Origin of the sequence: Algimonas arctica (genome assembly GCF_014652695.1) — a bacterium.
Taxonomy (GTDB): Bacteria; Pseudomonadota; Alphaproteobacteria; order Caulobacterales; family Maricaulaceae; genus Litorimonas; species Litorimonas arctica.
In genome coordinates this window covers 230687-276673 of record NZ_BMZH01000004.1, presented here as the reverse complement: position 1 = coordinate 276673, position 45987 = coordinate 230687, and the positions used below count along the sequence as shown (strand labels likewise).

Annotated in this window: 41 protein-coding genes; 14 read left to right on the top strand and 27 right to left on the bottom strand. The window is 53.5% G+C overall.

What is annotated here, in order from left to right; translation table 11 throughout:
- Positions 1–70 precede the first annotated feature (70 nt).
- The 7 genes from IE105_RS07070 to IE105_RS07040 all read right to left on the bottom strand — a co-directional run bounded on the left by IE105_RS07070 (position 71) and on the right by IE105_RS07040 (position 5483).
- Positions 71–619, bottom strand: coding sequence for a vWA domain-containing protein (locus tag IE105_RS07070; protein WP_189496840.1), 549 nt, complete (start codon positions 617–619; stop codon positions 71–73).
- Positions 620–976: 357 nt separating this feature from the next.
- On the bottom strand, positions 977–1297 hold the full coding sequence (locus tag IE105_RS07065; RefSeq protein ID WP_189496838.1) for a hypothetical protein: 321 nt from the start codon (positions 1295–1297) through the stop codon (positions 977–979).
- Positions 1298–1461: 164 nt separating this feature from the next.
- Positions 1462–2073, bottom strand: a complete 612-nt coding sequence (locus IE105_RS07060; protein WP_233354031.1) for an HD domain-containing protein — start codon at positions 2071–2073, stop codon at positions 1462–1464.
- Positions 2070–2498: an acyl-CoA thioesterase gene (locus IE105_RS07055; RefSeq protein ID WP_189496836.1), complete on the bottom strand. Its 429-nt coding sequence runs from the start codon at positions 2496–2498 to the stop codon at positions 2070–2072. The genes IE105_RS07060 and IE105_RS07055 overlap by 4 nt, the downstream gene beginning before the upstream one ends.
- A complete protein-coding gene (locus tag IE105_RS07050) occupies positions 2495–3631 on the bottom strand; it encodes an iron-containing alcohol dehydrogenase (protein WP_189496834.1) in 1137 nt (378 codons plus the stop codon). Before IE105_RS07050 ends, IE105_RS07055 begins: the two co-directional genes overlap by 4 nt.
- A gap of 2 nt (positions 3632–3633) precedes the next feature.
- Positions 3634–4620, bottom strand: coding sequence for an NADPH:quinone oxidoreductase family protein (locus IE105_RS07045; protein ID WP_189496832.1), 987 nt, complete (start codon positions 4618–4620; stop codon positions 3634–3636).
- Entirely contained in the window at positions 4617–5483 is an 867-nt protein-coding gene (locus IE105_RS07040) for a TIGR03084 family metal-binding protein (RefSeq protein WP_233354030.1), read from the bottom strand. Before IE105_RS07040 ends, IE105_RS07045 begins: the two co-directional genes overlap by 4 nt.
- Positions 5484–5618: 135 nt before the next feature.
- On the opposite strand from IE105_RS07040, the gene recR reads away from it, so the two are divergent.
- A complete protein-coding gene (recR, locus tag IE105_RS07035; RefSeq protein WP_189496830.1) occupies positions 5619–6224 on the top strand; it encodes a recombination mediator RecR in 606 nt (201 codons plus the stop codon).
- A gap of 5 nt (positions 6225–6229) precedes the next feature.
- Here recR and IE105_RS07030 read toward each other — a convergent pair whose 3' ends face one another.
- Both IE105_RS07030 and IE105_RS07025 read right to left on the bottom strand, forming a co-directional pair.
- Complete coding sequence (locus tag IE105_RS07030; protein ID WP_189496828.1) at positions 6230–6574, bottom strand: avidin-fold protein; 345 nt, start codon at positions 6572–6574, stop codon at positions 6230–6232.
- Positions 6571–7713, bottom strand: a complete 1143-nt coding sequence (locus IE105_RS07025) for a DNA recombination protein RmuC (protein WP_189496826.1) — start codon at positions 7711–7713, stop codon at positions 6571–6573. The genes IE105_RS07030 and IE105_RS07025 overlap by 4 nt, the downstream gene beginning before the upstream one ends.
- Positions 7714–7991: 278 nt before the next feature.
- Between IE105_RS07025 and IE105_RS07020 the strand changes: the two genes are divergently transcribed.
- Complete coding sequence (locus tag IE105_RS07020) at positions 7992–10439, top strand: TonB-dependent receptor (protein ID WP_189496824.1); 2448 nt, start codon at positions 7992–7994, stop codon at positions 10437–10439.
- A 176-nt stretch (positions 10440–10615) separates the two neighbouring features.
- On the opposite strand, the gene ctrA is transcribed toward IE105_RS07020, so the two are convergent.
- Entirely contained in the window at positions 10616–11311 is a 696-nt protein-coding gene (gene ctrA, locus IE105_RS07015) for a response regulator transcription factor CtrA (protein WP_189496822.1), read from the bottom strand.
- 287 nt (positions 11312–11598) lie between these two features.
- On the opposite strand from ctrA, the gene IE105_RS07010 reads away from it, so the two are divergent.
- On the top strand, positions 11599–11970 hold the full coding sequence (locus IE105_RS07010) for a flagellar export protein FliJ (protein WP_189496821.1): 372 nt from the start codon (positions 11599–11601) through the stop codon (positions 11968–11970).
- A 30-nt stretch (positions 11971–12000) separates the two neighbouring features.
- Here the strand turns inward: IE105_RS07010 and phoB are convergent, their stop codons facing one another.
- The 3 genes from phoB to IE105_RS06995 all read right to left on the bottom strand — a co-directional run bounded on the left by phoB (position 12001) and on the right by IE105_RS06995 (position 14963).
- Positions 12001–12690, bottom strand: coding sequence for a phosphate regulon transcriptional regulator PhoB (phoB, locus tag IE105_RS07005; protein WP_189496819.1), 690 nt, complete (start codon positions 12688–12690; stop codon positions 12001–12003).
- A gap of 18 nt (positions 12691–12708) precedes the next feature.
- Complete coding sequence (gene phoU, locus IE105_RS07000) at positions 12709–13428, bottom strand: phosphate signaling complex protein PhoU (RefSeq protein ID WP_189496817.1); 720 nt, start codon at positions 13426–13428, stop codon at positions 12709–12711.
- A 167-nt stretch (positions 13429–13595) separates the two neighbouring features.
- The gene (locus tag IE105_RS06995; RefSeq protein WP_189496815.1) at positions 13596–14963 is read right to left on the bottom strand and encodes an ATP-binding protein; all 1368 of its coding nucleotides are present in this window, start codon (positions 14961–14963) and stop codon (positions 13596–13598) included.
- A gap of 276 nt (positions 14964–15239) precedes the next feature.
- Here IE105_RS06995 and IE105_RS06990 point away from each other — a divergent pair, with 276 nt between their 5' ends.
- From IE105_RS06990 to IE105_RS06975, 4 genes are read left to right on the top strand one after another with little or no spacing between them, the layout of a single operon-like run.
- Entirely contained in the window at positions 15240–16694 is a 1455-nt protein-coding gene (locus tag IE105_RS06990; RefSeq protein WP_189496813.1) for an efflux transporter outer membrane subunit, read from the top strand.
- Positions 16691–18286: an efflux RND transporter periplasmic adaptor subunit gene (locus tag IE105_RS06985; RefSeq protein ID WP_189496811.1), complete on the top strand. Its 1596-nt coding sequence runs from the start codon at positions 16691–16693 to the stop codon at positions 18284–18286. The genes IE105_RS06990 and IE105_RS06985 overlap by 4 nt, the downstream gene beginning before the upstream one ends.
- Complete coding sequence (locus tag IE105_RS06980; RefSeq protein WP_189496809.1) at positions 18283–21495, top strand: efflux RND transporter permease subunit; 3213 nt, start codon at positions 18283–18285, stop codon at positions 21493–21495. Before IE105_RS06985 ends, IE105_RS06980 begins: the two co-directional genes overlap by 4 nt.
- An 11-nt stretch (positions 21496–21506) precedes the next feature.
- Positions 21507–23579 carry a M13 family metallopeptidase gene (locus IE105_RS06975; protein WP_189496807.1) on the top strand — a complete coding sequence of 691 codons (2073 nt, stop codon included), beginning with the start codon at positions 21507–21509 and terminating at the stop codon, positions 23577–23579.
- A gap of 37 nt (positions 23580–23616) precedes the next feature.
- On the opposite strand, the gene IE105_RS06970 is transcribed toward IE105_RS06975, so the two are convergent.
- From IE105_RS06970 to IE105_RS06940, 7 genes are all read right to left on the bottom strand, one after another.
- Positions 23617–24570 (bottom strand): aminotransferase class V-fold PLP-dependent enzyme, encoded by a 954-nt coding sequence (locus IE105_RS06970; protein WP_189496805.1) that lies wholly within the window; start codon positions 24568–24570, stop codon positions 23617–23619.
- A 142-nt stretch (positions 24571–24712) separates the two neighbouring features.
- Entirely contained in the window at positions 24713–25480 is a 768-nt protein-coding gene (locus tag IE105_RS06965) for a tryptophan 2,3-dioxygenase family protein (protein WP_189496803.1), read from the bottom strand.
- A 361-nt stretch (positions 25481–25841) separates the two neighbouring features.
- A complete protein-coding gene (locus IE105_RS06960) occupies positions 25842–27773 on the bottom strand; it encodes an alkyl/aryl-sulfatase (RefSeq protein WP_189496801.1) in 1932 nt (643 codons plus the stop codon).
- Complete coding sequence (locus tag IE105_RS06955) at positions 27760–29409, bottom strand: GMC family oxidoreductase (protein ID WP_189496799.1); 1650 nt, start codon at positions 29407–29409, stop codon at positions 27760–27762. Before IE105_RS06955 ends, IE105_RS06960 begins: the two co-directional genes overlap by 14 nt.
- Positions 29410–30897, bottom strand: coding sequence for a coniferyl aldehyde dehydrogenase (locus tag IE105_RS06950; RefSeq protein WP_189496797.1), 1488 nt, complete (start codon positions 30895–30897; stop codon positions 29410–29412).
- A 130-nt stretch (positions 30898–31027) separates the two neighbouring features.
- Positions 31028–33637: a TonB-dependent receptor gene (locus tag IE105_RS06945; protein WP_189496795.1), complete on the bottom strand. Its 2610-nt coding sequence runs from the start codon at positions 33635–33637 to the stop codon at positions 31028–31030.
- Positions 33638–33846: 209 nt separating this feature from the next.
- Entirely contained in the window at positions 33847–34956 is a 1110-nt protein-coding gene (locus IE105_RS06940; protein ID WP_189496793.1) for a GNAT family N-acetyltransferase, read from the bottom strand.
- Between the two features lie 135 nt (positions 34957–35091).
- Here IE105_RS06940 and IE105_RS06935 point away from each other — a divergent pair, with 135 nt between their 5' ends.
- Positions 35092–36021 carry a cation diffusion facilitator family transporter gene (locus IE105_RS06935; RefSeq protein WP_189496791.1) on the top strand — a complete coding sequence of 310 codons (930 nt, stop codon included), beginning with the start codon at positions 35092–35094 and terminating at the stop codon, positions 36019–36021.
- 13 nt (positions 36022–36034) lie between these two features.
- Here IE105_RS06935 and IE105_RS06930 read toward each other — a convergent pair whose 3' ends face one another.
- Genes IE105_RS06930 through IE105_RS06915 form a run of 4 tightly spaced genes read right to left on the bottom strand, consistent with a single transcriptional unit; the run spans position 36035 to position 38500 of the window.
- Positions 36035–36559, bottom strand: a complete 525-nt coding sequence (locus tag IE105_RS06930) for a tellurite resistance TerB family protein (protein WP_189496790.1) — start codon at positions 36557–36559, stop codon at positions 36035–36037.
- A gap of 17 nt (positions 36560–36576) precedes the next feature.
- Positions 36577–37293 (bottom strand): extensin-like domain-containing protein, encoded by a 717-nt coding sequence (locus IE105_RS06925; protein ID WP_189496789.1) that lies wholly within the window; start codon positions 37291–37293, stop codon positions 36577–36579.
- Positions 37286–38083 carry a S1 family peptidase gene (locus tag IE105_RS06920; RefSeq protein WP_189496787.1) on the bottom strand — a complete coding sequence of 266 codons (798 nt, stop codon included), beginning with the start codon at positions 38081–38083 and terminating at the stop codon, positions 37286–37288. The genes IE105_RS06925 and IE105_RS06920 overlap by 8 nt, the downstream gene beginning before the upstream one ends.
- Before the next feature lie 3 nt (positions 38084–38086).
- Complete coding sequence (locus IE105_RS06915) at positions 38087–38500, bottom strand: DUF350 domain-containing protein (RefSeq protein ID WP_189496785.1); 414 nt, start codon at positions 38498–38500, stop codon at positions 38087–38089.
- Between the two features lie 324 nt (positions 38501–38824).
- Here IE105_RS06915 and mdh point away from each other — a divergent pair, with 324 nt between their 5' ends.
- Positions 38825–39793 (top strand): malate dehydrogenase, encoded by a 969-nt coding sequence (mdh, locus tag IE105_RS06910; RefSeq protein WP_189496783.1) that lies wholly within the window; start codon positions 38825–38827, stop codon positions 39791–39793.
- 65 nt (positions 39794–39858) lie between these two features.
- Here the strand turns inward: mdh and IE105_RS06905 are convergent, their stop codons facing one another.
- Entirely contained in the window at positions 39859–42090 is a 2232-nt protein-coding gene (locus tag IE105_RS06905; RefSeq protein WP_233354035.1) for a lytic transglycosylase domain-containing protein, read from the bottom strand.
- Between IE105_RS06905 and dapA the strand changes: the two genes are divergently transcribed.
- Together dapA and smpB are read left to right on the top strand one after the other, a co-directional pair.
- Positions 42074–42949 (top strand): 4-hydroxy-tetrahydrodipicolinate synthase, encoded by an 876-nt coding sequence (gene dapA / locus IE105_RS06900; protein WP_189496878.1) that lies wholly within the window; start codon positions 42074–42076, stop codon positions 42947–42949. The genes IE105_RS06905 and dapA overlap by 17 nt on opposite strands.
- A gap of 25 nt (positions 42950–42974) precedes the next feature.
- Positions 42975–43436, top strand: a complete 462-nt coding sequence (gene smpB, locus IE105_RS06895; protein ID WP_233354034.1) for an SsrA-binding protein SmpB — start codon at positions 42975–42977, stop codon at positions 43434–43436.
- A 12-nt stretch (positions 43437–43448) separates the two neighbouring features.
- On the opposite strand, the gene IE105_RS06890 is transcribed toward smpB, so the two are convergent.
- Together IE105_RS06890 and IE105_RS06885 are read right to left on the bottom strand one after the other, a co-directional pair.
- A complete protein-coding gene (locus IE105_RS06890) occupies positions 43449–44105 on the bottom strand; it encodes a uracil-DNA glycosylase (RefSeq protein WP_373299063.1) in 657 nt (218 codons plus the stop codon).
- Positions 44098–44721 carry a LabA-like NYN domain-containing protein gene (locus tag IE105_RS06885; protein ID WP_189496778.1) on the bottom strand — a complete coding sequence of 208 codons (624 nt, stop codon included), beginning with the start codon at positions 44719–44721 and terminating at the stop codon, positions 44098–44100. The genes IE105_RS06890 and IE105_RS06885 overlap by 8 nt, the downstream gene beginning before the upstream one ends.
- 11 nt (positions 44722–44732) lie before the next feature.
- Here IE105_RS06885 and folK point away from each other — a divergent pair, with 11 nt between their 5' ends.
- From folK to IE105_RS06875, 3 genes are all read left to right on the top strand, one after another.
- Complete coding sequence (gene folK / locus IE105_RS06880) at positions 44733–45218, top strand: 2-amino-4-hydroxy-6-hydroxymethyldihydropteridine diphosphokinase (protein WP_189496776.1); 486 nt, start codon at positions 44733–44735, stop codon at positions 45216–45218.
- Between the two features lie 131 nt (positions 45219–45349).
- On the top strand, positions 45350–45478 hold the full coding sequence (locus IE105_RS15510) for a hypothetical protein (protein ID WP_267904663.1): 129 nt from the start codon (positions 45350–45352) through the stop codon (positions 45476–45478).
- Positions 45479–45523: 45 nt separating this feature from the next.
- Positions 45524–45982 carry a DUF3995 domain-containing protein gene (locus IE105_RS06875; protein ID WP_189496774.1) on the top strand — a complete coding sequence of 153 codons (459 nt, stop codon included), beginning with the start codon at positions 45524–45526 and terminating at the stop codon, positions 45980–45982.
- The last annotated feature ends 5 nt before the right edge of the window (positions 45983–45987 follow it).

The following is a 45987-nucleotide window of genomic DNA, read 5'->3' as shown; positions in this document are numbered from 1 at the left end:
CGTTGTTTTAGTCTGTCTCATGCTTCACTCCATAAGGATGGAGGTGAGCAAAGTCTCTCTTAGCCCAGGCTCAAATCTGTGCCATGAGCGCTGACGTCAGACAATAAATAAACATCATGGTCGAAGGGTAAGGCGCATTGTAATACACGCCGCCTGTCTGGGTGGCGATTTGTTGCATAAGCGCGATGTCGGCATTGGGGCCCATGGCGCAGCTGTAAACAGGGTAGGACGGCAGGTTATCCAACGGGGCTGGACCCGTGTTTTGGTAGCCATCAGATAATAAAATCATGGCCTTTGGGGTCGTGGCCGGATCTAGAAAAGTCGCGGCGGCAATTAATCCGCTCCCAATCGCTGTTGCACTGCCTGTAAACGTTAGCGCTTCAATGGCGTTGGCGGCCGCGATAGCTTGGCTTAAATTTTGATCAACTGTCGCGAGCGATGATCCTGCGGAATAGGTCGTTCTTGCTGTGGAATCATAGTTTACGACGGCAAGCCCATCACCGGGTTGGGCATATGAAACAAACGCTTTGCTCGATCTTTTCGTAATGGCGACATAGCCATTAATGGTCATACTGTTTGAGGTATCGATTATGGGAACGACATTCGCGAAATCCGTCATGGCTTACTCCTTGTTTTTGCAAGGCGAGTTTCAGCGGACATTCGAATAAAGGGGATGCCTTTGAGTTCGAGAAATCAATATTTTAATTTCAATTGTCATGGCTGCAAAAGGTCGCGCCCATGGAGATGTCTTAACATATAATAGCAATTATACAACTAATAACTACATTTTCATAAATTAAACGTTTAAGTGGATTTATGGAGCGACCTATATTGATGAATCCATAAGAAGATTGGCGTAAAACGTAAAAAGGGCCGACCTGTAAAACAGGCCGGCCCTCTCTGATTAGTCTTGTCCACGTTTCTTACCGGATATGACCCAAACAGAAACGCAACATTGTAAGCCTGCAATTGCGGGCTATGTTTTTGACGGCATAATCCGTTCGACCAATGTCCGAACAATTGCCATCACGGAGGCTGCGGCAAACACAGCGCCAAGGCTGACGAGAATAGCCCCAAGATGTACGCCAATAGCCGGAATGCCGTTCAATGATGCGGCACCGCCGACCATTAAGAATACGGCCGCAATAATAACGCCACGTCGGTGATCTCCATCTAAGAACCAGCCACTCGCTAATCCGAGGACAGCAAGAATAGCCGGATTATATCCGGTGATTACGAAACTTAAGGCGACGGCAGCGAGTACGCTCACAAGCCAAATAATTTTAGCGATAGACAAGATATTCCCCTTTATATGAATCTGCGCGTATTTTTTGTGCGTCAGACACCTAAAGATTAACAGGAATTAACCCAAAGTCAATTCCCGACGAAATGAACATCAAAGCCGATCAAAATTTTAGGCTCTTGGGCGAATGCGAGAAATATCCCTGATTTTTCGGCGTGTTACAAAGGTCTAGGGCTGTCGTGAAAGACTTCGCGCATAAGCGGGACGAAGCTGTCTAAACTATCGACCTCAAAATCAGGATCAAACGCGGGGGCGTCCCATTCATCAACCAATTTAACGGCGAGGGGATACCAGCTCTCGTCTTTCCATTGTTTGCGCAGGTCGGTGGGTGCGCCGAGATATTGGTAGTAATGTTCGCCCTGAAAGGCTTGGTGATTGTAAATCACGTGGTAGCTGTCTTCACTAATGTAAGGACGCATCATTTCCGCCGCGATGGGGCCGTGATTGGGCACATTGATGACTTTGGCGATGTCGTGGCAAAGCGCGATAACGATATGTTCTGTTGAAGCGCCCGCACGGCGAGCCAATGTCCCGCACATCAGCGAATGTTGAAGTTGATCACAGGCGAAGCCAAGTGTTGCGTCTTCGAGTTGGCGCAACATGCCGATGAAACGGTCGGCCGTTTTACCGAACTCTTGCTTATGGGCGGCGCCGATGATCTTCCAATCATCAAGTGAGCCCTCTTGCATGCGGGTAAATGTGGCCTGTTCTCCCGTCGTCGACGGGTCCATTTTCATCACATCATCCATGACGTCCATATCAACTTTCATCGCACGATTTCCTCAAGCTTGGTTCGCATTTTATCAGAAATTGGCACAGGCCGCCGGGTTTTTTCATCGACATAGACATGGACGAAGTGGCCGCGCGCGGCGGCGGCTTTCCCTTGGCCAAACAGACCGATTTCATAGCGCACAGAGCTGCCACCAATTTTACTGACGCGCAGAGCAGCCTTGATAGGCTCTGGGAATGTGAGCGGGGCAAAATAGGCGCAGCCGGTTTCGACAACGAGGCCAATAGTGTCGCTTTCACCGATTGTAAGAATACCATTTTCAATCAACCAGCGATTTACGACCGTATCGAAATATTCGTAATAAACCGCATTATTGATATGACCGTAAACGTCATTGTCGTTCCACCGTGTCGGTAGCTCGAGCGAATAGGCGTAATCAGTAAGGGTGTCGGGTTGCAGCCTCACGCGATCGTCTCGTAAATTTTAACGATATCGGCGTGGGTCATCTCGCGCGGATTATTGCGCAGGACGCGGTCTTTTAGGATTGCGTCATCCGCCATCATGGGAATGTCATTAGATGTGATATTCACGTCGCGGAGACGGCGCTGGACTTTTGTCTCATCTTGCAACCGCAAAATTTCGTCGATCAAAGCCGCGGGTGTCTGTCCAACCCCAAGGTCGGAGGCAATCTCGCCATACCACCGTTTGGCGCGATCTTCTTGGGCATTGAATTTCATAACTTCGACCATGACAAGCGAATTGGAGAGACCGTGTGGAACATGGAAAAACCCTCCCAGCGGGTAGGCGAGGCCATGCACCGCGCCAACGGGCGCATTTGAAAAAGCTTGTCCCGCCAGCATGGCGCCGATCAACATATCATTGCGCGCGTCCACATCGTCAGGCGTGTTCACAGCTCGGCCGATGGCGCGGGTGAGCTTACGCAAGGCGGAGAGACCCATTGCGTCGCTGATCGGATTTTTGCGGTGCACAGACGTGTAGGCTTCAATCGCGTGGACCATTGCGTCGATGCCCGTCGCCGCCGTGATATGAGCGGGCAGGCCGAGCGTTAAGCTCGCATCCAGCAGCACCCGGTCAGCATAGAGCGGGTCGGAGACAACCGCGTTCTTTGATCCTTCTCCTGTCGTGATAATTGCAACGTTGGTGACTTCACTGCCCGTGCCAGACGTCGTCGGAATCAGGACCAGTGGCAGGCGTGAACCCTGCGCGACATCGACGCCGTAAATTTGCGGTAAGGTGACGTCATTATCGGCGAGAAAAGCGATAACTTTCGCCGTGTCCATCGGTGATCCACCGCCAAACCCGATGACAAGTCCCGCGCCGAATTGCTTGACCGTTTCAGCCCCTGCAATAACGACGTCTTCAGGTGGGTCGGCGACGACATCGTCAAAGATCATTACCTCATAGCCTGCATCTCGCAGTGCCGCGACGCCAGCGTCCATGAGCCCGAGACTGCGTACGCCTTTGTCTGTGATGATCGCAATTTTCTTGTTGCGGGACAGTCCCGCGACATGGGCATCCAGCTTGGCCGTGCCACCCGCCTCGATGCGAATGTCAGAGACGGTCTTGAAACTTTGCATGCTCAGGTCTCCGTCTCAAGGTCAGTCATGGTCAGAATAACTTTCCCCATCGCACGGCGTTGGGTCAGCGCGTCAAACGCATCGGCGAAATCGTCCAATGGGTAATGACCGGAAATATGGGGTGTGATTGTGCCGTCCTTTAGCATGGCCATCAACTCGCCAACATTTTTGCTATGTTCCTTCGGCTCGCGTTGGGTCCAGGCACCCCAGAACACGCCGCGAATATCGATGGACTTTAGCAAAGCAAGATTGAGCGGGATGGCCGGAATATCGCCTGCGGCAAAACCGATGACGAGGTAACGACCGCCCCAATTCATGGCGCGCATAGCGGGCTCGGCAAATTTGTCACCGACGGGATCATAGATCACATCTGCGCCGCCCATCGCTTTGATGGCGGATTTTAGGTCCGTGTCGCCGGAATAGTTGATAGTTTCATCGGCCCCGTTCGCGCGGCAAACCGCTAATTTTTCATCCGTGCTGGCACAGGCAATAACGCGTGCGCCCATCGCTTTGCCAAGCTGTACGGCAGCAAGGCCGACACCGCCTGCGGCCCCTAAGACAACAAGCGTTTCGCCGGCTTGTAATTGAGCTCGCTGTTTCAAGGCATAAAGCGAAGTCCCGTAGGTCAGGACGAGGCCTGCTGCGATATCAAAGGGGAGGTCTCCGATGGGGCCGACTAACGGCGCAGGCGCAACAACCTCTGTTGCGAACGCTCCCGATTGTCCGAGATAGGCGACGCGGTCGCCCACGGCGAGGTGAGAGATATCGTCCGCGACCTCAGTGATAATCCCTGCCGCTTCTCCGCCGGGGATAAAGGGGAAGGGGGGGCGCACTTGGTATTTGCCTTCAATCATCAAGATATCAGGGAAATTAATTCCAGCGGCTTTGATTGCAACCCGGACATGGCCGGGCTTCATCGGGTCAGCGCTTACAGTTTCAACACTGTTCTTTCGATAGTCTTGGAAGGCGTGAACGCGAAGAGCTTTCATGGGGCGACCTTAGTTTTTGTGCGCGTCCCGACGGCGGGAGGCGTTTCCGGTGGGCCGGCGAAACATTGTGCGATCCGCATCCAGTGTTCCGCAGTATCACCCGTAGCTTTGAGGGCGATGTCGGCATCGCCAATATTCCGGCACTGGGTCACGACCTGACAGAAGTCCTCCGCCGGGCCGTCAATGCGGTTGTCGTCCTGCGGCTCATTCCATTCCCAAACACCCCCGCTGGGCGCAATGAGCCGGACATAGGGTTTGGGTTTCGGCGGGGCCACGCTGTTGACCTTAAAGCTCCAGCTATAGGTCGTGACGCCAATATGGGCGACGTTTTTCAAGCGATCCGCATTAACGCGCTCTACGCCGAGCGCGTCATAAATGGCTTGCGCGTGTGCCCAATGTTCCATTTGCCGCGCGATGATGCAGGAGCGGACGGACATGTCCGGGCCAAACCATTTCGTGCGGGCGTCTGGATCTGCGGCTGAGAAACGACGGGTCATCTCGGGATAAAATTCACGCCACGCGGCATACGTGTCTGAAGCGGGCGTCTCGCCAAACCAAGCGCGCTGTAACGGTCGATGCCCTTTGGCCATATCGGGCAGGATTTTCGTACAAAAGGCCGCGAAGGCGTCATCTCCCTTAAGGGCATCATCCGCGGCAATGTTAAACAGGTGCAAATGTTCAATGATTTCGCCAATCGTCCACCCTTTAAACGCCGTTTCACGGTTAAAATCTGCGGGGGAGAGGTCAGCCAGCAAGGCATTAATGGCGTTGCATTCGTCTTGGAAGTCATGAGCAGCTTGCATGGGCAGAGTGTGACGAAAGCCTATTGAAACGTCAATCGTCCGGTAGGGTCCATCGACCATGTGCGGACGGCAATTTGCGTGTGATGATCAGGGGGCATGGCGCGGCGGCCGATTGCTTGTAATGAAGACCCGAATCCCCACATCGGATTTCCGCAAGGCGAGCTGTGCTCGTTCAAAATTACTTTGGAGTGTGTCATGGCCGGACCATCCGTTTCGCCAGAGATTGATCGGCTGATCACACTGCTCGCGCGCTTGCCGGGGCTCGGGCCACGCTCGGCGCGGCGTGCGGCGCTTCATCTGCTCAAAGCCCCTGATAAGTTGATGACGCCGCTGGCAAGCGCGATGACAATCGCTGCCGACCGGATTTCCACCTGTTCTGTTTGCGCGAATGTCGACTCGGCGAACCCCTGCCATATTTGTACCGCGCCGGGTCGGGATCAAACGGCGATATGCGTGGTGCAGGATGTTTCTGATTTATGGGCGATGGAACGTGCCGGTGCGTTTCGCGGGACCTATCATGTGCTGGGGGGAACTCTGTCAGCGCTCGACGGCATTCGCCCCGAAGACCTCAATATCGCGGCATTAATCGGACGGGTGAGCGCGGGCAAAACAGAAGAAGTTATCCTTGCCATGAATGCCACAGTCGATGGACAAACGACGGCGCATTACATCACGGAACATTTGGAGAAAACGGGCGCGCGGGTTTCGCGGCTCGCGCACGGGGTCCCTATTGGCGGGGAGCTTGATTATCTGGATGACGGGACGATCGCGGCGGCGATGAAAAGCCGCCGACTATTGTAGGCGCGTTAAATTTCTTCAATCACACTGGTTCCGTGGCCGCCGGCCCCCATGCCGGATGTCCACTCCCATGTTTCATAAAGCCGGATCTTACCGCAGGGAAGGATCTCGGGGCGACTCTCACATTTACCGGACCGCAGAGCGCCTGATTTGGTGACGTGATGGTAAAGGAACGTGAGTGTTCCGTCTTTCCGTACTTTGCCAACAAGCGAGCCATAGTCGACTTTACCACCACTATATGTACCCATTAAAATGGCGTCTCGTTGCTCATAGCGGAAGACGGTGTTTGATCCCACATCCCCGGCTCCATTCGTGGAGACTGTCCGGAAGAGACGCTCACCATAGTGAATCATAAGAGCGGTCCTGTCTTTTGAGGCCCGCTATCCGTGAGCGCGGTGGGATCATCCTCATTCAGCTCTAGCTGCTCAATCCGATCGGCACGACGTGTGATCTTATCGGTGCTGATCCGGGCCTGCCGCATCATTTCCAGGCCGCCATCATAATGGCTCTGCAGCTTGGCGATACGGTCATCAAGCCGCCTCACATCCGCGCTAATTTTCGTGACTTCGTCAAGAATTACCGTGGCCTGTTCGCGCATGGCAGCGTCTTTTAGTACGGCATTCATCGTATGTAGCGTCGCCATAAAGGTGGTGGGGGAGACGATCATGACACGGTCTGTAAAGCCCCGTTCTATGACTTTCGGAAAGCGGGAATGAAGCTCCGCATAGATAGCCTCTGACGGTAAGAACATCAGCGCAATTTCGTGGGTTTCTCCGGGAAGAAGATATTTCGCGGCAATATCTTTGATGTGTTTGGTGCAATCTACGGCAAACTGTCGTTTCGCCGTGTCACGATTATCCGCCTCACCCACCACAGTGTCTTCGCTAGCGATCAGGCGTTGCCATGCCTCGAGCGGGAACTTGCTATCGACCGCGACGTCCAAATGGTCGCCGGGTAAATGGATCAAGGCATCAACACGCGCCCGATTGGATAGGGTTTGCTGGAATGAATAGGTGCGGGCAGGTAGGAACTGCTCGATCAGGGATTGCATTTGCTTTTCGCCGAATGCGCCGCGTGATTGTTTATTTGACAGGATAGATTGCAGACCAGACACTTCGCTCGCGAGTTCTTTTATATTAGCCTGCGCGCGGTCGATGACTTCAAGGCGCGTATCAAGCCGTTTTAAATGACCCGCAGAGGTCTCAGACTGCTCCGTGATTGATCGACCCACGCGTTCGGTCATGGTGGCTAATCGCTCATCCAAGCTCTTCTGAAATAAATCTCCGCGCTGCGCTTGTTCTTCTGACAGTTGCGCCAAACGACCCTGTAATTCTGCCTGTTGCCCGCGCATGGCCATAAGCTCGGATTTCGTCGCGTCATCTTTCGGGCGCAAAAGGGACCCAAACCAGAGGCCGAGCAATAGCAAAACCATGCCGCAAACAAGTTCTAAAGCCGTCAAATCTATCGGGCCATATGTTAGGATTGGTTCCATCTTTGTTCTCAAAGCACAGCTTGGCGTGTGAGGGAAGAGCCTGTGAGCGATGAACTTGGGCTTTCATAAATTTGCTCAGTATTTCGCTTTATTGATCATGAGGCGAGATCATCCCTATGAAGATGAGGGTGGAGCGGCGAACATTATATTCACCAGCTCACATAGCCTAAAGGCTAGGAGGTAATTCGTGGCAGTTTGTATATCCTCACATTTATACATCGGTTTTAGAGACACGCCACAAGGTCGTCGAATCGACTATCAAAAAATTGGGGATTTCAATGAATAAATACCGCCTTCTCGGCGCGTCAGCGCTCTCTGTTATGCTGGCATCAAGCTTGCCGAGTTTCGCGCAAGCGCAAGACACTGGTCCTATCTTGGACGAAATCATTGTCACCGCGCAAAGCCGCGCCAAAGGTTTGCAGGATGTTCCTATTTCTGTGGCGGCTGTCGATGCGAACACAATTGAGAAGACGGGAATCGTCAAGATCGAAGATCTGACAACTCTGGTGCCAAACTTTACCTATGCTGAAACAGGCATCACCACGGCCTTCCTCATCCGGGGAATTGGCTCTGGCGTGAACCAAGGGTTCGAGCAATCTGTCGGCGTTTATGTGGACGGCGTTCACTATCCACGGGGCCAACAGGTTCGGGCGCCGTTCCTTGATCTTGAACGAGTTGAAGTCTTGCGCGGACCGCAGTCCATTCTGTTTGGTAAAAACTCTGTTGCGGGGGCCATCAACGTCACCACGGCGAAGCCAACGGATTATTTCCAAGGGAGTGTGTTTGGGTCCTATGAAATCGAGGATAGCGAAACCGTTCTCGAAGGTATGCTCTCGGGCCCGATGTCTGACCGTGTTCGGGCGCGCGTGGCAGGTCGTTACCGCGATGCCGACGGTTTTCAAATCAACCAAACTCTCAACCGCGATGAAGTTGCGCGTGAAGAGCTTACGATCCGCGGGACAGTCGAAGTCGACTTGACCGAAGATTTGATGGCGACTTTCAAAGCCGAAGTGACGTCTTTTGATGCTATTGGCCGGAATATCGAAGTTGAGAACGCGACCCCGGTGAACAACCCGTCATCTCCGTTTAACGGCCTTACCTACCCACAAATTCTAGTCGGTGTGTTTGGTCAAGACGCTAGCGTTCTTGACTTCACGCAAGACGGCAATCGTCATTCCAATGGGGATAACAGCTTCAATGATATGGAAACATATCAGATGACGCTTGATTGGGCGTTGGGTGACCATACGCTGCAAGCGATAACGGCTTACGAGACACTGACCTATAATGAGCAGTGTGATTGTGACTTCACGGGCGCCAATATTTTCCTCGCACGTTTGCAAGAAGACTATACACAATTCAGCCAAGAAATTCGTCTGACGTCTCCCGAACGGGATGATTTTGATTACATCGTAGGGGCATTCTATCAGTCGTCTGATCACACCTATCAGGACCAAATTGTTGTCGAGTCGAATTCCATCCTCATCCCTGCCGTCAATGGCCGGTCTCCGGGGGCGGGCAGCTTGCTGTCAGGCACACAGGCGTTCCGTCAGGCACAAGTCGACTCGACAGTCCTGTCGGCTTTTGCCCAAGTTGATTGGCACCTTCGTGATGACTTGACCCTTCAATTGGGCGCGCGTGTTACGAATGAAGATAAGGATGGGGTTCGAAATCTTGATGTGACGACGGATAGTTTCGGCGCGCTGCCAGCCGCCCAAATTGGAGCGCCTCTGGTCTATGCTAACGTCTTTGGTATTGCATCTTCCAACCTCGACGGTTTGGCGGGGCTCGGCGTTCCAGGCGCGGCAGGACTTGTAGCGGCCTTTGGTTCCGGCACGGTGCCAACACAAAACCGTAACGTCACCAAGTTCTCGCCAGACGTGAAACTGGTTTGGGATGTGTCGGATGAAGCGCTGCTTTACGCCAGTTGGGCGCGCGGCTTTAAATCGGGCGGGTTTGACTTCCGCGCCAACAATCGGGGGCAGTCCGCGTCTACAGCGGAAGCGTTCCAGTTTGGTGATGAAGAAGCGACGAATTACGAAGTGGGTGGCAAGTTCAAACTCGGTCGCGCGATCGAGTTGAATGCAACCGCGTTTTTTACTGAGTTCGACAATCTACAGATTTCGATCTTTGACGGCATCCTCGGCTTTAATGTCGGCAATGCAGCATCGTCCGAAGTGAAGGGCCTAGAACTGGATGGTCGTTGGGCGGTCAGCAATAATATCCGCTTATCGGGCGGCGCGGCGCTAACGGACTTCGAATTCACCGATTTCCAAAATGGTCAGTGTTACGGCACCCAAGCCCGTGATGGATCCGATGATCGGTTTGATCCGACCACAGGGTTCTGTGACTATTCCGGTCTGAAGAACAACCTTGTTTCTGACTTTACAGGGAATGTCACAGTTGATTGGAATGCCATGGTGTTCGACGGTTATGAACTGACGGGCCTGACGACGTTGCTCTATAAGAGCTCTTACAATGCGTCACAGACCCAAGATCCGGCTGGTGTACAGGATGGTTACGTCAAGATTGACGCGCGGTTGGGCTTCGGACCACAGGATGGTCCGTGGGAAATCGCCGTGTTGGGTAAAAACCTGACCGACGAAATTCTTAAGACCTATAATGGGGACACGCCGTTGGGTGGCAGCACTTTTGGCGCGAACTCTAATTATACATTCTACAGCCAAGGCCGCACGGTTGCGGTGCAAGGGTCACTGAAGTTCTAGCCTCGTCCTTTCTATTAGAGAAAAGCTCCGCCCAATCGGACGGGGCTTTTTTTGTGGTGTGAGTTGGAATCAATTTGTCACCAAATTGGAATGGAATCATAACCTGAGGGCAACAAAAAACCCCGCCTCGCGGCAGGGTCTTGTCCGTCGTAATGACGTCGGAGAGGGGAGGCGTGCTAAGCGCTCATTTTATCTTTGGCAGGATCGCGCAAGACATAGCCGCGGCCCCAGACAGTTTCGATATAATGTTCACCTTGGGTGGCTGACGCGAGTTTCTTGCGTAGCTTACAGATAAAGACATCGATGATTTTAAGTTCTGGCTCGTCCATGCCGCCATAAAGATGGTTGAGGAACATTTCTTTGGTTAGAGTCGTGCCCTTACGTAAGGAAAGCAGCTCTAGCATCTGGTATTCTTTGCCGGTCAAGTGAACGCGGTGATCGCCGACTTCGACAGTTTTCGCATCGAGGTTCACCTTGATATCGCCGGTCGTGATGATGGATTGGCTGTGACCCTTAGAGCGACGGACAACGGCGTGGATGCGGGCCACGAGTTCGTCTTTGTGGAAGGGCTTGGTCATATAGTCATCAGCACCTGTGCCGAGACCCCGAACTTTCGTCTCGATATCGTTTGTACCGGAGAGAATAAAGATCGGCGTCTGAACTTTCGCGAGACGCAATGTCTTGAGAACTTCAAAGCCGGGCATGTCCGGCAAGTTCAGATCAAGAAGAATAATATCGTAATCATAGAGTTTGCCGAGATCGACACCCTCTTCACCGAGGTCGGTCGTGTAAACGTTAAAGCCTTCAGTCTTTAGCATCAGTTCGATGCCTTGTGCTGTAGCCATGTCATCTTCGATTAGAAGAACCCGCATTGTTCATCCCTCCCAGGCAAATCATATAACCTGTTCATTTGTTGAACCATGGTTAATGGAGCTTCACCGCTAAAGGAAACCGGTAAACCGAAAGTTAACAAGCTTAACAGCCTGTCACCTGCGCTTATTTAAATCGGAAGCGGGACGAGTTTGTTACAAAGGCATATTGGAGCGTATGGTTGAGAAGACTTAACCCTGTTCCTTCACCGGACCGAAAGCCCATCTCTGTAAAGACGACTCAATCAAACCCGTCAAAACGGGACGAATTGGGTATTTGGAGAGAGAATATGGCACAGATGTCGGACAAGCAAATTCAGCGCACCCGATTCCGGGTCGGAGAATTACAGAAACGAATCGCAGTTTTAGAAGCCACGCGCGAAGATCTAGAGCGCCAAATCCGGAAACTGTCGGAGAGTGTTCCAGAGGAGGCCGTCGATGCGACGGAACAACGCGAAGGTTATGTCGCCTACGGTAGCTATGCGCAGTCTGTAATTGTTCGCAAAAGCAATTTGCGACGGTCACTTGACGATATTGTTTCTCAAACGACAGACATCGCTGTGGAACTTCGCGATGAGTTAGACGCGTTGGATAGCTATGAACGCATCCGCGCGCGTCGTTTGGCGCAACAAGCTGAAAGCCGCCAAGCCCGCGCGGGTTAGGCTCCACTCAAGAGAGGCTGAGTAATTGGCCTACTCCACCGCTTCAAAGGCATAGCCCGCGCTTCGGACCGTCCGGATTGGATCGGGCTTGCCTGATACCTTCAAGGCTTTGCGAAGCCGTCCAATATGCACATCGACGGTGCGGGCTTCGACATAGACGTCACGTCCCCAGACCGCGTCGAGTAATTGCTCGCGCGAGAATACCCGTCCTGGGTGGCGGACAAAGTGATCAAGCAGACGAAATTCAGTCGGGCCAAGGTGAACGGTCTCGCCGTTACGCTTGACGCGGAACGCCTGACTATCAACTTCAACGTCCCCCACGCGAATGATATCTTCTAAAAGGCTCGGTTTCGCGCGGCGCATGAGCGCGCGTGTGCGCGCGAACAGTTCCGGCATTGAAAACGGCTTGATCATGTAATCGTCGGCCCCGAAATCCAACCCCGTGATACGATCCGTTTCGTCACTGCGTGCGGTCAGCATTATGACAGGCGTTTTGGACGTTTCTTTGCGACGCCGTAGGCGGCGGCAGACTTCGACGCCCGAAAGTTTGGGTAACATCCAGTCTAATACGATCAAATCGGGCGCTCGCTCAGATGCCAGCAAGAGCGCTTCTTCGCCGTCCATGGCGATAGCGGTCTCATAGCCTTCTTTGTCGAAATTATACTCCAGCAGCGTGGCTAGAGCGTCTTCATCTTCGACGATCAGAACATAAGGTTTCATTGGAGTGTCTCGACTTTCTTAAGACGATTTCTTGGTGTTGGGTTTGCGCATCATGGTTTTTACGGCGTCATCTTCGATTAATTGAACGCCGTGACGGGTGAAGTAGATGACTTCACAAACGTTGGATGTAAGATCACCAATCCGCTCGAGGTTCTTTGCTGCGAAAAGCAGAGCTGTCGATGCGTTGATCATGTCTGGATCGGCGACCATATAGATTAGCAGCTCGCGCAGGATCGCATTGTATATTTCATCGATATCATTGTCGGCCATCCAGATTTGAACGGCCGCTTTGGTGTCATCACGCAAAAAAGCATCGAGCGCGGCGGAGAGTTGTGCCTTCACTTGCCGGCCCATGCGTTCCACACCGCGAGTTAGGTCAATCGGCGATTGATGATTGAGATTGATCGCCCGTTTGGCGATGCCTTCGGCGAGATCACCGATCCGCTCCAGATCATTGGCAACACGTATGGCGCCAATCGTACGACGCAAATCGGTTGCCATCGGATTACGCAAAGCCAAAATGCGCATGGCGTCATTATCAATTTTCGTCTGCAATGAATTTGCGAGATCATCGCGCTCGATCACAGAGCGGGCGAGGGCGTTATCGCGCCGATTGAGTGCGCGAATGGCGTCGGCCACCATACCTTCAGCCAAGCTGCCGAGATCGGACAAGCTGGTCGTCAAATCATTGAGGTCGCTATCGTACCCGCTGACAATGTGGTCGGCCAAACTGTTCATTCGAACGGTCCCTGTACAGAGGCCATCAATTCGATTTGCCTCTGATTCTTAAAATCTAGCCTATGTGAGTTGTACGTGACAGGTTTGTGAAGTTAAAATGACCATGCTGTTTTAAGCGCATTATATTCGACATATGCGGCGGAAATGAGCGTTCCAAGGGCGAGGTTTTAGTCAGTCGGGCTCTCTTGATAGACAATACAAAACTCTGTGCCTTTGTTGGGCTCGCTTCTGACATAGAGGCCCGCCCGATGCCGTCGGGCGATATGTTTGACAATCGCGAGACCTAAGCCTGTCCCCTTTTCTTTGGAAGATAAATCACCCGCAACCCGGTAAAACCTTTCGCCGATACGCGGCAGATGTTCACGGGAAAACCCGGGGCCTGAATCTGAGATCGTAATCGTATAAACGGGAAGGGGGCTGGTCTGAACGGGATTGATATTCCGCGCTTTGGCGGTCTTTGACAAGCGACCATCGGCAAACGGAATCGTCGGGTCCCATTGCTCAAAGCGTGACAGCGTAATGTGAACCGTTGCGCCGGCAGGAGAAAGCTTCGTCGCGTTTTCGATCAGGTTGAGACAGAGTTGGATTGTCTCGTCCTGGTGTCCGGGAACAATCGCGCGCTTTTTCTTTTTATATATAATTGTGATGCCGCGCGCTTCCGCCAACGGCGCCACGGATTCGATTGCCGCGCGCACGGATAGATCAAGATCGGCCGTTTCGGTTGGGGCAATATGTTCTTCTTGTTCAATTCGGCGCAGCGAGAGCAAATCCTGAATCAAGCGCTGCATACGCTCTGCCTGCTGGCCCATAATTCCCAAGAACCGCTCCCGCGCGTCCGGATCATCTTTGGCGTGTCCGCGTAAGGTTTCGATATAACCAAGCATAGAGGCCAAGGGCGTCTTCAGCTCATGGCTGGCATTAGCCAAAAAATCCGCGCGTCTTTGATTGCCGAGTACGAGCTCCGTTACATCATTCATAACAACAAGGACGATCATGCGCCCGGACCCATCATCGGCGGGCGTTACCGCGGAAAAGAGAAGCGAGATGTAACTTTCTGTCGGGACTTCGCGGTGGACCATTAATGGATCAGGCGTGTAGCCCGCCAAAGCCGTGGCAAGCCTGTCGCTAATATCTGAATCTCTCACATAGACACTGAGTGGCCGACCTAATGTATCAATTTCGATCAGTGAGCGGGCGAGCGGGTTGGCGTGGATAACACGTCCTTCCCGATCGAGCACCGCAATCGCTTGCGGTAAGGCGTCCGTCAGTGTCGCTGCAAACCTCGCGCCCGAGAGAAAGGCGTCCGGGTCAATGGGTTGATCTGTTCGTGAAGACCGCAAAACGCGGCTCAACCTTATGAAAATCAACGTCGCAATCCAAAACCCCGCTAAAGTGGCAATTCCGACAAGCAAAGGGGTGCGGGCCATGATGGCCATCGCGGCAATCGCTATGATCGCAAAAACGGACAGGATGACAATGTCAGATTCACGCAAACTATGTGCGTTGCTCGCTTCGGTGTGATCCTGCGTTGTCATAGTGCAGCCCTGACGGAATGGGGAAGCCTCGTCCAGTCGTGCGATCTAAACATCCGAATAAAACCGCTATCATGGCTCAATACAGCCCTCTGAAGGCGGAAGCGATAGGTTAAACCCATTCCTGCACACGCCAGCGTCACTATTATCGTTTTTCGATAATGTTTTGTTGACTTGCGGAATGCAATCTGGTTGTTTCTAGCAGAGGCGGCGACTCGTGCCAGAGTTTCGGTCCGCATACCGTAAAGGAGTTTGAGTGAGATGCAGTATAGAGGCGAAATGCACGGTCCGACCGCGATAATGAAAACGGCTTTCATGGCTATGGCCATCAGTCTCTCAGCCTGCGCCAGTATCATTGACCCTGTCGATGATACGGTTGTTGATCTTAATGCGGCGGCTCCCACTCGGGCCACTTGGGCTGAACCTGCCCCCGAGGCGCTACCGCAAGCAGACTGGGTGGAAAGCTTTAGCGACGATAGTCTCAATGCGCTTGTGGCCAAAGCGCGCGCAGATAATCCCTCCCTCAGACGCACAATGGCACAACTCGACCGCGCGATTGCCGCGAAGAATTCAAGCCGTTCCAGCTTGTATCCGACCTTGGGTGGGGACGCCTCTAGTACGCGTAGTGAAGGGGGGACTGGCTTCAATTCCGGATCAACGAGTTATGGTTTGGGGGTGAGTTCTAGATGGGAAGTCGATGTCATCAACCGTATTCGCGATCAAATTGCGGCTGATGGCGAAGGCGTTGAAGCTTCGGCAGCGGATATCGCCGCGCTCGAGCTGACGGTGGTAAGTCGTCTGGCGAGTGGTTGGTTCGATGCTATCGAGGCCGGCCTATTGGTAGAGCTTTCTGCCGAAGAAATCCGGACACAAGAACGGTCGTTGCGGTTAACGCAAAGACGGTTCGAAAGTGGTTTGACAGGGTCATCCGATGTTCGATTAGCGCGGTCATCAATTGCCAACGCTCAAGCACTAGAACAGTCTCGATTGCAATTGCGGGACGCGACATTACGATCAATACAGACTCTCGTTCGCGACTATCCCGATGCTGATGTCGCGCTCCCGTCTGATCTGCCCGCTCTCCCGGTTTTTACAGGCGCGGGAACACCTGAAAATATGTTAGCAAGGCGTCCAGATATCTTGGCCTCAGAGCGTCGCATTGTGCAAGCTGGTCTAAACGTCGATGTCGCGCGCAAAGCCCTCTATCCGAGCCTCTCTATCACCGGAAGCGCGGGCGATGAGTCGTTGAACTCGATCGGAGATGTTCTCGATCTTAAAAGCCTGGCATTCTCTCTGACGGAGTCACTGACGGCGCCGATTTTTCAAGGGGGGCGGTTGCGTGCCCAAGTCGAGACACAAAAGGCGCAACTCGCCTCTCAAGTTGAAACTTATGCCGAAACGGTGCTGACAGCGTATCAAGAAGTTGAAAATGCACTGGATGCTGAAAAACGGCTGGAAGCCCGAGAAGCCGCGTTGCGTGTCTCTCGTGATGAGGCTGTGAAGGCTGAGGAAAGACTTGAACTTCGTTATACAGAAGGTCTCGCTACAATTTTGCAATTGCTGGATGCACAGTCGCGCCGTATTAGTGCGGATGGACAGTTGATTTCGGCACGGGCCGAGCGTCTCTCAAATCGTGTTCGGCTACATGTCGCCCTCGGGGGGGCAGGATATGTCGCACCGCTAAACTTACAAGACAGTGATCCTGTCAAAATTCTTGGAATTGAATTACCATGACCAACATAATTGGGTCTCATATGGAACCGGACATGCCGGAAAATCCCGAACAAGATACGGATGGTGTGTCCAATAAAGGGCTTACACGCGCCCCTTTGATTATTGTTCCGCTGGGCGTTGTTCTGGGCCTTGCCGCAATTATCTTAGCAGGCGGTAGTGGAACTGGCGAAGAAGTAAAACCGCCTGCCAAAGAGATGTTCGTCCTGTTGCTATTCATTGTGCTGGGGGTCGTTTCGATCATCATGGCCGTCAGATTGAGCCGTCCTAAGAAAAGACGCGGGATCAGTCGTCGCATTCAGTCTATAATCCTGCCCGTTCTTGTCCTCTTGATGTTCCCGATGGCGACCTTTGCGATCATCAACGCCAATCAAAAACCGGAAGAAACACGACGCCCGTTTACACCGCTTGCCGTCATGGCGGATTACGCAACGCGACAGGATGTTCGGTTGAGCGTTCAGACGCAAGGTGAAGCACGCCCACAAACAGAGATTGATCTGGTGCCTGAAGTCGGGGGCAAAATTGTCTATGTGTCGCCGAACTTTATTGAAGGCGGAATCTTCACGAAAGGCGAGACACTTATTCGCGTCGATCCGAGCGATTATAACGTCGCCGTGGTTCGTGCCCAAGCGGGTGTCGCGCAAGCAGAGCAGGTTCTCGCGCGTGAAATTGCCGAAGGCGATATTGCCCGGACTGATTATGAAGAGTTAGGCCGCGGCGCACCAAGCCCGCTCGCACTGCGCGTGCCGCAAAAGCAACAAGCTCAAGCCGCCCTGCAAGCCGCGAATGCGGATCTTGAGAATGCGCGCCTGCAATTGTCTCGCACCCGCGTTCTTGCGCCATTTACAGGCCGTGTGAGAACGAAAGCGTCTGATATGGGGCAATATGTGACGCCTGGATCGCGCCTCGGTCGGATATTTTCGACGGATATTGTCGAGGTTCGTCTCCCCTTTACAGACGGCGATATGGCGAAAATTGATCTGCCAATAGCCTTTGTCGCGAAGAATAAAGAGGAGGCAACACCCGTTGTTTTGTCCATCGAGATCGGCGGTGTCCGACAAGAATGGAATGGCCTCATCATGCGCACAGAGGCGACCTATGATACGCAATCTCGTGCGCTCTTTGCGATTGCTGAAGTGACCGATCCCTATGGTGCCGGTCGCTCGCAAAACGGGGTTCCGATTGCACCGGGTCTTTTTGTGAACGCAGAAGTCCAAGGGAAAATTTTCCCGAACGCCATTGTTATTCCGCGTGACGGGTTACGTGTTGATGATGAGATTTATACCGTCGATAATAAAGGCAAAGCCTCAATTCGCAAAGTCACCGTCCTTGATGCCACCGTTGAACGCGCCGTCTTGTCCTCCGGAGTTGAGGCGGGAGAGCTCGTTGTTCTGTCGCCAATGGAACGATCTCGAATTTCAATTCCGCTCAAGGTCTTGAATATCAATAATCCAGAAGACGTGCTGGTTGAGCCTGAAGAGCCGGAGTGGATGAGAAAAGAGCGAGAAGGCAAAGGGAGTAAAGGGGACACCAAATCGTCAGATGACGCTGATGGCGGCGATGATAAACCTGCGGACGAAGGTGCCTCAGAATGAAAAAGCTCATTACATATTTCGTCCGCAACCCGGTTGCGGCAAACCTGCTAATGTTCATGATGTTCGTTGGCGGCATTTGGGGCTACGTCAGCCTGCAACGTGAATTTATCCCGCAAACGACAATTAACGGCATGTCCGTTAGCGTCTCTTGGCCCGGTGCATCGCCACGCGACGTTGAGCAACAATTGGTTGTCCGGATTGAAGAAGCCGTCGATGGCCTCGATGGCATTGACTATATTGAAGGCAACGCCCGCGAAGGCGGAGCAAATGTCAATATTCGGACCAAAATTGGTATCGATTATGAAAAGATGATCGATCAGGTGAAAGCCCGTGTCGATAGTATTCAGAACCTTCCGCCTGACGCGTTTCGACCACAAGTCTCCCGTTGGGATGCGCGTGCTGATATCATGTATTTCGCCCTGTATGGCGACATTGATCGGCTGACATTGCAACGCGAAGCGACACAGTTACGTCAAGAACTGTCCAAGCTTCCTGGGCTTCAATTGACATCGCAAATATCCAAGCTGGATGAGCAGGTTACCATTGAAATTTCGGAAGAGGCGCTTCTGCGTTATGGTCTGACATTCAGTCAGGTCTCTCAGGCTATTTCAGGCGCATCCGTCAACCTCTCGGCAGGTACGGTCGAAACAACGGCGGGCAATTTACAACTCCGCGCGCGGAATTTGGCTGACAACTCTGACGAATTTAACAATATTATTATTCGCCAAACCGCGCAGGGCGGCACTGTGCGTGTGCGCGACATTGCTAATGTGATCGACGGTTTTGCGGAAGATGATTTTGACGCAAAATTCAAAGGCCAACCTGCCGCTATTTTTCAGGTCGTTTCACCTGACGAAATGAATATCACAAAATCTGGCGAAGCTATTCGACAGTTTGAAAAGGATGTTCGCGCGAAATTGCCGCCGGACTTCAATTTCTCGATCTGGTTTGACGGGTCGACAATGTTCGATAGTCGCATGGAATTGATCGGCGGTAATGCGCTGTCGGGTATGGTCCTCGTGCTTATCATTCTGATGTTGTTCTTGCGTCCGAAAGTGGCGATTTGGGTGACTGTCGGGATTGGCGCAGCCTTTATGGGTGCGATCGCCATTGCACCGCATATCGGCATTACGCTGAATATGATTTCGCTGTTTGCCTTCTTACTCGTGATTGGGATCGTGGTCGACGATGCCATTGTCGTGGGCGAGAGTATCCACCTTCATAATGAAAACGGGATCGAAGGAGAACGGGCCGCTGTGGGCGGGGCTTATATGGTCGCCAAACCGGTCTTTTTTGCGGTTGTAACGACTATCATCATGTTCTTACCCTTCCTGTTTATGTCGGGTCCGATTCAGGCGATCTTTAGCCAGATTAGCCTCGTGGTGATCGCGGTTCTTATCTTCTCCTTGATCGAAGCGTTCTTTATTCTGCCGGCTCACTTACGGCACATGAAACATGTTGAACCGACGTCTAACCGTTTGCTCAGTCTGCAGACAAAGATTGCGGATAGTCTCGTCACATTTGCGAAAAAAGTGTTCCGCCCTCTGGTCGCGACTCTTATTCGCTGGCGCTATGTCACGCTCAGCAGCTTTATCGGGCTCTTGTTTGCTGCGATTGCGCTGCTGGTCACAGGCGTTGCGCCAACCGCTTTCATTCCAGAAGTTGAAGGTGACATGGTTAGTGTGGAAGCTCGGTTCCCAGAGGGCACATCCTTCGCGCGCGTGAACCAAGCGCGGGCACAGGTCGATGCTGGGATTAAGAAACTCAACGATAATGCTATGGCTGATTTTGGTATGGAAGGCCCGATTATTGATAAGCCGGGGACCATTGCCCAGGGGCGGAGTATCAATGGATTTTTGGGTCTCGCAACAACGAATGAACGGCGTAAACTTTCGACGAAGGCGATCGCTGATAAGTTGGAAGAATATGTCGGCCCAATTCCGGATGCGTTTCGGGTTCAATACGGCTTTACCGAAGGCGGTTCTGGTCAAGGCGGTGGGCTGTATTACGGTGTCGCGGCAACCAATGAAGACGATCTACGTGCGGCCTTGCTGGACATTAAAAACCAGATGGAAAGCTATCCCGACATCAACAATGCTTGGGATGGTCTTGAGAGTTCAGCGCAGGAAATTCGTTTCACGTTGAAGCCCGGCGCTGAGACGCTTGGCATCTCACTCGCTGATGTCACACGGCAAGTCCGCGAAGCTTTCTATGGTCGTGAAGTACAACGTCTACCGCGCAATGGCGAAGATGTGCGCGTTATGCTCCGTTACCCCGAAGCCGCGCGCGAGAGCTTCGACAGTCTGAATAATCTTCGTATTCGGGCCGTTAATGGTGTTGAAGTTCCGCTCTATTCCATCGCCGATGTAGAAATCGCCGAGGGGGTTGGCCGGATTAATCGCCGAGACCGTAAGCGCGTCGAATATACGGGCGCGCGAATTCGCGGTGAGCAATCGCGTCTGGCTGAAATTAAAAAGGATATGGACGAAAACTTCTTCCCGCAGTGGGATATTCGTCACCCGCGTGCGACCCGTGTTGTCGTGGGCGAAGACGAAATCCAGAGTAATTTCATACGCGAATTGATCATCAGCTTGGTCGCGATTGTACTCGCAACTTATATCTTATTGGCGATTGCGTTTAAGTCATACGCTCAACCGATCTTGATCCTCGTGGCATTACCTTTTGCCGGGGTTGGGATGATCTTTGGCAATATTATCACCGGCGTTCCTTTTGGGATGTTCTCTGTCTTCGGGTTCTTTGCCGCAACAGGGGTGGCGATGAACGATAACCTGGTCTTGATCGATTATGTCAATCGACTGCGAGATAAGGGCATCGGCGCTTATCAAGCGATGTTGGACGCCTGTGTCGCCCGGTTCCGGCCGATCCTCTTGACCTCCGTCACGACCTTTGTCGGACTTGTGCCCATCTTATTTGAAAACAGCCCACAGGCTGAGTTCCTCAAGCCTATGGTCGTGGCTCTGGCATTTGGCGTGTTGTTCGACTTCTTCCTGACCTTAATGCTGGTTCCGGCCATGTATGGGATTGGGGTTGATATAAACCGCTTCTTCAAAGGCCTTTGGAACGGCAAAAAATATCCGCCCCTTGGATCAAGCTATGACCCTGAATTGGCGTTAGCACTTGATGATTTTGAAGTAGAAATTCCTCCTAGCTTAGGCAACGGAACTCCGCCTCCAGCCCCAGCCGAATAGAAAGTAAATACATGAAACGTTCTTTGATGGCGGGCACAAGCCTGCTCGTAATGCTCCTTGTTGCCTGTAGCGATGCCTCACCTGTCGAGACCAACCGTATAGACGCGTCATCCGAAGTTGTGGTCCAACCGGCCCAGCTTGGCACGTTTGGTGTTTCGCTTACGAATATGGATGTGAGTGTCGAGCCGGGCGAAAATTTCTTTGAATATGTCAACGGGACATGGCTCAAGGACACAGAAATCCCGGCAGATCGTAGCCGCTTTGGCGCATTTAATGTGCTGAGTGATCGTGCCGAAGAACGTGTTCGCGCGATTATTGAAGACGCCGCAACGAGTAAGAACCCAAGCGCCGACGAAAAGCGGATCGCCGATTTCTACAATGCTTATCTTGATGTTGATGGCATCGAAGCGGCAGGGCTGGCGCCTGTCCAAGCAGATCTGACGCGTATCAGGGCTGCCGCAACGCGTAATGATATTGCTGATCTCATGTCCGACCCGGCGTTAGGTCTCGATTCACCGATGAACCTTTACGTTTATATCGACGCGAAACAGAATGACGAACACCGTGTTTATATGAGCCAATCCGGCCTCGGCTTGCCGAACCGGAATAGCTATTTTGAAGAGGGTGATCGCGCTGACGAAATCCGCGCTGGTTATGTCAATTTTGTCGCCACCATGCTGAGCGAAGCAGGCGTTGATAATTCGACTGAGCGGGCGGAAGCTGTGATGGCATTTGAAACGGCGTTGGCCGAAGAGTTTTGGGAGCCCGTCAAACGCCGTGACCGTGATCTGACTTACAATAAAATGAGCCTAGATACTTTGGCGGAGACGGCCCCGGGCATGCCATGGGCGCGCATTTTCGATAATTTAGGATTGGGCGGAGAGAGCGACGTTATCGTCCGCGAAAAGTCTGCGATTGAAGCGGCTGCCGCCGTCTTTGCAGACACGCCTGTCGATGTGATGAAGGATTATTTGACGGTCTCACTCCTGTCGAACAACGCAGCCTATCTGCCCAAGCGGATCGATGATGCGTCATTCGGATTTTACGGTAAAATTCTGCGCGGCCAAGAAGAACAACGTCCGCGTTGGAAGCGCGGCGTTGGCCAAGTTAACGGCACGCTCGGCATGGTTGTCGGCAAAGTATATGTTGATCAACATTTCCCGCCCGCCTCCAAAGCACAAATGGATACGCTCGTAGAAAACCTTCGTGCGTCTTTCGAAGAAGGGATCAATAACCTCGAATGGATGGGCGATGAGACGAAGGAGCAAGCACAGTATAAGCTGGCTAAATTCAATCCAAAAATCGGTTATCCTGACGTCTGGGAAGCCTATCAAGGGCTCGAAATCGATCGCGCTGATCTCTACGGCACAGTCAAAAGTGCGCGCCAATGGGGTTGGGAGGATCAACTGAGCGACTTGGGCGCACCGATTGATCGCGACGAGTGGGGGATGACCCCACAGCAAGTGAACGCGTATTATAACTCGATCCTAAATGAAATCGTCTTCCCAGCGGCCATTCTCGATGCGCCATTCTTTGACCCCCATGCCGATGCAGCCGTGAACTATGGCGGTATTGGGGCGGTGATCGGTCACGAAATGGGCCACGGTTTTGATGATCAAGGTCGCAAATCTGATGGTGACGGGATCCAGCGTGACTGGTGGACTGAAGCGGATGCCAAAGCCTATACGGAACGCGCGTCTAAGTTTTCTGCGCAATATTCCGCGTTCGAACCACTCCCCGGTGAATTCCTCGATGGCGACCTTGGTCTCGGCGAAAACATTGGTGATCTGACGGGTGTGACGATGGCCTATAATGCCTACAAAAAATCGTTGAACGGTGAAGAAGCCCCTATGATTGATGGTTTCACCGGTGATCAGAGGTTCTTCATGGCATGGGCGCAAGTTTGGGCGATCAAATGGCGCGACGAAGCTTTGTCACAACAGATCAAAAACGGCCCCCACAGCCCAGGCGAGTTCCGCGCGAATGGTATCGTCCGGAATATCGATGCGTGGTACGAGGCCTTTAATATCGGCCCAGATGACGCGATGTATTTGGCCCCAGAAGACCGGGTCAAAATCTGGTAGTCTCAAAATTCAAAGCCCGCCAAATTGGCGGGCTTTTTTATGGGCGGTGACGGCGGATAATATCAGCGAGATGTGCGATGTCGTCTTCCGGCGTGTAAGCATGAACTGAAAACCGAAACCCGGTTTTGCGTTGATCATGCAGGATGCTGTGATCCGCTAGCGAGTGCGCCAAAACGTCAGGCTTGTCCGGTTTAATAACAAATGTCGCGCCGCGCCGTGACGGGTCATTTGGGGAAACGCGCCACTGTTCCGGCGTGGATTCCATCAGGTAATCCAAATGCGATTGGATTTTATTTTGTTCTGCGTTCAGGTCCAGCGATTGCCATAACGTGATGGCAGCATTGGCACAGATGAGTGGCGCCGGGGACGGGGTGCCGCCGAAAAACCGCATCGCATCATTGGCATAGCGGAAACTCACTATGTCCATTTCAAATGGATTTTCATGGCTGAACCAGCCGACGTCGACGGGTTCACACGCAGACCACATCTCGGGCTTAGCATAGAGAAAACATGCGCCCGGACCCGCGCAGAGAAACTTGACCCCTGTGCCCAAAACGAAGTCAGGGTCCCAATCCGCAACCGGCGTTGGGACAGCACAGAGCGATTGCGCAATGTCGACGATAGAGATCGCGCCAGCGCGTTTCGTTGCCGCGCAGATGTCTGCCACAGGCAAGAGGTGCGAACTATCAGATAAGGCGTGGGTGATGTGAACAATCGCGGTCTGCGCGTCGAGGGCGGCCTGCCAGACTGTGATGTCCATCGGATCGCCGTCGATAAAGCGCAGGCGATAGCCAACGCGTTCTGCCATTTTTATAACGAATCCGATGGTTGGAAAATCCTGCTTGGACAGCAGGATCACGTCACGCGACGGATCGCGAGGTAGGGCATGTATAATCTTCGTCAGTCCACTGGATATATTCATCTGTGGGCAGATCGCAGCGGCGGTGACGTCGAGGAGAGACGCAACCCCAGCCCGGAATTGCTCGACCATGGGCATCCATCCCGACCAATTTGTACCGCTTTGCCATGGACTAAGATAGGATTGGTCAAGCGCGTCTCGGATTCCGCGCGGGAGACAACCGACACTGTGAGAGAGGAAGTAATGGTCCGGAACGTGGAAATGCTCGCGCATTTTAGTGTGGACTCGGATGCTTTGGTTCTGACGTTTTAACGTCTAATTTATCGCGAACCTTGCCGTAGGTTCCGCCCCAACGGTCCGTCATATCAGCGCGGACTTGCCAAAGCTCAGGGAACATTTTGTATCGCAAACCCTCGTCCAGAATTTCAACGGAACGCCCTTTGAGAGACTTCGCTCCCACGCCAATCGACCGGTAGATGAGCTGCATATGGTCGCCTCGGAATTTTTGGAATTGCTCGTCAAATTCAGCCAGGGCTTCTGCGATCATGTAGGCGTCATCATGACGATAATCCGTATCGTAAACTTGATCGACTGTCCGCGTTCCACCCTCCAAATAGACATCGACGAATGTCTCCCAGAGGTCTTTCGGCATTTTCAAGAGCACACGAAAGCCGGGGCTCTCTTGGCCGCTGCCATTACCGAGCAGAAGACGAATGCGTTGGTAGTCTTTGGGCGACATGGTTTCGAGCAGGGTGAGTTGTTGGCTCATCATTTCCTGACAAATATGGACGCGGCGAAATAAGGTGAGGGCTTTGAAACTGTTGCGCGCCCGCATTTCGTCATCAATATCAAGCAATGTCGTAGCCATCAGCTTCATCCACAATTCTTCGATCTGGTGGACGATCATGAATTGCATTTCGTCAGGATTGCAGAGGTCTTCCGGCTCCTTTTGGCAGGCGAGGAGCTGCTCTGTGTTCAAGTAGATTTCATAATCGAGCTGGCCGTTGCCGCGCATCAGCTTTTTGTAGGCTTGTCTGTCCATGGGTCTTATCCTTAGTGATCGTTCGTTCAGCGGTTCGCGAACGGGGATCAGGAATGACCAGTCAGCCATTTTCGCAGCACATGCTGCGCGAGTTTGAGACTTGCATTAGACATAACATATGATTGGCGTGGAAGCGGCGCCCTGTAAAGTGCGGATTAGCCAGTGCGCATTCAACGCCGCCAGATCACAGACCTAAGCCCACGGTGGCCGTCAGCCTTGTCATTGGGTCGGAGTGTGGGCGAGACAAAGCGACATGGGACTCGTTTATACTGTGTCACTTTATACTGTGTCACTGGCCCCTGTGACGCGCGGCCCTGTCGTCGTTCGTCTCATCGGCTGAAGTTTTCTAACCATAGACTGATTAAGGCCGGATGATTTCGAACCAAAAGGGAGGCTCTTCAATTTGGCCGAAGAAGGCACGAATTTTAAGAGGGTTGCCGGAGATTTTCGCTTTTCGAGTCAGGAGCAATTTGCCCATACTTGTGTCTTTCAATAAGATGCGATCAAAGTCTGCTCGCGCGATCGTCAAGGTCGGCGCATCGTCATACCTGACGCCCATGCGGTGATGCAAAGCCCCGCCAGAGACAAACAAATACGCCGTCTCGTCTGTGTCTGTGAGGATCATGTTGATGGCGCGTCCATCCTCGGCTTCATCTGGATTGAGCCGCACGGCCATCAAATCAAAGATCATGCTGAGCGGGACGGACCGTATCGTATCGGCATTGGCGGACGTCGGAACAGGGAGGGGAGCAATACCGCCTCGTAGCTCTTGCGCGCCAGTCAGATAGAAATTTCGCCACGGACCACTTTCGCCCGCATAGGCCATTTGTGTGTAGACGTCAGCAAGGGCGTCCGCAGCAACTTGATTTTTTGGATCAGAAAAAACTAAATGATTCAATGCTGTGGCGGCGTATTTTAAATTACCTGAATTCACATCCTTCGTGGCACGGTCAATAACGGCGTCGGCGCCGCCCGCATAATCGACAAACTGTTGGCCCTCTTGGGCGGGTGTAAGCGGATCCAAATTGGCGGGGTTGCCGTCAAAAAACCCGAAGTAAAGGTTGTACTGTGCGCGGCTATTGTGACTGACTGTGCCGTAATAGTCGCGATTGGCGAAGCTACTGGCGACACGGTCAGGCATTTGGATCAGGTCAGGAATTTCGTTTATGGTGTGACCCATATTAGCCAGACGCACTGTCTGGTCATGGATAACGCGGTAGAGGTCGCGCTGCCCGGACCAGAGCTCGCGCACGTCCTCTCCGCCCCACACGGGCCAGTGATGAGAGCCAAATGAGACATCCGTTTGATCCGCATAACGCTGGATGGCTGTGTCGATATAGGTGGACCAAAGTCGGCCGTCGCGGACCTTAGCGCCGCGCGGCGTGTAAAGATTATGGAGCGTGTGATTGATAATTTCGGCCTGCATAAAGGCGCGGGCCTTGGGCAAGTAGAACATAAATTCCGACGGGGCTTCCGCGCCCTGTGTCAGCATAAATTCGATCTCAACACCGTCGACGATGTGAGTTTCGAATTCTTTGGTGATGTCGAGTGTCGGGGCGATAATGCCCGGTGTTCCTGTGCTGATCCCGGGGCCAAGGCCTGCGCCAACCATCATGGTCGGTCCTTTGGGGAGTAAGCCGCCAAACATATAGCTTGCGCGGCGGCTCATGGCGTTTCCGGCCAGAACATTCTCTGACACAGACTCAATGACGAAATTGGCGGGCGCGATGATCGGAACATCAGCCCCCTCCGGCAACACGCCGCGCACGCCCCCATAATGATCGACATGGCTATGTGTGAAAATAACGGCTGAGACGGGGCGTTCGCCAAGCGTCTCATTGACGAGTTTCATGGCCGCGGCGGCTGTTTCACGCGTAATCAGAGGGTCAACAACGATCCAGCCTGTGTCACCGCGAATAATGCTGATGTTGGACAAATCGAAGCCGCGAACTTGATAAATACCGTCTGTGACTTCGAATAGGCCGTGCATCGCATTGAGCTGTGACTGACGCCAGAGCGCGGGATGGACCGTGTCGGGGCGATCTTGTTTCAGAAAGTCAAAACTCTCCGGGTCGAAAGCCGGGATGGGCGAGCCGTCTCGTCCTGCTATCGGTAGTGAGTCTAACGTTCCGAGATAGCCGCGCTTCGCACGGTCGAAATCACGTGTATCCGTGAAATCGAGTTGGGCTTCCGCAGCCGCATATTTATCGGTCGCAAAGGGACTGATATCCTGTGCAATTGCTGGCGATGCCAACAGAAGTGCGGCGAAAAGAGTCGTTTTATTTAGCGGCAAGAGACTGTTCCTTTGTCTGAGAGGCCCAATCTTCCTTGATCATATCAGCCGCTTTTTCGCCGATCATGATCGCGGGGGCATTCGTGTTGCCGGAGACAATTTGTGGAATGACTGAGGCGTCAGCGACACGCAGGCCAGTAACACCCCGGACTCGCAAACGCGGGTCAACAACGGCGCTATCGTCATTGGCTGCGCCCATTTTACACGTTCCGACAGGATGGTAGACTGTGTCTGCGCGGGCGCGAATGTCAGCGAGGATTTCTGCGTCGTCATCGCTTTCAGCCGCATAGAGCGCTTTGCCTTTGGCGCGCTCAAAGGCTGGCGCGCGCAGAATGCGCTGTAAGAGTTTGGCTCCGCGCAACAAGGTTTGAACGTCGCGTTCGTCTTCTAGGAACGCAGGATCAATCAGCGGGTCATCTGTCGGGTCGGCACTGGCCAAGGCGACCGTACCCCGGCTGTGGGGACGCAACACGCAGACATGGCAGCTATAGCCGTGCGCCATATGCAGTTTGCGTCCGTGATCATCAACAATGGCGCGAACCATGTGGAGCTGCACATCGGGCGCGGGCTCGGTCCTGTCCGTATAGAGAAAGCCACCGCTCTCTGCGTAATTTGTCGTGAACAGTCCTTCGCGTTTGGTGCGATATTTCCACATCTCTCCGAGCATACGAAAACTACCGGCAATCGAAATGCCTAAGAGGTCTTTCATCTTGGCTTTGAAACAGAGAGTTATGTCGATGTGATCATGTAAATTTTCTCCGACAGCGGGCACATTGGCAACTTGCTCAATCCCATGCGGGGAGAGCTTATCTACGGCACCAATGCCGGACAGAAGTAAGAGCTGCGGGCTTCCAAATGCGCCACCACAGACGATAACTTCGCGCTCGCAATAAACTTCCGACGTGGCTTTCGTCCCCTTTGTAATCCGGTAACGGACGCCAATTGCAGTTCCGTCTTCGACGAGAACTTTCTCGGTGAGGGCGTGCTGGACGACGGTCAGGTTGGGACGGTCTTCAATGGGATCAAGAAAAGCGCGCGCTGTGCTCCAGCGTTCGCCGTCTTTCTGCGTGACTTCGTACATGCCGATGCCTTCTTGGGTCTCGCCATTGAAGTCGTCATTGAGCGGCAATTGCAGGGACCTTGCGGCGTCGATCAGGATGTCGTTAATTTCGGCAGGGCTACGCACCGCCGCGACATTTAATTCGCCGTCTTGTCCGTGATACGCCCCACCGCCAGCTTCGCGGTGTTCAGATTTTTTAAAATAGGGCAGGACCTCATCATAGCTCCAGCCATCTGCGCCCATCGCCGCCCAATTATCGTAATCATAGCGATTGCCGCGAATATAGATCATCGCGTTTGCGCCAGAGCTGCCGCCCAGCATTTTGCCACGCGGTTGATAGCCCTGTCGGTCGTTGAGATTCTTCTGTGGAACCGTCTCAAAGCCCCAATTGCGCGCTTTGAGCACGATATTCGCGACGGTTCCGCCGGGAATACGCACCGACCAATGTTTATGCGTACCGCCCGCTTCGAGCAGCAGAACTGAGACCGATGGGTCTTCGGTCAGGCGGTTGGCGATGGTTGCGCCGGCGCTCCCTGCGCCGACAATGATGTAATCAAAATTACCGCCGCCGCTCACCTACTTAATACCCGCCTGTTTTTTGGCCATCTTGACCATTTTCTCAGAGCCTTCATCATAAGGCGCGTGAATTCCAGCCATCAACTTGCCTTTGATTGCGTGACGGATGCCGCCCGTGGATTGATGGAAGACGCTCTTCATATGGCTAAAGGTTTCGAACCCTTTTTCACCTTGATAAGCGCCCATACCGGAGGGGCCGACGCCGCCAAAGGGCAGTTCGCTCTGCGAAATATGCCACATGGTGTCATTGGTTGAGACACCGCCAGCATGGGTTTCGAGCAGGACCCGGTCTTTTGTGGCTGCATCCTTGGTGAACAGATACAGCGCGAGGGGCCGAGCATGATCCTGGACGTAACCAATTTGATCATCGAGCGTTTCGGACGCCATAACGGGCAGGAGGGGCCCAAAAATCTCTTCCTGCATAATCTTCATATCCTCATTGACGCCTGTGACGACGGTCAGGGGGATGCGGCGTTCTTTGGCCAGCTGTTGCTTGTCGTCATTGCCAGCCACACGAATGGTGGCCCCTTTATTTTCAGCGTCTTCGAGGAGGCTTTGCAGACGCGCATAATGGGCGTCTGCGATGACTGACGTGTATTGTTCATTACCGGCAAAGGTCGGGTACATCTCTTCGGCGCGCTTGATCATCGCGTCAGAGAAAGCATTGATCTTCGCTTGCGGCATCAATGCATAGTCGGGGGCGATGCAGGTTTGGCCCGCATTCATCATTTTCCCGAGCGCGATTTGTGGGATGATATCGTCAATATTGGCGTCGCCGGCGACAATGACGGGTGACTTTCCGCCGAGTTCCAATGTGCAAGGGACAAGGTTTTCGGCCGCCGCTTTGGCGACATGTTTCGCCACACTGGTCGAGCCTGTAAAGAGCAGGTGATCAAACGCGAGGCCAGAGAAAGCCTGCGCGACATCAACGCCGCCTGTCGCCACGAAGACTTCTTCAGGGGAAAATGTTTCGTCCATCATTTTTTTGAACAAAGCCGAGAATTTTGGCGTGTATTCGCTCATCTTGACCATGACTGAATTACCCGCGCCCATGGCGCCGATCATCGGAGAGGCGGCGAGGAAGAGAGGGTAGTTCCAAGGGACGATGACGCCGACAACGCCGAGGGGCTGTGGGATAATTTCAGCGCTCGCGCCCATTTGCGCCAACTCAACCTTTTTCTTACGACGGCTCATCCACTTTTCGCCGTGCTTCAATTGGTCAGCGATTTCATTGTAGCTGGAAACAATATCGGCAAAGTCGGTTTCGAGTAATGAGCGGTTGCCGAAATCTTCGCTAATAGCGTTTTTGATGTCGTCTTCATGGGCGCGGATCACATCACGCAGCTTTTCCAAACGGGCTTTTCGGATTGACCATGCCGGGTAAGGGGTGCGTTTAAATGCCGCTTTTTGAACCGCCAGAGCGGCTTGCAAATCGGATGTCTTAAGCTTGCTTTTAGCGGCAGCCTTTTCAGGATTGATGCGGACCATGTCTCACTCCCCAATGTCGTCGGTTATATTTATTGATTGGTTGCTCAGTAGCTGAAACGAAAAGAGGTCGCAAACGACAAGCGCTTGCAACCCCTATTCACTTTTGTCGCATCCAATAGATGCGGCGGGCTTAGAACTTCGTACGAAGCGTTACACCATATTGACGCGGAGCCTCGATAAAGGCTGACCGTGATGCGCCTTGGACGGCGGTATTAAACGTAATGCCGCGGGTAATTTCATCCGTTATGTTAAGACCCCAAAATTCGATCGACACTTGCTCGTTTGGCATTGTGAATCCCATACGTGCGTTGATCTTGGTCGTCGCATTTTGGTCATCAAACGGAACGTCGCCTGTGATGACGCCGTTTGCCGCAGTTTGACCGCGCGTCGATGTCCGACGCTTAGACTGTGTCGCCAAATTGACGTTTGCCATAAAGCCCCATGCGTCACCAATTTTACCGTCATAAGTCATCCCTAAAACGGTTGAGATCTTCGGCGCGTTTGTGAGGGAACTACCACATAGGCCGAGGGCCTCTGGAATCGTCCCTCCGTCGTCACAATCGTCCCCATATGATGCGTCGGCGAAAGTGAGTCCGGCATTGACAAAGAACGTGTCTGAGAGACGGCCATTCAACTCAGCTTCAAACCCTTTGGAGCTGACGTCCTGGACATTGAAGGTCTGGAAAGCTGTTCCGGTAAATTCCAGCACTTGGAAGTCATCCATGTTTTGTAGGAACGCCGTCATGTTAAAGCGCAGACGTCCATCGGCCAGCGTTTTCTTGAAACCAAGCTCGTAAGCTTCGATCGTTTCTGACGCAAAGCGTGGATCAGCACCGCCTGCACCCGCGGATGCATCGAGGTTAAAGCCGCCCGCCTTATAACCGTGGCTGTAGGCACCAAAGATCATCAGGTCGGCTGTCGGTTCCCATGCCAGACGGGCTGTATAGACCAGCTCGTCGTCCTTGAATGTATCGTCATATTCTTCGGGTAAAAATCCAAAGGCCGAGAAGGCATCTGGAACAAACCCGGATCCAATCGCGGGGGACGCAAACGGGAAGCAGTTAAGGAAGCCACCGCCGCCGATCAGGGCGGGGTTTGTCAATAGTCCCACAGTTGCGGGACCCACAGCGGCTGTCAAAGCCCCCATCGCGCCTTGGGCCGCGGGGCTTCCCGCCCCGGCGGCGGACGCTGTCGCCAGGAAGGTTGCCGCAGCGAGACAGCTGTTGCCGCCGGCAGCTATTTGGTCATAACTTCCGTCCTTCGTGTCATCAACATAGCGAAGACCGAGTGTTAAATCGACCGTATCTGTGACTGAGAAGATATTGTGCGTGAAAACCGAAAAGCTCGACGCATCCTGCTCAAACCGATTTTGCGCAAATTGACCGTCTGCAGAGAGCGGGGCGAACACCGGGTTGGCGACTCCAGCTTGCAGTTGTTGGATGAATGCTCCGGCGCCTGCATAAAGGCTGAGGAAGGCGGGCGCTACAGGCCCAATCGGGAAATTCGCTTCGCCAACGGAAGTGCTATAGTCTGCGCCAAGGCCGAGCGTGAATTCCTCAATGATATCTTCTTGGGCGTAGAAACCCCCGATGAGCCAGTCGAGGCGGCCATCAAAGGCTTCGCCTTGAAGGCGAGCTTCAGCGGTGAATGTCTTGATGTCATCAAACGAGCCACGATTGGCGGCAGGGACGGTTTCGCCAGCGACTGTATATTGCAGACTGCCATTGAAATCATCCTGAACTGAATTGCCTAAGAAATCAGAGTAAGAAAGAATGACTGTCGCAGTCGCGCCGCCGAAATCATGGTTCAATTCGCCTGAAACATTAAAGCTCTCGACCTGATTGACAAATTCCTGACTGTTAAAAACCTGAGCTTCGAGCGAGTCCTCAAACCCAACTTGCGGGAAAAGACGGTCGCGCGTCGCGTCGGATAGGTTCGGGCTGGTCGAGAGGGTGACAGCGGCACAACAATTCTCGTCCACATCTTGATAATCCGCGATCAAACGGAAGCTGGTTGCGTCTGTCGGCTCCCAAAGTGCTTGCCCCCGCAGAATGAACCGATCCCGATTGTGACTCTCAGCCCCTGGGACGACACTCGATGTTAGGAAGCCATCGCGCTGACGGAATGAGCCTGTCGCGCGGAAAGCGAGGTTGTCGCCGGCGGGGAGGTTGATGCCCGCCTGCACACTGGCCATATTGTAGTTGCCATAGGTAAAGTCTGCAAACCCGCCAAATTCACCCAGTTCAGGGGCTTTAGTGCGAATATTCAAAGCGCCTGCTGTCACGTTGCGACCAAATAGTGTGCCTTGTGGACCGCGCAGCATTTCAATCGCTTCAATGTCCACCATTTCGCCGAGCGCGATGCCGGGACGGGATTGATAGACACCATCAATGAAGACGCCAACCGCGGATTCAAGACCGATGTTGTTACCCGTCGTGCCAACGCCGCGAATACGGATCGATGTCCCTTGGGTCTCGGTCTGTGATGACTGGATGTTAAAGCCGGATGCGACCGATGCCAAATCCTGAATGTTGGTAACACCTTGGCGTTCCAGTTGGACGGGATTGATAACCGTCACAGCAATTGGAACGTCTTGAACATCGCTGGCGCGGCGTGTGGCCTGTACGATGATGACATCTTCGACGAACCGATCCCCGTCGCCATTGTCTTGGGCAAAGGCTGGGCTGACGAGCATTGACGATGCTAGAAGTGCGGACGCAATTCGGCTGATATGTTGCATGTGATGTTTCTCCCCGAGCGTTTTACGCTCAACTATAATTGTATTGGGGTGTATTCACCCTCACTATGACTATAGCGCGGCTTGTGCGCCTGTCACGCTTTCCCGTAAATTTTTGTTGCACATCTGTGATATATAGAGAGAAATTGTGTCGTCAGGGACACACTGACAGCGCTGTCTTAGGAAAATAATGCGTTTGGCCTGACGGTGGGCTAGGCGGGATCACGTCTAATATGGTTGCCAAGCGCGCTGACTATGGCGGCAGAGCGCTTGCTGAGTCGCGGTTCGCAGGCGGAAATTTGGCTATAGCGCCGGCGGAGCTTTCCGAGTGCGTCGCCTGTTTTTTCACGAAGAGCTAACTCCATACGGTCATATCCCGCTGCCATTGCGCCAGCGGCGGTCGGCAAGGTGGCAACGCCAGAAGATATTCGGCGCGAATGGGTTGCGTATTGGCGTTTATACCCATCAGTTCCAGGACCCAAATCAATCACGCCATATCCCAAGTCTGGGGCGGCATCTATCATCGCTTCGAGGAGTTGTATGCCGGGCGCATAAGTGAGGAAATCGGGGTCATAACCAACAATCCAACTATGGAATACACGCCCATCCGTCAGGCCCAGATCACACGCCGCGATCCGGTTGCCAAAATATAGCACATGCAAATCGGCGCGCAGGGGCGCGTTGGGTCCGCGTTCCCATAAATCCTTGAGGATGCCAGAGGTGCCATCATTCGCGAGGACGTCGAACTTTCCGGTTTCATCGAACTTATCCCGCTTCCAGCCCATTAGAGCCTGATAAGCATCAACATCGCGACTTTGCGTGACGATCCGGCGCGGGCCGATATCCTCTTCGGTATTACGGATGCGGCGGCGTGTTGATTTTAGATGACGGCGATAACTGCCATCTCGTGCGCCGCGCCAGTCCTCGGGAAGACCGATTTCCATCCGGCATGTTTCGTCTCCGTCCGGAGACGGCATTGCAGAATAATGAAATGCGCCGACAGCCTGCTCAGCCAAAAGATTTTCGATCGTGATGTCGGTTTCGGGCGCAGCAATGATGGTCTGATAATCAGACAAAGGCGCACCCGAAGGCCGAGCGAATGTGCCTCCTTGCCACGGAAGTAACGCGACGAGCGCGCCATCTTGCCGGGCCAAAGTTACGCGTCCCCCGCCTTGATGACGATTCACACAATCATGATAATCAGGGTGATGGTAAGGGCTTTCTAGAGCCGGGTTTGCATCGCGCAGCGCCGTCCATGCGGCAAAATCTTCAGCCGAAATATCACTAAAATCAAGTGTTTCAATGTTGAATGCGACTGCCATCTTAGGTGCCATACCCGATAAGCGCTAAAGCGATCTTAAAGTCGGTCTGTTTGAGCGCAGAATTTCCAATACCGAATAGCATGTAATGAGAGATGTTCGCTTGCCCTGTCGACATTCACTCGCAAAAGAGCCTGTATGAGCGAGCAACATCATCACGGTCATGACCATTCTGGTGGGCATAGTCATGCACCAAAGGTCAATGCGACGAACCGACGGCGCGTCGGTCTTGCGGCCATCCTGACCGGACTGTTTGTGATCGTCGAAATCGTTGGCGGCCTGGTGTCTGGATCTCTCGCTTTAATTGCGGATGCCGGCCATATGGTGACAGATTTCGCGGCGCTAGCAATGGCATGGGGCGGTTTCGTGATTGCGCAACGGCCTGCCAATTGGCGGCATACATTTGGCTATGACCGATTTTCGATCCTCGTGGCTTTCGTCAACGGGATTACCTTGTTTGCGGTCGCGGTTTGGATCGTCTGGGAAGCGGCGCACCGCCTGACAGCGCCAGGCGAGGTGTTGGCGGGTCCTATGCTTTATGTCGCCATTGCCGGATTGTTGGTCAATGTCTTCGTGTTCTGGGTGTTGATGGGCGCAGATCGAGATAATCTAAACATCCGCGGGGCGATGCTGCATGTGTTGGGCGACTTACTCGGTAGCGTGGCGGCCATTCTGGCGGCGCTAATTATTATGACCACGGGCTGGGTCGCGGCTGACCCGATCCTATCCGTTTTGGTCGCATTGCTGATCTTGAAATCAGCGTGGGGGCTGGTGAAAGACAGCGCTCATATCCTGTTAGAGGGCGCGCCAGATGGAGTCGATACGCGCGCAATAGCGGCAGACTTGGTCGAGTCTATCGACGGACTTAATGGCGTCGAGCATATCCATGCGTGGTGCATCACACCGGAACGACCGATGTTAACGTTGGATGCCTATGTGGACGAGGGCGTCCGTCTTGGCCCGATCAACAGCGCGATAAAAGCGCGGTTACAGAATGCATTCGGTATCGATCACGCGACCGTAGATGTGATGCGTCGCTCAGACACCGCAACTCGCACTGACATATAAAAAAAGGCGCGGCCTAGCCGCCGAGCCCCATCCGTTCCCGATAACGCCTGACAAATTCGGCCTGCTCATGGGTCTTGCCGTGAACTTCTGCGACAGCGTTCATCATGTCGGCCAGACGGCGCGCATCGTCTTTGCCGATGGCAGGGAGTAAAATATCGACCATGGGAAAAAGTGTGGCTTCGGGCAGGATGATATCATCATGCACCAATTCCATTTGGCGGGTGATGCCGTCGGCGTCATCAGCCTCCATCTGCATATGTAAAACGAGTTGGCGCTCAATCCGCGCGCGTTCTCTCGACGACAGACGGCGGTCTTCGCTCATGCGGGAAATGGACAGCATCAACACGGTCGCTGCTTCGACAGGCGTTTCGACCAAAGCCATACCCCGCCGATTGACCGCCCGGCGATGGCGGTTGCGACGCGGCATGTTGGACAGGGTTTGTGCCGCGTCGATGACTTCGCCCGCACCGCGCCCCATGCGATTGAGCCAGAACATCACGCCGAGCGCCGTGCCAATGATCAGAACAATAATGTGCATATTAGAAGTTTAGCGTCCTAACGGCAGGTTGCATAGGGACCCATGTCGACATGAAAGTGATTGCGGTGGGCCGCATTATAATCTGGTGACAAGGTTGTGTTGAACACACGGCAGGCTTGTTGTTTTGCCTCACGGAGGAATTTGCGGTGTTTTTTATTATCTGAATTCCAACCCGATAAGACTGTGATGAGCGTCCCGTCGGCGAGTTCAAACCCGGCAATATCCCACGCATTAGCAAAGGCATGTTCGCTCCACCGACCTGAGCCATTGCCGCGTTGTTTGCGACAGGAATAGCTACCCATATGATGGATTTTGGAGAGCGGTTGGTCGAAGCGGTCCTGCGCGAGCGCGTCCACTTCACGCAGCCAAAGATAGGTCGCGACTGAAAGCGGACATTGCATGTTGGCTTCACCGGGCGCGAGCACGGCGTCGCCCTTGCCATACACTAGCCGCGCGACATCCCACCCGCACGGCGATGTCGCGTCTTTCGGCTCAGACGGAATGCTCTCAAAAGTCTCAATGTTGCGCGCGAGGCTCATACAGACATCGCTCGGCGAGACAGAAAGACGTAAAATCTGCCCGCGCGTCGCTATGCCGATGGGGCGCTCAGGATCGAGAGGACGCCACGGTAAATGCTCATTTGGCACGATCCGGTTAAGGGTCCAAGCCGTCGTGAGTAGGACCGCGATAACGGCGATGATTTTGACCCGGCGAATGATCAGCGTCTTATCCATTGAGGCAGACAACTTGGGCAATCCGTCGATCCCGACGCAGTCTGTCTGCTTGTAACGCATAGCCTTTGAGGTCGAGTGGTACGGCAGGGCTGTTGGTCGGGGCGATAACGCGGCTCAAATTACGGGGGGAGACGGTATAGATGCGGCCCCGGCGCGGGGTTTCCGCCGCGACGACGCCGATCAATTCACCATCTTTGTCTAGAACGGGTCCGCCCGACAGACCGCCCAATGAGCCCATCAGTCCTCGGGATCGGCTGAGTTCAGACCAGATCAAAACACTTTCATCTGTGCGGTATCGTCCCCGCACTTGCATCCGACCGCGCGATAGTAAGGAGGCCACGACTTCCCCCGGGTGGCCTTGCGGGTAGCCAAAGAAAAACCCTGTTTCTCCGACTGTACGCGGGGTGTCGAGGTCAGTCGGAAGCGGCGTCCGTGTCCATCCGGTCGTGAGCCGCGCAAGATCTGTATCTTGAAAAATTTCCGTGCGGTCGATGCGTAAGAGCTGTCGCGATGTGACTTTAATTCCAATATTCTGGCAACTATCGACGACATGACGCGCCGTGACCCATTCGCCATCATTCGTGCTGGCAAAAGCCGTTCCGATGCCGGATTTGGGTTCATCAATCTGAACCAAAATACGTTCGTCACGCGGGCTTTCTGACGGCAGCAACGGACCAAGGTCGGGGAGCGGCGGCGCCGGTGTGATGGTCGGTTTATCCCAATTGGCATAAGCCACCATTGCGATAACAATGCCGAGATAAATCAACCAGTCTGGAATGAGACCTTTCACGGATTAGCCAGCGATTGCGAACGCCAGAACAATAGATCCGGCCAGTTTAAACGCCGCCAAAACTAAAGCCGGAGCGGCGATATCGCGTTCGATCAAATCGGGGATGCCGCGAAAAATCATATCCGTCATGCGGAAGAGAAAGAGCTGTAAGGCAACCGAGAGCGTGCCCCACATAGCAACGTCGAGGATTGACACTTTATAGATAAGACAAGCGGCGAGGGGCAGGGACAGCGCAATAATAAGCGACGACAAATGGATCGCTGCGGCCATATTGCCTTCGCTCACAAGCGCGAATTCATTGTGCGGCGTCAACTTGATATAGATGTAGAGCGCAATCACGAAAATCGCCGCCACGGCGAGCAAGTAGAATACGAGCAGTGGAAATCCCTGCGCGAGACTGTCAAAAACGGACGTCATGCCGATCCTATACCTCCGTGAACGCTCCCCATAAGCGTGTCGCGGACAGGGCGGATCGGCGCAAGGGGAAAAGGGGGCTTTAGCGGGAATTTCTAATTTTCGCGGGGATGCCTGACGGATTTTAGGTCTTCATTGCCCTTCATTGCACGGTCCTCACATGGTCTTTGACAGAATGAACCAAAGGCAAACCCACCATATGTCCATTTCATTCGTGATATGCTTGGTCAATTTCACGTCATGACGGCGCCATCGCTTCATTCCGCGTTGAAACCTCTTTCGCGCTGCAGTAGGGCCGATGCACAGACTCACAAACGGAGACCCCCTATGGCACGCGCCAAAATTGCTCTTATCGGAGCCGGCATGATCGGCGGAACATTGGCTCACATTGCGGCTCGGGAAGAGCTGGGTGATGTGGTCTTGTTCGATATTTTCGAAGGCACAGCCAAAGGCAAAGCGCTCGATTTAGCCGAAGCGGCTCCTGTATTTGGGAAAGACTGCAATCTTAAAGGCACAAGCGATTATGCCGATATTGCCGGCGCGGACGTTGTCATCATTACGGCGGGCTTCCCGCGTAAACCCGGCATGGACCGCAGCGAGCTGATCGGTAAAAACCTCGGCGTGATCAAACAGGTCGCCGAAGGCGTCAAAGAACATGCGCCCAAAGCGTTTGTGATCTGCATCACCAACCCGCTCGACGCGATGGTCTGGGCGTTTCAGAAGTTCTCTGGTCTACAGCCGCGCAAAGTCGTCGGAATGGCGGGCGTTCTGGATAGCGCGCGCTTCCGTCACTTCCTCGCCGATGAGTTCAAATGTTCTGTCGAAGATGTTCACGCGTCCGTCTTGGGCGGTCATGGCGATACAATGGTGCCTTTGGTGCGTTACTCCACGGTTGCCGGTGTGCCTCTGCCGGACCTGATCAAAATGAAATGGACTACACAAGAACGGATCGACGCGATCGTTGACCGAACCCGCAATGGTGGCGGCGAGATCGTCGGCCTGCTTGGCAATGGCTCAGCTTTCTACGCGCCGGCTGAAAGCGCGATCGAAATGGCGACGGCTTATTTGCGCGATAAGAAGCGCATCCTGCCGTGTGCGGTTCGCCTCTCGGGTCAAATCGCAGGCGTTCGCGGCCTTTACGTTGGTGCGCCAGCGATGATCGGTGCGCGCGGTGTCGAAAAGGTGATGAATATTCGCCTCAAAGCCGATGAGCGCGAAATGTTCATGAAGTCGGTTGCTGCGGTCGAGAAAATCATCGCCGATTGCCAGGAAATGGAACCTAGTCTCAAAGACTAATGTTCTCACTTTAGATAAGAAAAAGCCCGGCCATTGAGCCGGGCTTTTTTGTCGGGGGACGATGGTTACCGTACACTCGGATGTTGCGATCCGAACCGCAGGTCCTGGTCAATCGTGACAGGCGCGACATTACCGTTTCGGCGGGCCTCATAGACCTGCATGTTTTCCATCACGCGTTGGACATAATTACGGGTTTCAGAAAACGGGATTTGTTCGACCCAATCGATCGGATCAATCTGCCCTGTGCGCGGATCACCATTCCGTTCGATCCACTGACGGACCCGTCGCGGTCCCGCATTATAGGCAACAGCGGCCATGATATAGGAGCCGTCAAAGTCCTCCAACAGGTCATGCAAATGTAGCGCGCCCATACGGGCGGCGTAATCGCGGTCTGTAATCAGGCGGTCACGATCATAGGGAATGCGGTGTCGTCGCGCTGTTGCACTGGCCGTCGCATTGATCATCTGCATCATGCCGAACGCACTGGCGGATGAGACGGCATTGGCGGCGAATTCGCTTTCCTGTCGGGCAATGGCATAGACAAAGGGAATGTCGAACTCTGCCCCGAGCGCTTCAATCGGTGCAACGATGGGATAGCCATTCTCCGTCAGCATGGACTGGAACCGTCCGGCTTGTTTCGCCGCACGAATAGAGGGACGCATAAAGCTGTAATCGGCGCTCACTTGGCTGAGTAACGCCAATTCATCGAGCGATTCCAAATCATCATCGAGCGCATAGGCGAATGTTGAAAAATACCGCTCTTCGCCCGCTTCGCCGAGCAGGCGTAGCGCTTTCACGCGCGGGTCCGCTTCAAATCGTTGCCGAGCTTGAGGCGAAATCATCTGCGGGGGGAGTGTCAGGCGCGCCGTCTGTCCTTGCAAACGTTTTGTCGCCAGCTGCCCGTAATAGGTGTTCGGATATTTTGCCGCAGCCGCATAGGCTTGGTCGCGTCGTGGGTCGTTCAACGGTTCCATTGCGCGGCCTTGCCAATAATGAGCGCGGGACAAGCTTATAGGGGTTGTGACCCCGGATTCGAGACGCTGAAACCGCTCTAAGGCGACACCGGGTTGCCCAAGTTTCGTGAGCGCAAGCCATCCGCCCAGAAATTCAGACTCAAAGAAAGGGGCACCGCTGGTGGCGCCGCTGAACTCTGTCATCCGGTACGCTTCGGCCCAACGCTGATCCCCCATCAACCAATAGGCCATGAGTTTCTTTTCTGCCCACATGCGCTCTTGCCCGTTTTCAGTCGTCGGGGGAGAGCCGATTTGTAAATAGACAGGCAGCGCATAATCATTGCTCTTACGCTTACGCCGCCAGCGGGCGCGTTCGAACAAGAACCCTGCATCATTGACGCGGTTCGCGGGAATCGCATCAACGGCAGCGTTGATGTTTCGGCCATTGGACGCCAATTCCATTCGGGCTTCCATCACAGCCCGCTCCTCGCGGTTCATGTGTGGGAGAAGCGCCTTCGCATTGCTGAAATGTCGTGATCCGAGCCAGATTAAATGATCGGCCCGTGCGACATGGTCCTGTTCGCTCAAACGTGACCGGTATTCTTGAAACAAATCGCGTTGCACATCGCGGGAAAGCCGGGCGTCTCGCCACGCAGATTTTAACCATCGGTCAGCTTGGTCGCGGTCGCCCGCTTGGTAAAGGGCGCGCGCCAAAGCGGCGCGTCCTTCGCCGGAAACGGGCTCTTTGCCGTTGAACCATTCGAGGGTGCGGCGTGAGGACAAAGGATCATCGAATAGACGGGCTTCGGCTTTAGCTTGAATGGACACCATACGCGGCCAATCAGACAAATCATGAACGACATAGGTCAGCCAATCCGTGGGCACATTGGGATCACGCTCCGACCGAACCCAGCGGAGGAGATCCTTCGCGGTCGGGTCTTGGATCGAGTCCTTGGCTTTCTTGAGCTCTCGCCAATCGCCGTCACCGGCCGCAGATAAACCACGCCGAAGATAGATGGCGTCCAACGGGCTGAGGTATTCCGAGAGGGCCGGGGGGGCGGGTTTGAGTCGTGGCAGCGGCACAACGCGGGTTTGAAAGTTATTCTGAGCGCTATTTTGGGCAACAGCCGGAGTCGCTATTAATGGGGCTAACCCCAAAACCAGACATAAAAACAATGTCTTCACCCAAACAGCTCCTTGAAATTGCACCATAACGACCCAACTTTCGCCATGCTTGCCGAGTAACTGCCATGCTTGCAAGAGGGATGACAATCGGCCAAAGCGCGGCAAATAGCCTGCGTTCAACTCGGCTACAGGAAAGGCGAATATCGTGAAAGGGTCCATCACAGCCTTGGTAACTCCGTTCACCAAGGACGGCCTCGATGAGCAGGCCTTTCAAGATCATGTCGAATGGCAAATTGCCTCCGGCACACACGGTCTTGTGCCATGCGGAACTACGGGCGAAAGCGCGACACTGACGCATGAAGAACACAAGCGGGTCATCCGTCTTTGTGTCGAAGCGGCTGCGGGTCGCGTCCCTGTTATTGCGGGGGCGGGGTCGAACGAAACGCGTGTCTCGATTGAATACGCTCAAGTTGCGAAAGACTGTGGCGCGGATGCGGCGCTTGTTGTTGCGCCCTATTATAATAAGCCGAGCCAGGAAGGCATCTTCCAACATTTCAAAGCGATCTCAGACTCCGTCGATATTCCAATCGTCGTTTATAATATCCCGGGCCGAAGCGTCGTCGATATCACAAACGAAACCATGGGACGTCTGGCCCAGCTGAAACATGTGATTGGCTGCAAGGATGCGACGGGGGATATTGGCCGCGTTCAAGGTCTGACTGACCGCTGCGGCGCTGATTTCATCCAGCTTTCAGGGGATGACCCAACAGCGCTGGCGCATTTTGTTCATGGTGGCTGCGGCACGATCAGTGTTGGGTCTAACGTGGCGCCAAAACAATATGCGGATTTTCATAACGCAATGCTCGCCGGTGACTTTGTGCTGGCGCGCGAATTGAACGCGACGTTGGACCGCTTGCACAAAGATTTATTTCTCGACCCGAGCCCCGGTCCCGCTAAATATGTGCTGACGCTTTTGGGTCGTATGACTGAACATGTCCGCTTACCCATGACGCCGTGTGGTGAGGAGACAAAAGCAAAAGTCCGGTCAGCCATGATTCGCGCCGGGATCGATCTTTAACGTGGCGGTTAAAAAGAAACCAACGATTGGCGAAAATGGCAAACTGATTGCTGAAAATCGCCGCGCCCGCTTTGACTATGCGATCGAAGAGACGTTTGAAGCGGGTATTAGCCTGTTAGGGACGGAGGTCAAAAGCCTGCGCCTGGGTAAGGCCAACATCGCGGAGAGTTATGTCGATGTCGATGGCTCGGAAGCCTTTTTAGTCAATGCCAATATCCCGATTTATGAACCGGCCGCGCAGTTCAATCACATTCCGACTCGGGGTCGTAAATTGCTGCTTAAGCGGAAGGAAATTAACACGCTCATTGGCGAGACCCAACGTAAGGGTCGCACCATCGTGCCGTTGAAAATCTACTTTAACAATGAAGGGCGCATCAAGCTATTGATCGGTGTCGCCGAAGGCAAACAGCAACGCGACAAACGCGATGTGCAGAAGAAACGCGATTGGCAAAAGCAAAAAGCGCGGCTTTTACGCGATCGTGGCTAAGCTAATAGAGCTTTAGTTTAAGAGGGTTTTGGCCCGCGCAAACACATCAAAAAACATGGCCTCCGTCAGGCGGCCCGTGTTCGTGTTATAACGAGAGCAATGATAGCTCGAGAGGACCGTGAAGCCGCCGAGTTCATATTCGCTGCCATGCCCGAATTTTTGCTGCGCGACTTTTCCGCCTAAACACCGCACCGTGCTGTCATGGCTAACCTTGCCGAGACACAGAAGGACTTTGAGCGTGGGGAGCACGTCGATCTGCGCTCGCAGATAATCGCGACAGCTATTCACTTCGGCGCCGACAGGTTTATTCTGTGGGGGAACGCAGCGCACGGCATTGGTGATCATCGCGCGATTTAGCGCTAAGCCGTCATCGATCCGCGCCTCAAAACGATCATTTGAAAAGCCGAATTTCGCCAAAGCCGGATAGAGAAGGTCGCCTGCTGCATCGCCTGTAAAGGGACGACCCGTTTTGTTGGCACCGTGTATGCCGGGGGCGAGCCCGACGACCAGTAATTCAGCCTTTGGGTCGCCAAAACTTGAGACAGGCCCATTAAAGTGACCGGGCAGGCGGTCGCGGCAATCCTCGAGGAAGTCGAACAGTCGGGGGCATTTCTGACAATAGTAAGGGGGTTCGGCCCCGGAATACATAGCGGCGGATAAATCAGTCATAGCCGAAATCATCGGCATTACCGTCGTTTTCGTCATCATACTCGCCGCCTTCAAAATCATCCTCATCCTTATAGGAGGGGCGATCGCGTTTCGGACGACCGACTTCGCGTTCCAAATCATCAATTTCGATGAAGTTATCGGCTTGACGGCGAAGCTCATCCGCCAACAGCGCTGGCTTAATAACGAGCGATGAAACGACTGTCACTCGCACACCGAGGTTCTGCACGGCTTCGACAGCGGCGCGAAAATCTCCATCGCCAGAGAACAGCAACATATGATCAACATGCGCAGCCATTTCCATCATGCGCACAACAATTTCGACATCCATGTCGCCCTTGATCCGTGTCCGGCCATCCCGGTCCGTGAACGTCTTGGCTTTCTTCGTGATAATATGAAAGCCATTGTAATCCAGCCAATCTAGCAGGGGACGAAGCGGCGAAAAATCATCATGTTCTTTTAAGGCGGTGAAGTAATAAGCCTTGATCATCCGGCCTTTGGCGCTGAAATAATTCAACAGGTTCTTGTAATCGATGTCGAAGTCGAGTGACTTAGCGGTCGAGTAGAAGTTCGCGCCATCGACAAAGATGGCGAGCTTCTCATTGGGATGGAAGATCATGCGGAAAATCCGTGACTGAAATAAATAAGAATATGAGTCGGGCGTATATCGCGTTTGGCGCGAACTTGTCCAATCCGCGCGAGACACTGATGCGGGCCATTATGGCTATGGGAGAGACCGGGATTATTATCGACGGGGTCTCTAACCTGTGGCGTAGTCCGGCTTGGCCTCCGGGGAGTGGTGCGCCGGATTATTACAATGCGGTGCTCTCTGTTCAGACTGGATTGGGGGCAATGGCGCTGATGGATTTATTGCTGAGAATAGAAACCGGATTAGGCCGTGTGCGGAGTGTCAGAAATGCGCCGCGCCTGATTGATCTCGATTTGATCGACTACGCGGGGCAAGTCTCGACTGACCCGCACTGCACACTGCCACATCCGAGGATGGCCGAGCGGGCGTTTGTGCTAAAACCGATGGATGAAGTCGTGTGCCCGGGCTGGCGGCATCCGGTGAGTGGGCAAACCTTAAGCGCGTTGATCGCGGCATTAGCAATCTAGAAACCACCCATGGGCAAGCGCAGCATAGGATGAGACCGATTGAGGTGTTTTGCAGAGGATGGAAGGGTCATGTTCAACTGGAAAAAAGGAAACGCGCCTATGTTCAGTCCGGGATAACTTTGGCCGTTGTTATGAGTTTGTCAGTTTTGGCCTATTGGGTTGACTCGCCACAGCTCTATGTTTTGGCGGTTGGTGCATTTGTCTATGGTGTCATTAAGGCAAACGTTCAGTTTTATAAAAATTCTGATGATGACATTTAATATTGTGCGCGGTTTTGCGAAGGCGCGTCTACAGAGGGTATTGTTATGAACAACGCTCGTCTCACAGGTTGGGTTCTTTTTTGTGTCCTGAGTCTGATTGCCGTCCTCCATATTTATTGGGCGTTTGGCGGTTTGTGGCCTGCGCAAACGCTTGATGGCCTAATTGATACAGTCATCGGCGACCCTCGGTTTGAGCAGATGCCGCCCGTATGGATGACGCTGGCTGTTGCTGGAGCAATATTGAGTGCGGGTTGGATTGCGCTTGAGCGGGCCGGCATTGTCCGATGCCTTCCTCGCTGGATGGTGACGCTAGGATGCTGGGGACTGATTGCCGTCTTTGCGCTGCGCGGTTTATCCGCGTTTCTTGTGGCCGCAGGAATTCGCACCGTGTCACCCGCGCTCACAGAACCGTTCGCGACGAACGATTTGTGGCTTTATGGGCCGCTTTGTTTGCTCATCGCGCTGGGGTTTTTATCGCTGACTTTTAGAAAGTTGCGCCAATAGTCGTC

Bases quoted from the DNA above. Each gene is read 5' to 3' on its own strand.
- IE105_RS06940 (WP_189496793.1), bottom strand. From the start codon at position 34,956: ATGGCAGTCGCATTCAACATTGAAACACTTGATTTTAGTGATATTTCG.
- IE105_RS06950 (WP_189496797.1), bottom strand. From the start codon at position 30,897: ATGGTCCGCATCAATCCTGAAAAGGCTGCCGCTAAAAGCAAGCTTAAG.
- IE105_RS07070 (WP_189496840.1), bottom strand. From the start codon at position 619: ATGACGGATTTCGCGAATGTCGTTCCCATAATCGATACCTCAAACAGT.
- mdh (WP_189496783.1), top strand. From the start codon at position 38,825: ATGGCACGCGCCAAAATTGCTCTTATCGGAGCCGGCATGATCGGCGGA.
- IE105_RS06945 (WP_189496795.1), bottom strand. From the start codon at position 33,637: ATGCAACATATCAGCCGAATTGCGTCCGCACTTCTAGCATCGTCAATG.
- IE105_RS07050 (WP_189496834.1), bottom strand. From the start codon at position 3,631: ATGCAAAGTTTCAAGACCGTCTCTGACATTCGCATCGAGGCGGGTGGC.
- IE105_RS06930 (WP_189496790.1), bottom strand. From the start codon at position 36,559: ATGCACATTATTGTTCTGATCATTGGCACGGCGCTCGGCGTGATGTTC.
- IE105_RS07025 (WP_189496826.1), bottom strand. From the start codon at position 7,713: ATGGAACCAATCCTAACATATGGCCCGATAGATTTGACGGCTTTAGAA.
- IE105_RS06915 (WP_189496785.1), bottom strand. From the start codon at position 38,500: ATGACGTCCGTTTTTGACAGTCTCGCGCAGGGATTTCCACTGCTCGTA.
- IE105_RS15510 (WP_267904663.1), top strand. From the start codon at position 45,350: ATGAGTTTGTCAGTTTTGGCCTATTGGGTTGACTCGCCACAGCTCTAT.
- IE105_RS07045 (WP_189496832.1), bottom strand. From the start codon at position 4,620: ATGAAAGCTCTTCGCGTTCACGCCTTCCAAGACTATCGAAAGAACAGT.
- IE105_RS06890 (WP_373299063.1), bottom strand. From the start codon at position 44,105: ATGACTGATTTATCCGCCGCTATGTATTCCGGGGCCGAACCCCCTTAC.
- IE105_RS06965 (WP_189496803.1), bottom strand. From the start codon at position 25,480: ATGGACAGACAAGCCTACAAAAAGCTGATGCGCGGCAACGGCCAGCTC.
- ctrA (WP_189496822.1), bottom strand. From the start codon at position 11,311: ATGCGGGTTCTTCTAATCGAAGATGACATGGCTACAGCACAAGGCATC.
- IE105_RS06985 (WP_189496811.1), top strand. From the start codon at position 16,691: ATGACCAACATAATTGGGTCTCATATGGAACCGGACATGCCGGAAAAT.
- IE105_RS07020 (WP_189496824.1), top strand. From the start codon at position 7,992: ATGAATAAATACCGCCTTCTCGGCGCGTCAGCGCTCTCTGTTATGCTG.
- IE105_RS07060 (WP_233354031.1), bottom strand. From the start codon at position 2,073: ATGAAAGTTGATATGGACGTCATGGATGATGTGATGAAAATGGACCCG.
- IE105_RS06995 (WP_189496815.1), bottom strand. From the start codon at position 14,963: ATGACAACGCAGGATCACACCGAAGCGAGCAACGCACATAGTTTGCGT.
- IE105_RS07010 (WP_189496821.1), top strand. From the start codon at position 11,599: ATGGCACAGATGTCGGACAAGCAAATTCAGCGCACCCGATTCCGGGTC.
- recR (WP_189496830.1), top strand. From the start codon at position 5,619: ATGGCCGGACCATCCGTTTCGCCAGAGATTGATCGGCTGATCACACTG.
- IE105_RS06970 (WP_189496805.1), bottom strand. From the start codon at position 24,570: ATGGTCGAGCAATTCCGGGCTGGGGTTGCGTCTCTCCTCGACGTCACC.
- IE105_RS06975 (WP_189496807.1), top strand. From the start codon at position 21,507: ATGAAACGTTCTTTGATGGCGGGCACAAGCCTGCTCGTAATGCTCCTT.
- IE105_RS07040 (WP_233354030.1), bottom strand. From the start codon at position 5,483: ATGGTCGATGGACCCTACCGGACGATTGACGTTTCAATAGGCTTTCGT.
- IE105_RS06935 (WP_189496791.1), top strand. From the start codon at position 35,092: ATGAGCGAGCAACATCATCACGGTCATGACCATTCTGGTGGGCATAGT.
- IE105_RS06925 (WP_189496789.1), bottom strand. From the start codon at position 37,293: ATGGATAAGACGCTGATCATTCGCCGGGTCAAAATCATCGCCGTTATC.
- phoB (WP_189496819.1), bottom strand. From the start codon at position 12,690: ATGAAACCTTATGTTCTGATCGTCGAAGATGAAGACGCTCTAGCCACG.
- IE105_RS06990 (WP_189496813.1), top strand. From the start codon at position 15,240: ATGCACGGTCCGACCGCGATAATGAAAACGGCTTTCATGGCTATGGCC.
- phoU (WP_189496817.1), bottom strand. From the start codon at position 13,428: ATGAACAGTTTGGCCGACCACATTGTCAGCGGGTACGATAGCGACCTC.
- IE105_RS06875 (WP_189496774.1), top strand. From the start codon at position 45,524: ATGAACAACGCTCGTCTCACAGGTTGGGTTCTTTTTTGTGTCCTGAGT.
- IE105_RS07030 (WP_189496828.1), bottom strand. From the start codon at position 6,574: ATGATTCACTATGGTGAGCGTCTCTTCCGGACAGTCTCCACGAATGGA.
- IE105_RS06905 (WP_233354035.1), bottom strand. From the start codon at position 42,090: ATGGACCCTTTCACGATATTCGCCTTTCCTGTAGCCGAGTTGAACGCA.
- IE105_RS06980 (WP_189496809.1), top strand. From the start codon at position 18,283: ATGAAAAAGCTCATTACATATTTCGTCCGCAACCCGGTTGCGGCAAAC.
- IE105_RS06885 (WP_189496778.1), bottom strand. From the start codon at position 44,721: ATGATCTTCCATCCCAATGAGAAGCTCGCCATCTTTGTCGATGGCGCG.